Consider the following 57671-nt stretch of genomic DNA (forward strand, 5'->3'; position numbering starts at 1 on the left):
GGGCGGGGCGGGTGTGGCCGGAGTGACCTCCCCCGGCACCCGAGCTACCAGGCCTCAGCTACCAGGCCTCACCCCACCGCACCAGCGCCACCTCGTCGAGCGGCTTGCGGGTGCGCGGCTTGGCCTCCCGCTCGCGCTCGGCCTCCGGGGCGGCGGCGGGGTCGCCGCGGTGGCCGACGGCGATCCCGGTGAGCAGGCGGACGTGGTCGGGCAGGTCCAGGGCGGCGGCGACCGCGTCCTTGTCGAACCCCGAGAACTGGTGGGCGTCCAGGCCCATCGTCCGCGCCTGCAGCGTCAGGTGGGCAGCGGCCTGGCCGAGGTCGTGGTGGGCGTACGCGGGGTCCTTCGCGGGCTTGCCGCTCGGCGGGGCCGCGGGGTCCGGGCCCACCTGGGTGCAGCCGAGCAGGACCACGGCGGGGCGACGCACCCAGGCGTTGCCGCGCGAGAGGTGCTCCTCGAGCGCGGCGCGCGTCCCCGAGCCGCGCTCGGCGACCAGGAAGACCCACGGCTGGGAGTTGCCGGCACTCGGCGCCCAGCGGGCCGCCTGCAGCAGCGTCGTGACCTGCGCCCGGTCGAGGGTCTCGGTGTCGTCGAAGAACGTGGGGCTCCACCGGGAGCGGAGCGGCTCGGCCAGGGCCTCGTCGTTCACCGTCGCGCCCGTCACCGGAGCACCGTCGCGGGCCACGCCTCGGTGCCGGTCAGCTCGGCGACCTGGCCCAGGAAGTCGGCCACCTGCTCGCGGTCGTCCTTCTTCTGGACGGGGTACGTCGTGGGCCGCGTGCGGCGGTCGTGCCAGAAGTGGTGGGTCCCCGGGGCCGACGGCCGGGTGGCGACCAGCCAGACCGCGGTGTCCGCGCCGTCCTCCGCCGTGCGCAGCAGCGGGCCGACGACCTTGCCGAAGCCGGGCAGGGAGTCGGTGATGCCCGGCGTGCCGGCCCAGCCGGGGTGCATCGACGCGGCGGTCACGCCGCTCTCGCGGAGCCGCTCTGCCCACGCGTCGGCGAGCACGACCTGCATCCGCTTGGTGCGCGCGTAGGCGCGCACCCCGTCGTACTCGCCCTGGACGTACTGCAGGTCGTCGGCACGGAGACCGGAGGTGTACATCCCGCCCGAGCTCATCCACACCACGGTGGCGCCGCCGTCGCGGCCCCCGGCGCGGAGCGGCTCGAGCAGCAGCTCGGTCATCAGGTGCGGCCCGAGCACGTGCGCGGCCAGCGTCATCTCGTGGCCCTGTGCGCTCTCCTGGCGCTCGGGCGGCAGCACGCCGGCGTTGTGGACCAGCCCGTGCAGCGCACCGACCCGGCCGACGAGGTCGGCGCACCACGCGCGGACGGCGTCGAGGTCGCTCACGTCGCAGAGCTCGCCGACCACCTGCGCCGCCGGCACCTGCGTGCGGACGTCGGCCAGGACCGTGTCGATCTTCTTCTGCGTGCGACCGAGGACGTGGACGGTGGCACCGAGGCGGGCGAAGGACAGCGCCATCGCCTCGCCGATGCCCGAGGTCGCCCCGGTGACGACGACGTGCTTGCCGAGCAGCGCCCCGGCCGGCGGGTCGGCGGCCCAGAAGCGGCGGCGCAGGCCGGACCCGATCCGGGTGTAGCCGAGCACCACCGAGCGGTCGAGCGCGGTGTCGAGCGCGCGGGCGAGCCCGGCGGGGATCGAGGTCATGGCCCCACCGTAGGAGGGTGGCCCCGCACCCGGCCGGGTGACGGCGGGCCGGCCCGCCGTGGGCCACCCGGGCATGCTGGACCCGTGCTCGCCTCCCTCTCCCCCGCGCGCCGCCGGCTGTGGCTCGCCGTCGCCGCGCTGGTGGTCCTCGCCACGGTCGCCGGCTCGGTCGCGCTGGTCCTGGGCCGTGACGAGCCGGCCCCGCCGGTCGCACAGGGCGAGGTCGGCCCGGTCCTGCTGCTGCCGGGGTACGGCGGCAGCGACGCGGGCCTGGAGGACCTGGCCGGCGCGCTGGAGGCGGAGGGGCGCACGGTCGAGGTGGTGCCGCCGCCCGGCGACGGCCGCGGTGACCTGCGCGACCACGCCGCCCTGGTGGCCGAGGCCGCCCAGGCCGCGGTGGCGGCCGGCGCGCCGTCGGTCGACGTCGTCGGCTACTCCGCCGGCGGGGTGGCCGCGCGCCTGTACGTCGCCGAGCTCGGCGGGGACGAGATCACCCGCCGGGTGCTGACCCTGGCCTCCCCGCACCACGGCACCGAGCTGGCCGAGGCGGCCGGCCTGGCCGGCGCCGGGTGCCCCGAGGGCTGCCAGCAGCTGCAGCCCGACAGCGAGCTGCTGGCCGGCCTCAACGCCGGCGACGAGACCCCCAGCGGCCCGGAGTGGGCGGCGCTGTGGACCGAGGACGACCAGACCGTCGTCCCGCCCACCTCCGGTCGCCTCGACGGCGCCGTCTCCTTCGGCCTCCAGGACGTCTGCCCGGACCTGGTGGTGAGCCACGGCGAGGTCCCGAGCACCCCGGCCGTCCTGCGGATCGTGGTCGCCGAGCTCGACACCACCCCGCCGGCCGTCCCCGGCCCCGAGGTCTGCTGACCCCCGGCCCGGGATAGTCCCTGACGAGATCGTCGTGGATCCGCGGTTCCCGGGACGATTTCGTCAGGGACTATCCCCGCGGCCCCGCGGCCCCGCGGCCCCGCGGCCCCGCGGCCCGCGTCCCGCGCCGCCGCGCACCCGTCAGTCGGTGACGTCCTTGGTGGCGAAGTTGGCCCAGGCCGCGCCGAAGAAGACCACGACGTAGGCCAGCTGCAGCAGCACCCCGCGCACGACGTCGCGCCACAGGACCGGGTCCCGGAACAGGTCGACGAAGGCCAGCCAGTAGCGGGTCGGCAGCACGTCGCGGACGACGTCGGCGGCGTCGAGGGTGAACAGCAGCGTCGAGGCGATCAGCACCGCCATCGTCCCGAGCGCCGCCCCGAGCGGGGAATCGGCGACGGTGGAGAGGAACAGCGCGATCGCGGCCACGCCGGCCATGCAGAGGATCGCGTACGCCAGGGCCAGCGCGGTGCGCCCGACCAGCTCGGGCGTCGAGAGCGTCGTCCCCGAGACCGACGTGCCGCCGGGCACGACCGCGGAGCCGGCGGTGACCTCGCCGTTGCCGAGCAGCAGCACGCCGAGGACGTACGCCGTGACCGCCACGACCACGATCGTGATCACGACGAACGCCATCACGGCCACCATCTTGGCGACCAGGAAGCTGAGCCGCCCGACCGGGCGCACCAGCAGGTAGCGCAGGGTCCCCTGCTGCGCCTCGCCGGCCACGGCCTCGCCCGCGGTGAGCGCCACCGCGATCGGCAGCAGCAGCGGCAGCACGATGGCCAGCGCGGCCAGCGGGAAGAGGGTGCCGTCGGTGAGCACGGCCGACAGGAAGGCGGGGCCGGTGCCGGGCCGGGGGCCGATCGCGGTCAGCGAGAGCAGCACCGCGACCAGGCTGGGCAGGGCGTCGATCAGCAGGATCGTCACCCAGGTGCGCCGGCTGCGCACCATCTTGGACAGCTCGACGCGGATCACGCGGCGCCCTCCCGGCCGTGGTCGGAGGTGGAGAAGTCGTCGGAGCCGGCACCGGTAGCGTCGAGCACGACGCCCTCCAGAGTGCGGCGCTCCGGGGTCACCTCGACCACGGGCACGCCCGCCCCCACCAGCGCCGCCACCATGGCGGCAGGGTCCTCGCCGCGCACGATCAGCCGCTCGCCGTCGCGCTCCTCGACCGCACGGCCGAGGACCCCGGCCGCCCGCTCGCCGTGCGTCGCGCCGACGGTGCGCAGCAGCTGGCGCCCGGTCGGCCCGCGCAGGGCGTCGAGGTCGTCCTGGACCACGAGCCGCCCGCGCGAGATCACGCCCACCCGGCCACAGGTCTGCTCGATCTCGGCCAGCAGGTGGCTCGAGACCAGCACCGTCGTGCCAGCGGCGTTCAGGTCGAGCAGCAGCGCCCGGATGTCGCGGATGCCCTGCGGGTCCAGGCCGTTGGTCGGCTCGTCGAGGACCAGCAGCCGCGGGGAGGTCAGCAGCGCCTGGGCCAGGCCGAGCCGTTGGCGCATCCCGAGGGAGTAGGCGTGCACGGGTCGCCTGTCGACGCCCGAGAGCCCGACCCGGGCCAGCGCGTCGTCGACGCGGCCGGCCCGCCCGGAGCGCGACCCTCGGCCCGCGGCGTCGTACAGCGACAGGTTGCGGCGCCCGGACAGCTGGCCGTACGCCGCCGGCCCCTCGACCATCGCCCCGACCTGGGGCAGCACCTCGGCGGCCGAGGCGGGCATCGGACGGCCCAGCACCTCGGCGGTGCCGGACGTGGGCAGGACCAGGCCGAGCAGCATCCGGACGGTGGTGGTCTTGCCGGAGCCGTTGGGGCCCAGGAAGCCGTAGACGTCGCCCTCGCGCACGTCGAGGTCGAGGTCGCTGACCGCCGCCACCCGGCCGAAGCGCTTGGTCAGGCCGTGGGTGCGGATCACTGGTCCTCCTCGGGGAGATAGACGGCGCCGGCCCGCAGGTCGGCCTCGGCGGTGCGCAGCGCGTCGAGGTCGAGGGTGCCGGCGACCAGCCAGCCGCCGTCACCGGCCCGGCCACCGACCAGGACGCCGAGCGGGCCGGCCAGCGCCCCGATCGTGTCGTCGGTGGCGACCGCGTCGGGCGTGACGGCGACCTGCTCGCGCAGCGGGTCGGCCTCGTTGTCGCGCAGCGGGATGGCGACGAGCTGGGTGAGTCCCCGACCGTAGACCCCCACCGCGCCGCGCGAGCTCGGCTGGAGGTCGAGGCCGGCGACCTCGGCCGGCGGGCGGAGCGGGGCGTACTGGCTGGCGGCGTCGGCGATGTCGAGCACGTCGACCCGCTCGGCGTCGGTGTCGGCGGTGGGCTCGAGGGCCACCACCGAGGCCGGCGGCGTGCCCGGGTCGTAGTCGCGGACCTCGCTGGTGAGGGCGGGCGCGGACGACCCCTCGGCGTAGGCCTCGAGGAGCAGCGGCACCCCGGTGGCGGGGTCGAGCCAGACGTCGACCCGCCCGATCGTGGTCCGCTCGTCGGCCAGCGAGCCGTCGACCCGCAGCCCCGCGGCGGAGACCCCGGCCACCCGCCGCGCGGGGATCGCGCTGACGGCCGCCGGGTCGGCTCCGACCACGAAGCGCCGCGCCAGCTCGGAGGGCAGCAGGTCGCTGGTGCGGGGAAGCCGGATGTCGGGGTCGCGGCTGACCTCGGCCTCCTGCGCCTCGTAGGAGTAGGCCACGGTGACGTCGTCGGTGTGCCGCAGGTCGCTCTCACCCGCGGTGAGCAGCCGGTCCACCCGCCACGAGTCCGCGTCGCGCCACCACACGCGCAGCCGCGTGGTCTCGCCGAGCAGCGAGCCGAGGTCGTCGAGGTCCCCGGTGGCCGGCAGCTGCAGGGTGCCGGTCGTCTCGACGTACCCGCTCCAGCCCGCGTCGGGTGCCTCGGCCAGCAGCGCGAGCAGCGCGGCGGGTTCCTGGTCGGTCTCGTCGGCCGGCAGCAGCCGGGGGGCGAGCGGGAGCAGCACGACGGCCGCGACCAGCGCGGCCACCACCAGCCAGCGCCGCGGGGAGGTCATGGCCCGACGCTACGGGGCGCGGGCCAATCACCCCCGCGGTCACCCCCGGGGGAGCCGGATGCCGTACTGCCCGATCTTGCGGTAGACCGTCGCCCTGCTCATGCCCAGCTCGAGCGCTCCCTCACGCATCGTCACCCCCGGCCGGGTCAGCACCCGCACGATCTCGTCGCGCTCGAAGGTCTCGATCCGGCTGAGCCGGTGGGTGCCCTGGCTGAGCACCTCGGCGGGCAGGTGGCGGACCTCGACGACGTCGGTACGCGTGGCCGCGTCGCGCACCACGTCGCGCAGCTCCGCGACGTTGCCCGGCCAGCCGTGGTCGCGCAGCGCCTGCTCGGCCGCCGGGGTGAGGTCCACCTCGCGCCCGCGCACCTGGTGGGCGAGGTGGCGCGCGAGCGGGACCACGTCGTCGGGACGCTCGCGCAGCGGCGGGACCTGGACGACCGCGCCGACCAGCGGGACCAGCGCGGCCGGCAGGTCCTCCAGGCGTCCGGCGGTCGCGCCCCAGCCGGCCGGGCCGGCACCGGGCAGCAGGTCGCGGAGCCGGTCGGCCGCCCACGCCGGCAGCAGGTCGGCGTCGCCGAGCAGCACCGTGGTGTGCTCCTTGCCGACCTCCGGCGACCACAGGTCGAGCCAGGTGGCGACGTCGTCCGGGGCCGGGACCCGGGCCGCCAGCACCCGCCCGCGGGGGCGCTCGGCACGCGCGGCCTGGGCCAGCAGGGTCGTCCGCCCGGCGCCGCGCTCGCCCACCACGGCCACCACCCGCCCGCTCGCCACGGCGGCGCGGACCTGCGTGAGCGCGTCGGTCCAGGACGCGGACAGACCCGTCAGCGTGCCGGAGCCGGGCTCCAGGCGCGGTGCCTCCACCCGGTAGACCGCCCCGCGCGAGGGCGTCGGGGCGGCACCGCCGCCGGATCGGGCCAGCATCAGCGCGGTCGTGGTGCCGGCGGCCGAGCGGGCCAGCGCCAGCAGCAGGTCGCTGTGCGAGGCCGACCAGGTGGTGAGGTTCAACGCGCCCTCGAGCCGTCCCGTGCGGGGGTCGAGCACCGGCACGGCGGCGCAGGTGTAGCCGCGCAGGCTCAGCGCGTAGTGCTGCTCGGACCGCACCACCGTCGGCGTGCGGTCGGCGAGCGCCAGGCCGAGCCCGTTGGTCCCGGCCTCGCGCTCGGCGTAGGAGAAGCCCGGTGCGAGGTGCACCGCGTCCAGGGCGCGCAGCAGCGCGTGGTCACCGCTGCGGCGGTCCAGCACCAGGCCGTCGGCGTCGGTGAGCATGAGGCTGACCGGCTCGGCGGCCAGCGACCGGTGGAGGTCGCCGAGCACCTCGCGGCCGCAGGTCGCGAACAGCGACTCCGTGGGCGGCGCGCCGCTGAAGCGCGGCTGCACCTCACCGTGGGACACGCCGTAGCCCTCGCTGCGGCGCCACGACGCCACGACCCGGTCGGGCGCGTGCTGCTCGAGCTCCCCCACCAGCCACCTCCACGGCCGCCCCCGGCACACCCACGCGTGCCCGGCGGTGGCGCCAGCGTACGACGCGGACTGTGACCCGCGTCTCAAAGTGAGACGCGCACCCCCTCGGCAGCGGGGTCGCGACGACCTAGCGTCGGCGACGAGCTCCGTGACGGTCGTCACGGGCGGAGACGGAGGAACCATGTACACCAAGGACGGCGAAGACTTCTACATCGTCGATGCGCACATCGCCCTGTGGGACGCCCGCGAGGAGAACCAGCGCAACATCCACGGCAAGCAGTTCATCGACTGCTTCTACGACTACCACCGCAACCTCTCGCCCGAGTCCGAGGTCTGGCCCTACGAGGAGTACCTCTACCAGGGCGGGGAGCGGCTGATGAGGGACGTCTTCACCGACGGCTACGCCGACCACGCCATCTTCCAGCCGGCCTACCTCCACGAGTTCTACAAGACCGGTTTCGGCCAGTCCGAGGAGGCCTCCGCCCTGGCCTCGGCGCACCCGGACAAGCTCACCTACAACCACAACTTCGACCCCCGCAACGGCGAGCGCGGCCTCGAGCAGCTCCACGCGGACGCGGAGAAGTACGGCCTGAAGGGCGTCAAGCTCTACACCGCCGAGTGGCACGGGGACTCGCGTGGCTGGAAGCTCGACGACCCGTGGGCCTACCGCTACTTCGAGGCCTGCCGCGAGCTGGGCATCAAGAACATCCACGTCCACAAGGGCCCCACCATCCGCCCCCTCGACCGCGATGCCTTCGACGTGGCCGACGTCGACCACGTGGCCACCGACTTCACCGACCTGAACTTCATCGTGGAGCACGTCGGCCTGCCGCGCCTGGAGGACTTCTGCTGGATCGCCACCCAGGAGCCGAACGTCTACGGCGGCCTGGCCGTGGCGATGCCCTTCATCCACACCCGTCCCCGCTACTTCGCCCAGATCATGGGGGAGCTCCTCTACTGGATCGGCGAGGACCGGATCCTGTTCTCCTCCGACTACGCGATCTGGACCCCGAAGTGGCTGGTCGAGGCCTTCGTGGACTTCCAGATCCCCTCCGACATGAGTGAGTACGCGCCGATCACCCTGGAGCAGAAGAAGAAGATCCTCGGCCTCAACGCCGCCGCGCTGTACGACCTCGACGTGCCGCAGGCCCTGCGCCTGCCCGAGGCCGACGAGACCGCCACCGGTCCCCGCGACCCCTCGGCCGCCGACCCGGACCTGGTGGGCGCCCGATGACGCTCCTGTCGGAGGTCGAGGAGCGCGCGCCGGCGAGCGTCCCCGGACCACCGCTGACCGAGGCCCACGTGCGCGGGGTGCTCGACGTCGTGCTCGACCCCGAGCTCGACGAGCCGATCACCGACCTCGGCTTCGTCACCTCGGTGACGGTCACCGAGGCGGCGGTCGAGGTGCACCTGCGCCTGCCGACGTCGTTCTGCTCGCCGAGCTTCGCCTACCTGATGGCCTCCGACAGCCGCGACGAGGTCAGCGCCCTGCTCGCCCGGCGCGACGACCCGCGGGCGCTGGTGGTCGAGCTCGACGACCACCACGACTCGCCGAGGATCAACGCCGGCCTGGCCGCCGACGCCGGCTACCGCGGCACCTTCGGCGACGAGGCCGAGGACAGCCTCGACGAGCTGCGGATGGTCTTCCGTCGCAAGGCGCACACGGCCGCCGCCGAGCGCTGCCTGACCGGGCTCCTGCGCCTGGACCCGGAGCGCGCGGTCGGCACGCTCGGGGAGGTCCGCCTGGGCGACCTGCCCGAGGGTCACGACCGGGAGGCGCTCGTACGCCGCCGCGCCGCCCTCGGCCTGCCCGTCGACGGTGACGCCGTGGTCCTGGTCGACGCCGAGGGCCGTCGTCCCGACGACGTCCCGATGGCGCTGCGCCGGGCCCGCTCGACGCGGATCTCGATCGACGGCAACGCCCACTTCTGCCGCGGCCTGCTCGCCACCCGCTACCCCGGTTCGGAGGGCGACCAGGCCCCCCGCGCCGAGGAGGCGTTCGTGCCGCTGGCCTCGCTCACCACCCGTCCCCACCCCGCGAAGGAGCAGCACCGATGAGCACCATGCGCGCCGTCCAGGTCGTCGGCTACCACCAGGGCCTGCAGATGGCCGAGGTCGACGTCCCCGAGGCCACCGGCCCCCTCGACGTCGTCGTCAGGATCGGCGGCGCCGGCGTCTGCCGCACCGACCTCCACATCCTGGAGGGGCAGTGGGCCGAGAAGTCCCAGGTCACGCTGCCGTACACGATCGGGCACGAGAACGCCGGCTGGGTGCACGCGGTCGGCTCGGCGGTGACCCACCTGCGCGAGGGGGACAAGGTGATCCTGCACCCGCTGGTCACCTGCGGCCTGTGCCGCGCCTGCCGCTCCGGCGACGACGTGCACTGCGAGGTCAGCGACTTCCCCGGCATCGACACGAACGGCGGGTACGCCGACTACCTGCGCACCACCGCACGCAGCGTGGTGAAGATCGACGACTCCCTCGAGCCGTCGGACGTCGCGGCGCTGGCCGACGCCGGCCTCACGGCGTACCACGCCGCCGCCAAGGCCGCGAAGCGGCTGACCCCGCGCGACCGGTGCGTGGTGATCGGCGCCGGCGGTCTGGGCCACATCGGGATCCAGGTCCTCAAGGCGCTGACCCCGGCCGAGATCGTCGTGGTCGACCGCAACCCGGACGCGGTGAAGCTGGCGCTGTCGATCGGCGCGGACCACGGTGTCGTCGCCGACGGCACCCACGTCGAGCAGGTCCTCGAGCTGACCGGTGGCCACGGCGCCGAGGTGCTCGTGGACTTCGTGGGCGAGGGCGGGGCGACGGCCGAGGGCGTGGCGATGCTGCGCCGGGCCGGCGACTACCACGTGGTCGGGTACGGCGAGAACATCGACGTCCCGACCATCGACATCGTCAGCGCCGAGATCAACATCGTCGGCAACCTGGTCGGCTCCTACAACGACCTGTGCGACCTGATGGTCCTCGCGGCCCGCGGCCAGGTCACGCTGCACACCCAGAAGTACGCCCTGGACGACTTCGCGACCGCCGTCGACGACCTCGACCACGGCCGCGTCCGCGGGCGCGCCATCCTGGTCCCCTGACCCCCACCACCCAGCAGGAGGAAACCCTTGATCTTCATCACCGCCGTCTTCTCGGTGAAGGCCGAGCACGCCGACGACTGGCCCGAGATCTCCCGCGAGTTCACCGAGGCCTGCAACGCCGAGGACGGCTGCCTGTGGTTCTTCTGGTCCCGCAGCGTCACCGACCCGAACGAGTACGTGCTCGTGGAGGCGTTCCGCGACGGTGACGCCGGCGGCGCCCACGTGCAGTCCGACCACTTCAAGAAGGCGACCAGCGAGCTGCCGGCGTACCTCGCCGCGACCCCGCGGATCGTCAACGCCGAGGTGCCCGGGACGGAGTGGTCCGAGCTCGGCGAGATGCAGGTCGGCTGACCCGACCACCCGGCGACGGGCCACCGCCAGCATGTGGCGGTGGCCCGTCGCCGTCCCCGCGGTGTGGTCACCTGGGCCGGTGAGCCCGTCGTCCTCCACCCCCGTCCTCCAGCGCGCCAGCGCCTTCACCGGTCGCTGGTTCGCCGTGCTCGTGCTCGCCGCGGGCGGGCTCGGGCTGCTCCTGCCCGACACCCTCGCCCAGGCCGCGCCCGCGGTGCCCTGGCTGCTCGCGGTGATGATGCTCGGGATGCCGCTGACCGGCTTCGCCCTCGCCCGGCTGCTCGACCTCTCCCCGGCCCTGGCCGCCGGGATGGTGCTGGTCGGCGCGTCGCCGGGCGGGACGGCGAGCAACGTCATGGTCTTCCTCGCCAAGGGCGACACCGCGCTGTCGGTGGCGATGACGACCTTCTCCACCCTGCTCGCCCCGGTGCTGACGCCGCTGCTGGTGCTGTGGCTGGCCGGGGAGTTCCTCCCGGTCGACGCGGGGGCGCTCTTCGTCTCGATCGTCCAGGTGGTGCTCGCCCCGGTGCTGCTCGGGCTGCTGCTCCGCACGGTCGTCCCGGCCCTGGTCGAGCGGGTCCTCGACGCGCTCCCCCTGGTCTCGGTGGCCGGCATCGCCGCCGTGGTCGCGGTCGTGGTCGCGGGCAGCGCCGACACCGTGCTCAGCGTGGGGCCGTTGCTGGTGCTCGCGGTCGTGCTGCACAACGGGGTCGGCCTCGGCGTGGGCTACGGGCTGGGCCGCCTCGCCGGGCTGGACGTCCCCGCCCGCCGGGCGGTGAGCATCGAGGTGGGCATGCAGAACTCCGGCCTCGCGGCCACGCTGGCCACGGTGCACTTCTCCCCGGCGGCCGCCCTGCCGGCCGCGATCTTCTCGGTCTGGCACAACGTGTCGGGCTCGCTGCTGGCCGGCTGGTGGTCGCGGCGGCCGGTCGAGCCGGCGGCGGTCGAGCGCGACCGGGTGGGCTGAGCCCGCGCCGCAAGCGTCACCTCGACGCGCCGCGAGCGTCATCTCGGCTGTCCGCGAGCGTCATCTCGGCGGGTCAGCTGGCGGCGCGGACCGCCTCGACCGACAGGCCGCACTCCTCGAGGAGCAGCTCGATGAAGTACTCGGCGTCGCGCAGGCAGCTCTCGTCGCGACGCACCCCGCCGACGGCGACGGCGCCCTCGACGAGGTAGAGGATCCGGGTGGCGACCGAGGCGGCGTCCCGGACGCCGGCGGTGGCGAGGATCCGTGCCATGCCGTCCTCCATGTGCTTCATCGACTCCTGGATCACCCCCAGCGCCTCGCCCCAGGCGTCGGAGAGCTCGGCGGCGGCGTTGATGAAGGCACTGCCGCGGAAGACCTCGTCCTCGACGGGGTGGGCGTAGCCGCGGACGTAGGCCACGATCTGCAGCGCCGGGTCGTCGCCGACCTCCTCCCAGATCCCGTGCAGCTTCTCCTGCCACTGCTGCTCGCGCTGGCGCAGGTACGCCGCGACCACCGCGTCCTTGCTGGGGAAGTGGTTGTAGAGCGTGCGCTTGGAGATGCCCGCCTCGGCGGCCAGCGCGTCGACCCCGGTGGAGTAGATCCCGTCGCGGTAGAAGCAGCGGGCCGCAGCCGCGATGATCCGCTCCGGCGTGGTCGGGTCCGCCTCCGGGACGCCCTCGTCGGGGGTCTCCGCGACGACGTGGTCGAGATCACCCGGCGTGTCGTGGTCCGTCATCTTGCTGACGCTACACCGACCTGTGTATCGTTCTAGATACACCGACCAGTGAACCTAAGGATCTGAGAACCATGTTCGACACCACTCCCGCCGTCTCGCGCCACTCCGCCGGCACGCAGTCGCGGGCCCGCAGCACCCGCTTCTCGCGCGTCGCCAACCTGGCGCGCTCCCCCCGTCGCACGTCGCTCACCGAGACGCTCTCGGTCGGCCTGGGCCTGACCCAGCGCTGATCCAGCGCTCACCCCGACGCCGTCCGCGGCGCCGGGTCGAGCACCGGACCTCCTCTCCCGACGCCACGGCGCCGGAGGCGGAGGTCTTCCTCATTCCGGGGGCGCCTCCTCCTCGCGTCGGAGGATGTCGGCGACCGGCTCCGCGCTGGCCTGCTCGTGCAGGTAGCGCGCGACCACGACACCCACGGCCGCCGTCGGCACGGCCAGGAACGCACCGATCACGCCGAACAGCGTCGAGCCCAGGACGATCGCGAGCAGCACCACGCCGGCGTGCAGGTCAAGGCTCCGGCCCTGCAGCCACGGCAGCAGGACGTTGCCCTCGAGCTGCTGCACGGCGAGCACCAGGCCCAGCACGATCAGGGCGGTGACCCAGCCGTTCGCCGCCAGCGCGACCAGCACCGCCAGCGCGCCGACGGTCACCGCTCCCACGATCGGGGCGAACGCGGCCAGGAACGTGATGACGGCCAACGGCAGCGCCAGCGGGACCTGGAGCAGCAGCAGGCCGGTGCCGATGAAGACCGCGTCGATCAGGCCGACCAGCGCCTGGGTCCGCACGAAGCTGCCCAGGGTGATCCAGGACCGGGTCGACACCTCGATCAGGTGGTGGCCGGCGGTGGGGCTGGTCCAGCGGCGCAGGAACGGCAGGAAGCGGCCACCGTCCTTGAGGAAGAAGAAGGTCAGCACCAGGGTGACCACCGCGTTGACCGCGAGGTTCGCGACGGCGCCGAGCCCCACCAGGACTCCCGACGCGATCGTCGCCGCGCTGGCCTGGAGACGGTCCTGGGCCGCGGCGACGACGGACTCGATCTGCGCGTCGGTCACGCCCACACCGAGGTCGGCCACGAACGACTCCAGGTCGTTCAGGCCCTTCGACGCGCTCAGGGCCAGCTCGACGACCTCGTCGCTGGCGGTCGGGGCCAGCAGCGCGATCAGGCCACCGAACACCGCGACGAACAGCAGCACCACCGACGCCGACGACAACGCCCGGGGCACGTGGAGCCGGCGCTCGAGGAGCCGGGCCGGTGGCTCGAGGACCGTGGTCAGCACCAGGGCCAGCACCAGCGGCAGCAGGATGCTCCACAGCTTGCCGACCAGCATCCCGAGCACGATCGCGCCGACCACGAGGACGAGCAGGCGCAGCGTCCACGTCGAGAGGCGGCGTACGCCGGAGGCCATCGCGCCGGGGTCGAGCGCCCGGGCCGAGGCCGTGACGCTGTCGGCGTCACCGACCGCTTCGGTGTCGTCCTGACGCTCCTGCGGCGTGCCGCGCGGCCGCAGGGGGTCAGGGGTTCCGTCGGCGTCCGGGGACGCGTCGCGGGGGTGGTCGGCAGAGGTCATGGTGCTCATCGTGCCCCTAACCGGCCCCACCCCCCGGCACCCCGCCGGTGGCGGGTCCCGGACGGGCCGGCCACCAGAACCGGTCGCCGAGCCGGACGGCCAGGGCCGGCACCAGGACCGTGCGGACGACCAGGGTGTCGAGCAGGACGCCGAGGCCGATGATCGTGCCGAGCTGGGCGAGCAGCACGAGGGGCAGCACGCCGAGCACCGCGAACACCGCGGCCAGCAGGATCCCGGCGCTGGTGATGACGCCGCCGGTGGCCGCCAGGGCGCGCAGCATGCCCTGGCGCGAGCCGTGGGTCGCGGCCTCCTCGCGGGCCCGGGTGACCAGGAAGATGTTGTAGTCGACGCCGAGCGCGACCAGGAACAGGAACGCGAACAGCGGCACCCCGGTGTCGATCGCGCTGAACCCGAGCAGCCCGGTGAACACCCACCACGACGTGCCGAGCGCGGCGGCGTAGGTGGCCACGACCGTCAGCACGAGCAGCACCGGCGCGACCACCGAGCGCAGCAGGAGCAGCAGCGCGCCCAGCACCAGGACCAGGATCAGCGGGAAGATCAGCCACCGGTCCCGGGCGGCGCCGTCCTTCGCGTCGACCGCCTCGGCCTCGGTACCGGTGACGTGGGTGTCCTCGAGACCGGACACGGCCTCGCGCAGCCCGGCCACGGTCGCGGCCGCCTCGTCGCTGCCGGGCTCGCCCTCGAGGACCACGTCGAGCTGCGTGACGCCGGCGCCCTCCTGCGCCACCTCGGCCGCGCCCACCCCCGGCACGTCCTCGACCGCGGCCAGCACCTGCGCCGCCGGCGCCCTGGTCAGCACCTGCGCGGGGTCCGACACCCCGGCGGGGAACGACTCCGCCAGGCGGGTGGCGGCACTGATCGCCTCCGGCTCCTGCAGGAACTGCTCGTCGGTGCCGAGACCGGTGTCGACCCGGAGCACCCCGGCAGCCAGGACGGCCAGCACGACCAGCGTGCCGGCGACGAAGGCCCCCGGTCGCCGGGCGACCCGGTCGCCCACGCGATGCCAGACCGTGTCGGTGTCGGCCAGCGCGGCCTGCCCCACCCGCGGCACGCGCGGCCAGAAGACCCACCGGCCGAAGCACACCAGGGCGGCCGGCAGCACGACGAGCGCGAAGGTCGCGGCCACCACGATGCCGATGGCGCACGCCAGGCCCAGTCCACGGGTCGTCGGCACCAGGGAGAGCAGCAGGGTCAGCAGGCCGAGCAGCACCGTCACCGAGCTGGCGACCACCGCCTCGGCCGTGCGCCGCACCGCGGTCGCCATCGCGCGGTGGCGTGACTCCTCGACCTTCAGCTCGTCGCGGTAGCGCGAGATCAGCAGCAGCGCGTAGTCGGTGCCGGCGCCGAAGACCAGCACCGACAGGATGCCGACCGTCGACTCGTCCCAGGCCACGCCGAGGACCTGCATGGCCTGCGTCGAGAGCACCGCGGCGAGCCGGTCGGCCACACCGACCACCGTGAGCGGGACCAGCCACAGCACCGGGCTGCGGTAGGTGAGGATCAGCAGGATCGCCACCACCAGCGCGGTCGCGCCGAGCAGCCGGAAGTCGGCGCCGTCGAAGACCGCGGCCAGGTCGGCCTGCACCGCCGCCGGCCCGGTGACCTGGCCGGTGACCCCGTCCGGGACGGCCCCGTCGACGCGGTCGCGCAGCTCGCCCACGGCCGTGGCGGTGTCGCTGGCCGAGCCGCCGTCGAGCGGGACCACGGCGAGGGCCGCCGTCCCGTCCTCGGCCACCTGGAGCGGCCCGGCCGGACCGGCCGGCACCGCGCCGAGGTCGTCGGCGAGGCTCGTCAGCGCACGGACCGCGGCCCGGTCGAAGGTGCCCTCGTCGGCGGTCAGGACGACCACCGCCGCACTGGTGTCGCCGGCGGGGAGCTCGTCGCGCAGCTCGGTGCCGAGGGTCGAGTCGAGCCCGGCCGGGACGTTGTCGGTCGAGCTCGGGGTCCGCTCCCCCTCGCCGAGGAACAGGATCGCCAGCACGGCGAGCACGAGCCCGGTGAGGGCGACCACGGCCGACGTACGCCGTCCGGTGATCGCGCCGACGACCGGGCCGGTCGCACGTCGGGCGGTGGTGGCGGTGCGTGGGGACACGGGAGGCTCCTGGGTGCAGCGGTACGATGTTGTTCAGTAGCCTAGTAGTTAAGTTGGTGAAAGAAAATCACCCGTCCCGAGCACGAGCCCCCGATGACCGCCCAGCTGGTCCGCGACCTCGTCGACGCCTCCGCGCGCTACCGCCACGAGCTGGCCCGCCGGCTCGGGGTCAACGACCACGAGATGCAGGCCCTCGAGCACCTGGCGCGCGAGGCGGCCGGGCCGGCCGAGCTGGCCCGGCTGCTCGAGGTGAGCACGGCGGCCTCGACCGGCGTCGTCGACCGGCTGAGCGCCAAGGGCCACGTGGCGCGCCACCCGCACCCCGCCGACCGGCGGCGCACGGTCGTGGAGCTCACCGACGACGGCCGGGCCGACGTCCTGACCCACCTCGGACCGATGCTCGGCCGCCTGGCCTCGCTCGATGCCGACCTCGACGACCACGACCGCGCGGTGGTCCACCGCTTCCTGCGCGGCGCGGTCGAGGCCTTCGACGAGGCGGGCCGGCCCACCTGACCTCCCCGGCCCTGCCGCCGGTGCCACCGGTGCCTCCGCGAGCCGGCTTGCCGCCGGCGTCGGTGTGCCTCACCGTGGCGGGGTGACCCCACCCCGCCGCACCGCCGCGGCCGCGCTGCTCACGGGCGTCCTCGCCCTCTCCCTGCTGCTGCCGGCCGGCCCGGTGGGCGCCGCCGGTGCCGCTGCTGGCGCTGCCGGCGTCTCCACGGCGCGGCCGTCCGTGGCCCTTGCGGCAGCCGCGGACGACCTCGCGCCCGCCCCACCCCGGTTCCGGCGCTGCGGTGGCGCGCGCTGCGCGCGCGTGCCCGTCCCGCTCGACCACGACGAGCCGGCGGGGCCGGAGGTCCGCCTGGCGGTGCTCGAGGTGCCGGCCCGCAGGCCGGCCCGGCGGCTCGGCACCCTGTTCGTCAACCCCGGCGGACCGGGCGCGAGCGCGACCTCGTTCGCCCGGACCGCGGGCCGGCTGCTCGGCCCGGCGGTGCGCAACCGCTTCGACGTCGTCGGGGTCGACCCCCGCGGGGTCGGGGGCAGCGAGGCGGCGCTGTGCCTGGGCCGGGCCGAGGTCCGGGTCCCCCGGACGTCGTTCCCCCGCACCCCGGCCCAGGTGCGGCGGTGGCTGGACCACGACGCGGTCGAGCGGCGGCTCTGCCGGGACGAGCGGATCGTCGACCACATGAGCACCGCGGACACCGCCCGCGACCTGGACTGGGTGCGGCAGGCGCTGGGCGAGGACACCGTCACCTTCTTCGGCGCCTCCTACGGCAGCGTCCTCGGCGCCACCTACGCCGCGATGTTCCCCGACCGGGTGCGCGCGATGGTCGTCGACGGCGTGCTCGACCCGGTGGCCTGGACCACCGGGCGGGCCGGGGAGGGCACCACCGTGCCGGTCACCACCCGGCTCGGCTCCGACGCGGGCACCCGTGAGGCGCTCGAGCAGGGGTTGGCGCGGTGCGACCAGGTCGCGCTCCGGGCCTGCGCGCTGGCGGGGCCCGGTGACGCCCTGGCCCGCTGGGACGCGGTCGCCGACCGGCTGCGGGCGGACCCCGGTGCGGCCGGCCGGATCCGGGTCCCGCACGACGTGCTCGTCTCCACGACCGTGTCGGCGCTCTACGCCGGCGACCTCGCCGGCGTGGCCGAGCTGGTGCGCCAGGTCGAACGGGCGCTGGCGAACCTCGACGCCGGCCGCACGGGTCGGGTCGCGGCCCGCGCGCTCCGCGAGGCCGGGTCGCCGACCGGGCCGTTCCCCGGGCCGTACGGCCGCGCGCCGAGCGCCTACGTCGACGGCTCCTTCCACGGGGTGCTGTGCGCCGACTCCGTGAACCCCTCGTCGCCGCAGGCCTGGAAGGACGCCGCCGCCCTCTCCTTCGCCGACCACGGCGACCTGGGGCCGTACTGGAGCTGGTCCTCGTCGGCGTGCGACGGGTGGCCGGGCTCCTCCGAGGACGCCTACCGCGGCCCGTTCGGCGTGCCCGACCCCGCGCGCGTGCTGGTGGTCAACAACGCCCACGACCCGGCCACGCCGCTGCCCGGGGCGCTGGCGCTGCGGGACGAGCTCGGCGGGTCGCCGCTGGTGGTCGTCGACGGCGGCTTCGGCCACGTCGCCACCGGGTCGGACCCCTGCGCGACGCAGCAGGTGCGGCGGTTCCTGCTGACCGGGGCGGCGAGCGCGCCCGAGGTGAGGTGCACCGCTGAGCCGCTGTTCGGGCCATGATGGTGCCGTGACCTCCCCCGTCCCCACCCCCGCCTCCTGCCGGACGCCGCGATGAGCGCCGGCCTCTTCGGCCTGCTCGACGACGTGGCCGCGCTCGCCCGCCTCGCGGCGGCGTCGGTCGACGACGTGGGGGCCGCCGCGGCCCGTGCCTCCGCCAAGGCGGCCGGCGTCGTGGTCGACGACGCCGCGGTCACCCCGCAGTACGTCCGCGGGCTGGCTGCCGCACGCGAGGTCCCGATCATCAAGCGGATCGCGATCGGGTCGATCCGCAACAAGCTCCTGTTCATCCTCCCCGCCGCGCTGCTGCTCAGCCAGTTCCTGCCGTGGGCGCTGACCCCGATCCTCATGCTCGGCGGCGCCTACCTCTGCTACGAGGGCGCCGAGAAGGTCTGGCACGCGCTGGGCCACGGGGCGCACGCCGAGGAGGAGACCGGGGAGAAGTCCGAGGACGAGGTGGTCTCCGGGGCGGTGCGCACCGACCTGATCCTCTCGGCCGAGATCATGGTCATCGCGCTCAACGAGATCGCCTCGGAGGGCTTCCTGTCCCGCCTGGTGATCCTGGTCGTGGTCGCGGTCCTCATCACGGTGGTGGTCTACGGCGCGGTCGCGGCGATCGTGAAGATGGACGACCTCGGCCTGGCCCTGGTCGAGCGCCGCGGCGCCGACAGCGCCGCCGGCCGGTTCGGCTCCGGGCTGGTCCGCGCGATGCCGAAGGTGCTCTCGGTGATCTCCGTGGTCGGGACGGCGGCGATGCTGTGGGTGGGTGGCCACATCGAGCTGGTCGGGCTCGACGAGCTCGGCCTGAGCGGCCCGTACGACCTGGTCCACCACCTCGAGGTCGCGGTCCACGACGCCGTCCCGGTGCTCGGCGGCGTGCTCGGCTGGCTGGTCAACACCACCGCCTCCGCCCTCGTCGGCGCGCTGCTGGGTGCGGTGATCGTCGCGGTGAAGACGCTCGTCACCTCGCGCCGGGGCGCCTCCGCGCCCCACTGACCCCACCTGCCCCAGGAATCCCCGCCCGAGCGGGGATTCCCCGACTTCGCGTGCCCTGCACGGCGCGCGAACCCCGGGAACCGCCCACCCAGTCCCTCCGCCCGGTCGGGTACCCAGGGATGGAGCCGGCACGGCCGTGACCGACCACAGTGGACGCGTGCCCCCGTCCCCGACCGACACCGCGACCGCGCCCATCCCCGTCCGGCTCGCCCCGGCCACCGCGACCGACCCGACCGACCCGACCGCGGCCGACCTCGCCGACCTCGCCGCCGGCGCGGAGGCCCTGGTCGGGGCGCCCGTCGCCGACGCGGTCACCTGGTCCGTCGGGGTGGGCCACCACGCGCCCCTCCCCGGCAGCGGCCGGACCCTGGCGCGCTGGGAGCAGCTGGCAACCGTCGCCGCGGTCGACCTCGCGCTGGCCCGGGTCCTCGAGCCGCACCTCGACGCGCTCGCCGTGCTCGACGAGGCCCCCGACCGGCCGGCCGCCGCGGCCGAGGAGGACGCGTCGTACGGCGTCTGGGCCGCCGAGGCCTCGCACGCCCGGCTCGAGGCGGTACGGGACGCCGACGCCCCCGGCGGGTGGCGCCTCTCCGGCCGCAAGCCGTGGTGCTCGCTGGCCGGCGACGTGAGCCACGGCCTGGTCACGGCGTGGGTAGGCGAGCACGACCGGGCGATGTTCTCGGTGGCGACGCGGCAGCCCGGCGTCGTCGTCGAGGACGGCGCCTGGTCGGCCTACGCCCTGGCCGAGGTGACCACCTCGACCCTGGCCCTCGACGCCGTGCCGGCCACCCCGGTCGGGCCGGTCGGCTGGTACCTCGACCGGCCGGGCTTCGCCTGGGGCGGAGCCGGCGTGGCCGCGGTCTGGTACGGCGGCGCGGTCGCCCTCGCCCGCCGGCTGCACCGCCAGTGCCGGACCCGGCAGCCCGACCAGGTCGCGCTGGTGCACCTCGGAGCGGTCGACGCCGCCCTGACCGGGGCGCGGTCGGTGCTGGTCACCGCGGCCGCGGAGGTCGACGCCGGACGCGCGACCGGTGCCGACGGCGCGCTGCTGGCCGCGCGGGTGCGCCAGGTGGTCGCCGACGCCGCGGAGGAGGTCTCCTCCCGCCTGGCCCACGCGCTCGGGCCCGGCCCGCTGGCCCACGAGGCCCGGCACGCCCGCCGGGTCGCGGACCTCGCGCTCTACCTCCGCCAGCACCACGCCGAGCGCGACCAGGCCGCCCTCGGCGCCGCCCTCCTCGACGCCACCGACGCCGCCGACGCCAGCGACGCCGCGACCCCGCCGTGGTGACGTTCACCCACGACCAGGCCGGCACCCCGGCCACCGCCTGGCGCGCCGACCCGCGCTGGGCGGCGCTGCTCGACGGCACCGGCCGTCCCGCCGACGACCCCCTCGCCGAGGTCGACCGGGTGGTCGTCCTGGCCGCGCACCCCGACGACGAGACCCTCGGCGCCGGCGGCCTCCTGGCCACCGCTCACGCCCGCGGCCTCACCGTCTCCGTCGTGGTGGCCACGCTCGGCGAGGCCAGCCACCCCCGCTCGCCGACCCACACCCCCGCGCAGCTCGCCGAGCGCCGCGCGCGGGAGTCGCACGCCGCCGTGGCCACGCTGGCACCCGGCTGCGTCCCCCTCCTGCTCGGGCTGCCCGACGGTGGCGTCGCGGACCACGAGGACACCGTGACCACCGCGGTGGTGGACGTCGTCGGGGACGGACGGCGGACCCTCGTCGTCGCGCCCTGGCGGCGCGACGGCCACCCCGACCACGAGGCCGTCGGGCGCGCCGGCGCCGCCGCGGCCGTCCGCTGCGGGGCCGACCTGCGGGAGTACGCCGTCTGGTTCTGGCACTGGGCGAGCCCCGTCGACGCCCCCTGGCACCGGTTCACCGCGCTCCCCCTCGGCCCCGCCGCGGTCGCGGCGAAGGCGGCCGCCGTGCGCGCGCACCGCACCCAGGTCGAATCCCTCTCGGACCGGCCCGGCGACGAGGTGCTGCTCGGCCCGGACCTGCTGGCGCACGCCGCAGGGAACGTCGAGGTGCTCGTCCGCGAGCCGGCCACCGACCCCGCCCTCGACCGGGTGCACGCAGAGACGGATGACCCGTGGGGGGTCGACCGACGGTGGTACGAGCAGCGCAAGCGGGACCTGCTGCTCGCCCTGCTGCCGCACCGGCGGTACGGCGCTGCGCTCGAGGTCGGCTGCTCGACCGGGGCGACGACCCTCGCCCTGGCCGCGCGCTGCGACCTCCTCACCGCGCTCGACCCCAGTCCCCACGCGCTGGCGCTGGCCCGCACGCGCCTCGACGCCGACCCCGCGGGGGCCCGCGTACGCCTGCTGCCCGGGGCGGTGCCCGACGACCAGCCGCCCGGCCCCTGGGACCTCGTCGTGGTCTCCGAGGTGGGTTACTTCCTCTCCCCTGCCGCTCTCGACGGCCTCGTCGCCCGGGTCGTCGCCGACCTGGCGCCGGGCGGTGTCGTCGCCCTGGCGCACTGGCGGCACCCGGTCGAGGGCTGGCCGCTGGACGGCGCCGACGTCCACGCCGCCTTCACCGGCGTCCTCCCGGTGGCCGCGAGCTACCGCGACCGCGACGTCGAGGTGCTGGTCCTCGGCCACGACGTCCTGCCCGACCCGCATGACTGAACGGGAGCAGGTGCGGCCGGCCCGGGTGCGGGCGGTCGCGGTGGTCGTCCCGGCGCACGACGAGGAGGAGCTGCTCGGTCGCTGCCTGCACTCCGTCGAGGTCGCCGTCGCGGCCCTGCGGGAGGCGTACCCGCTCCTCACCACCACCACGCTGGTCGTGCTGGACTCCTGCACCGACAGCACGGCCGAGGTCGTCGCCCGGCACGGGGTCGCGGCGCGGTCCGTGGCCGCCCGCAGCGTCGGGACCGCGCGACGCCAGGGCGTCCGTGCCGCCGCGACGGCGTGCGGCCCGGTGCCGCCCACCGCGGTGTGGATCGCCTCCACCGACGCGGACACCGTCGTCCCGCCGGGCTGGTTGGTCCAGCAGGTGGCCGCCGCCGACGCCGGCGCCGGGCTCGTCGTCGGCGCGGCGGTGCCGGACCAGCGCGACCTCGACGTCACGACGTACGCCGCCTGGCTCCTCCGGCACGGACCCACCACGCCGCCCGCGGTGCACGGGGCCAACCTCGGGGTGCGGCTCGCCGACTACGACGCCGCCGGAGGGTTCCCGCCGGTCCGGGAGCACGAGGACGTCCTGCTCGTGGGCGCGCTCCGTGCCCGCGGCGTGCGCGAGATGCCCGGCCTGCCGGCACTCACCTCGGGTCGCCGGTACGGCCGGGTCGGGCGCGGGTTCGCGGGCTACCTGCGCGACCTCGAGTCCACGCTCGGCGACTGACGCCGCCGGTGCGGTGCCCGGTCCTCAGTCGACCGGCTCGAGCTCCAGCGGCACCGAGGGGTCGATGTCGAGGCCGACGTCGCCGAGGACGGCGTCGAGCAGCGACCAGATCCACCCCGCGAGCAGGTCGACCATCTCCTCCAGCGAGACCCCCCGCGGGTCCTCGACCCACCGACCGGCCGCGGCGTCGACGAAGCCGACCAGGCCGAAGGAGAGCGGCTGGGTGACCTTGACGTCGAGCCCGAGCAGGTCGACGAAGTGGTCGAGCAGCCGGATCAGCAGGTCCGAGATGAGCCGCTTGACGTCGGTGACCACGTTCTCCCCGGCCGCGGTGGTCACCGAGTGGCGCACCAGGTAGCGGTAGAGCCCGTGGTGCTCGGTGAGCCACTGCAGGTGCGTGGTCACCGCAGTGCGGATGATCGTCATCGGGCTGGTCGAGGCGTCCCAGGACGGGGCGAGGCCCTCGAGGATCATCGCCTCGGCCCGGGCCGCGATGGCCTGGTTGAGCTCGTTCGCGCCCGCGAAGTGGCGGTAGAGGCGGGTCCGCGCGACGCCGGCCTGCGCGGCGATCTGCTCGGTGGACACGTCGGCGCCGTGCTCGGCGATGGCCACCAGCGCGGCCTCGACGAACTCCTCTCGACGCCGTTGCTGCTGGCCGCTCCAGCGCACGGCCCGGCCGTCGGCCAGCGCGGGCGCCGCGGGCGCAGCAGGCTCGGCGGGCGGTGTCGACACCTGCGCGAGGTTACCTGGCTCACCCGCGGGAACCCTTGCCCGGACAGGGGGTACGCGGTGTACCGTCTAGGTACTCGATACGCGCCGTACCCCCTACCGGACACGGCGTCGCACCAACTGCTCCGACCGGCACCCGACCAGCTCACGGAGGTCCCCGATGACCACGACCGCTCCCCTGCCCGGCACCCGCGACTCCTCGCAGCGACTCCTCGACTCCGCCGCGGCGCTGTCCTACGACCCCTCCACCGAGGTCGACTGGGACGCCCCGCTGGACCCCGACCACTTCGGGCTGAACCCGGAGTGGAGCACGCTCTACGGCACGGAGCTGTGGGAGGAGATGACCCACGCCCAGCGGGTCACGCTGACCCGGCACGAGGTCGCCTCGATCATGAGCACGGGGATCTGGTTCGAGATGATCCTCCAGCAGATGGTGCTGCGCGACCAGTACTGCAGCGACTACGCCGAGCCGGACTTCCAGTTCGCGCTGACCGAGATCGCCGACGAGTGCCGGCACTCGATCATGTTCGCCCGGGCCTGCTCGACGATGGGCATCGGCGCCTACTTCCCGCGCCGGGCCAGCATCGCCCTGGGCCGCGGCTTCAAGAGCGTCGCCGCCGCCGAGGTCGCCTACGGCGGGATCCTCGTGGCCGAGGAGGTGCTCGACGTGATGCAGCGCGACTGGATGCGCGGCGAGCAGGTGCTGCCGATCGTGCGGACCACCAGCAAGATCCACGTGGTCGAGGAGTCGCGCCACATGAAGTTCGCCCGGCAGGAGATGCGCGAGCGGATCGAGGGGGCGAGCCCGCGCCGCAGGCGGCTGTCGGCCCTGGTGATCGCGGTCGCCGCCCAGCAGATCGTGTCCAACATGGTCAACGAGGGCGTCTACGCCGCCGCCGGGCTCGACCCCGCCCGCGCCGTGGCCGCGGCGAAGGCGAACGAGCACCACCACACGCTGATGCGCTCGAGCTGCGCGCACCTGATGGAGTTCCTCGACGAGCTCGGCCTGCTGACCCGACCCGCGCTAAGGATCTACCAGCGCGTGAGCATGGTCTGAGCCGTGGCCTTCGCCGTCACGCAGTCCTGCTGCAACGACGCGTCCTGCGTGTCGGTCTGCCCGGTCAACTGCATCCACCCCGCCCCGGGCGAGCCCGGGTTCGGGACCACCGAGATGGTCTTCATCGACCCCCGCAGCTGCATCGACTGCGGCGCCTGCGCCGACGCGTGCCCGGTCGACGCGATCAAGCCGGTCGACGCCCTGGTCGGGGACGAGCAGGCGTACGCCGCGATCAACGCCGCCCACTTCGAGGACGCCCCGGCGCCCGCCTGGGGGGCGCCGGACTTCCCGGCGTCGCTGGACGCGCACGCCGCCGGCCTGCGGGTGGCCGTGGTCGGCACCGGGCCCGCCGCGAGCTACGCCGCCTCGGCCCTGCTCACCACGAGCGCGCGGGTCACCATGGTCGACCGGCTCGAGCAGCCCGGCGGGCTGGTCCGCTTCGGCGTCGCACCCGACCACCTCGACACCCGCAAGATCGGCGCACGCTTCGAGACCGTCCGCCGCCACCCGCGCGTCGAGATGGTGCTGGGCACCGAGGTCGGCCGCGACGTGACCCACGAGCAGCTGCTCACCCACCACGACGCCGTGGTCTACGCCGTCGGCGCCTCGGCCGACCGGAGGCTCGACGTGCCTGGCGAGGACCTGGCCGGCAGCCTGCCCGCGCGCACGTTCGTCGGCTGGTACAACGGCCACCCCGAGGTCCCCGCCGACGTGGTCGACCTGACCGCCGGCGGCGAGGGGCGTACGGGCCGGGTCGTCGTGGTCGGCAACGGCAACGTGGCCCTCGACATGGCCCGCCTGCTGCTCACCGACACCGCGGGGCTGGCCGGCACGCCGCTCGCCGCGCACGCGCTGGCGGCGCTGGGGGCGAGCGCGGTCACCGAGGTGGTGCTGGTGGGGCGCCGCGGCCCGGACGAGGCGGCGTACTCGCTCTCCGAGCTGCGGCCCCTGCTGGCCCGCGAGGACCTCGACGTGGTCGTCGACGGCGGCCCGGAGGTCGCCGCGGCGGTCGCGGCCGCCGCCCCCGGCAGCAAGGCGGCGGCCCTGCAGGGCTGCGAGGTCGCGCCGCTGGACCACGCCGGGCCGGCACCCGGACGCCGCCGGCTGGTGCTGCGCTTCCACACCGTCGTCGAGCGGCTGGTCGGCGACGCCCGCGTCGAGGCGGTCTGCCTGGCGCCCGCCCCGGGTGCCGTGCGCGACACCGAGGAGGTCCGCACCGGCCTCGTGCTGCGCTCGGTGGGCTACCGCAGCGAGCCGGTCCCGGGCCTGCCCTTCGACCACGCCACCAGCACCGTGCCGCACCGCGAGGGCCGCGTCGTCGACCCCGCCACCGGCCGTCCCGTCCCCGCGACCTACGTCGTGGGCTGGATCAAGCGCGGTCCCCGCGGCGGCATCGGCTCCAACCGCGCCGACGCCGCCGAGACCGTCGGGGCGGTCGTGGACGACGCGAACGCCCGGGTGATCTCCAGCGGCCGCGGCTCGACCCGGTCCTTCCGCCGCGCCCTGCCGAGATGACGCTCGCGGACAGCCGAGATGACGCTCGCGGCGCGTCGAGGTGACGGTTCCGGACACCTCCGGCGGTCCGACCGGGGCGCTACCGGGCCAGTCCGTCGGTCGGGCCGAGCTCCCTGGCGGTCGGCACCAACGCCGTACGCCTGCGTGAGACGCGGCCGACCGCGGCGCCGACCGCCGCTGCCCCGTGGGCGACGACGGCCGGCACCCGAGGGCGGTCCAGCGCGCTGGCAGAGCCGTCCCGTCGTCGCGCCCGCCGGTCGCGGCGACGTCCGGCTGCTCGCGGCCCACGGACGACCGGCCTCACCGCAGGCCGCTCCGCACGGTGCTCACCGGTCCGGTCGGCCAGGAAGACCTGGGTGAGCACGCCCGCCAGGAGGATGCAGAGCAACGCGAACGAGAGCAGGCCGAGGCCGAGCAGCCACCAGCTGCCCTCGTGCACCACCCGCGTGGCGCCGTCGTTGGTCGCACCCTCCACGCGGTCCTCCCTCGCTCGGCTGATGCCGACGACGCTAGGTGCGGGCGCGCCGCCGTCCCAGGGACCACGGGCCCGGATCCGCGGGTCCGGAGGCAGGGCGGGACGTCCCGGTCGGCGTACTGGGTGGGCGTGTCCCGGGGTTCGCGTGCCTTGCAAGGCGCGCGAAGCCGGGGAATCCCCGCCCGAGCGGGGATTCCTGGGGCAGGCGGGGCGCGTGGGGAGCGGAGCCCACCACGCGCAGCACCCCACGAACGAGAAAGGTCCCGGACCCACCGAGGTGGATCCGGGACCTGCTCACACGTGCGCGAGGGGGGAGTTGAACCCCCACGTCCTTTCGGACACACGGACCTGAACCGTGCGCGTCTGCCTATTCCGCCACTCGCGCGTGAAGCGGGCGCAACGTTACCCCGACCGCGTGGTGGTGCCCAATCCGCCCCTGCCGGACCCCGTTCCCACCCCCGCCGAACCGCCCAGGGTTCCCCTCCCGCAGGGTCGACCCCGATACGATCGGGCGACCCCGGCCGACTGCCGGGTCGGTACGCCGCGCCGCCAGTGACCCGTACGCTCCCCCGGCGCGGGCGGACACACGAGACGCAGGCGAGGAGGAGGTCGGAGTCATGGGCAGGCTGCAGCGCTTCGAGAGCAAGCTCGAGCAGGCGGTGTCGAGCGCGTTCGCCAAGACCTTCCGCTCCGCCGTCCAGCCCGTCGAGATCTCCGCCGCGCTCCAGCGCGAGGTCGACAACAACGCCCAGATCGTCTCCCGCACGCGCCGGGTCGTGCCGAACGTCTTCCACGTCGAGCTCTCGGGGACCGACCACGAGCGGCTGGCGCCGTACGACCTCGAGGTCACCTTCGCCGAGGAGCTCGACGTCCACGCCCACCAGCAGGGGTACGCCTTCCCCGGGCCGATCAGCATCGACTTCGCGGTCGCCGAGGAGCTGACCACCGGTCGCTTCCGCGTGCGCAGCGAGGCCCAGGGCCGCGTCATCCACCACGCCACCCACACCCAGGTCGGCCGCGCCCGCGCGCTGCTGGTCGTCAACGGCACCCGGCACCCGCTCCAGGCCCCCGGTCTGGTCGTCGGGCGGGGCAGCGACGCCGACCTGCGGGTCAACGACCCCGGGATGAGCCGCCGGCACGCCGAGTTCGTCGTGACCGACGGTGCCCGCGGGCCCGCGATCGAGGTCCACGACCTCGGCTCCACCAACGGCATCACCGTCGACGGCCACCGCGTCAGCCGCGCCACCCTGCACGACGGCTCGCGGGTGCAGGCCGGCACCACCACCATGACCGTCGCGCTCGTCGAGGAGCAGACCGATGTCTGAGCTGACCCTGTTCCTGGTGCGCGCGGCCTACCTCGCCATCCTCTGGATCTTCGTGCTGTCCGCGATCTCGGTGATCCGCTCCGACATGTTCGGTGCCCGGGTCCCCGAGGCCGCCCGGACCGGCGGCCCCGCCGCGCCGAAGCAGAAGAAGTCCAAGAGCAAGAAGCCCGCCAAGCCACGCCGGGGCCAGCCCACCCACGTCGCGGTCACCTCCGGCGCCAACGAGGGCATCACCGTCCCGCTCGAGCAGGCCCCGATCCTGATCGGCCGCGGCACCGACGCCGCCATCCGGCTCGACGACGACTACGCCTCCACCCGCCACGCGCGCATCGCCGCCTCCGGCGACCAGTGGTACGTCGAGGACCTCGGCTCCACCAACGGCACCTACATCGGCTCGGTGCGCATCACGCAGCCCACCACGCTGGTCCTCGGCACCCAGGTCAGGATCGGCAAGACCGTCCTGGAGCTGCGCAAGTGACGTCCCTCGTCCTGCACTACTCCGCCATCTCGGACGTGGGCCGGGTCCGCAAGGACAACCAGGACTCCGGGTACGCCGGGCCGTGGCTGCTCACCGTCTGCGACGGCGTCGGCGGCGCCGCCCGCGGCGACATCGCCTCCTCCACCGCGGTGAAGGCCCTGCGCGAGCTCGACGACGCCCCCGAGGGCCGCGGCGACCTGCTCGACCGCGTGGCCGCCGGCCTGGACGCCGCCCACCTCGCCATCGGCCGCCTCGTCGACGAGGAGCCCGCGCTCAACGGCACCAGCACCACCTCGACGGTCGCGCTCTTCGACGGCTGCCGCGTCGGCATCGGCCACGTCGGCGACAGCCGGGCCTACCTCTGGCGCTCCGGGGAGCTCTCGCAGCTCACCACCGACCACACCTTCGTGCAGACGCTGGTCGACGAGGGGCGGATCAGCCCCGAGGAGGCCGAGACGCACCCCCACCGCCACGTCATCCTGCGTGCGCTCGACGGCAACCACGACCTCGAGCCCGACCTCTTCGTCCTGGAGGTCGTCCCCGGGGACCGGCTGCTGCTGTGCAGCGACGGCGCCAGCGGGTCGCTGCGCGCGGACCGCCTCGCCGACATCCTGGCGACCGGCACGCCCGACTACGCCGCCGTCGAGCTGGTCCGGGCCAGCCTCGAGGCCGGCAGCACCGACAACGTGACCTGCGTGGTCGCCGACGTCGTCGACGAGGCGACCCTGGCCGACGACCCCTCCTTCGCCGAGCTCGAGCCGCTCCTGGTCGGTGCGGCCTCCGAGCTGCGACGCCGCGGCCGGGGCGTCGCCGGCGGGATGGGCCTCTTCCGCGGCCACCGCTCCGGCGACACCGGCGAGCTCGAGCCGGTCGACGCCGAGATCCCCGAGGGCGTGCCCTTCGCGATCGCCACCGACCCCGAGACCCAGCGGTACGCCCCCCGTCCGCCGCGCCGCTTCGCCTGGCTGAGCCGGCTGCTGGTCCTTGCCGTCGTCGTCGGCCTGCTCTGGGTGGCCACCGCCGCGGCGTGGGCGTGGAGCCAGCGCCAGTACTACGTCGGCGAGGCCGACGGCCAGGTCACGATCTTCCGCGGCCTCGACGCCGAGCTGCCCGGGGTCGCCCTGTCCGAGCCGTACGAGACCAGCGACGTCGACGTCGACCTGCTCTCGGACTTCGACGCCAACGAGGTGGTCGAGGGCATCGACGCCGGCGACCTCGAGTCCGCCCGCGAGACCGTCCAGCGCCTCGCCGAGCAGCAGCGGACCGAGCCCACCACCGGCAGCTCGACCGGCAGCACCACCGGGGAGGGCTGAGCATGTCCTCCTCCCAGCCCGGGGCCCTGATGGGCTTCGTCCACCGCCGCCGCCGCGGGGCCGAGCTGTTCCTGCTCGTGCTCGCGCTCACCGTCGGCATCGGTGCCTACGCCGCGGTCGGGCTCGGCGTCGAGGGCGTCGTCCCCGCCGACATCCTCGGCTACGGCGGGGGCCTGGCCGCGCTGATCATCGGCGCCCACGTCGTCGTCCGCTTCGTCGCGCCGTACGCCGACCCCGTCCTGCTGCCCGTCGTGGCGGCCCTCAACGGCCTGGGCCTGGCCGTCATCCGTCGCCTCGACCTGGCCGACGGCACCACCTTCGCCCAGCAGCAGCTGACCTGGATGACCGTCGGCGTCGTGCTGTTCGCGGTCACCCTGCTGGTCCTGCGCGACCACCGGGTGCTCTCGCGGTTCACCTACACCGCCGGCCTCGGCGCGATCCTGCTGCTGCTCGGCCCCCTGGTGCCCGGCCTGGGCTACGAGGTCAACGGCGCCCAGATCTGGGTCCGTCTCGGCCCGTTCGGGCTCCAGCCCGGCGAGGTCGCCAAGGTGCTGCTCGTCGTCGCCTTCTCCGGCTACCTCGTCGTCCACCGCGACGCCCTCGCCCTGGCCGGGCGGCGGCTGCTGTTCGTCGACCTGCCCCGGGGACGTGACCTCGGGCCGATCCTCGCGATGTGGGCGGTCAGCCTCGGCATCCTGGTCTTCCAGCGCGACCTCGGCTCCAGCCTGCTGTTCTTCGGGCTCTTCCTGGTGATGCTCTACGTCGCCACCGAGCGGCCGGGCTGGCTGGTGGTCGGCAGCGCGCTGTTCTTCGGCGGCGCGGCCGTGGCCTACAAGCTCTTCGGGCACGTCCAGAACCGGGTCAACATCTGGCTCGACCCGCTGGCCTACTTCGACGAGTCCCCCGGCTCCGGGCAGCTGGTCGAGGGTCTGTTCGGCATGGCGTGGGGCGGCCTGATCGGTCGTGGCCTGGGCCAGGGCAGCCCCGAGCGGGTGCCGTACGCCGAGTCCGACTTCATCATCGGCGCCATCGGCGAGGAGCTCGGCCTGACCGGCGTGCTCGCCGTGATCCTGCTCTACGGCCTGATCGTCGAGCGCGCCCTGCGCTCGGCGGTGGTCTCCCGCGACGCCTTCGGCAAGCTGATGGCCACCGGGCTCGCGGGCGTCCTGGCCCTCCAGGTGTTCGTGGTCATCGGCGGCGTCACCCGGCTGATCCCCCTGACCGGTCTGACCACGCCCTTCCTGTCCTACGGTGGGTCGTCCCTGGTGGCGAACTGGGTGATCATCGCCCTGCTCCTGCGCATCTCCGACCAGGCCCGCCGCCCCGTGCCCGACCTGTCCGCGACCGACGAGAGCCCCGACGAGGAGGCGACCCAGGTGGTGAAGATCCCGCGATGAACAAGCCGATCCGCACCATCTCCGTGTTCTGCCTGATCCTCTTCGTGGCGCTGATGGCCAACGCGACGTACCTGCAGTTCTTCAACGCCTCGAACCTCGACGAGGACCCCCGCAACCGCCGCGTGATCGAGGCGGCCTACTCCGTCGAGCGCGGCGCGATCCTGGTCGGCCGCGACGCCGTGGCCGAGAGCGAGCCCGTCGACGACAAGTACGAGTACCTGCGCACCTACCCGATGCCGCTGATGTACTCCCACCTCACCGGCTACTTCAGCTTCTTCTCCCAGACCGGCGTCGAGCAGTCGATGAACCCGGTGCTCTCCGGCGAGGACGACCGGCTCTTCGTGCGCCAGCTCGTCGACCTGCTCTCCAACAAGTCCGACGCCGGCGGCAACGTGCAGCTGACCATCGACGCCGGCGCGCAGCAGGCCGCGTACGACGGGTTGTCGGCGCTGGGCGGGAACGTGCGCGGCTCGGTGGTCGCCGTCGAGCCGGCCACCGGCAAGATCCTGGCCGCGGTGTCGCTGCCGACCTACGACCCGAACAACCTCGCCTCGCACGACCTGACCTCGGTCAGCCGGACCTACGACGACCTCGCCGCCCGCGACGACGAGCCCCTGCTGAACCGCTCGATCCAGCAGACGCTGCCGCCCGGGTCGACCTTCAAGCTGGTCACCGCGGCCGCCGCGATCGAGAGCGGCGCCTACACCGCCGACGACCAGGTCCCCGGCGGGGCGAGCTACCAGCTGCCCGAGACCGTCGGCGACACCGGCCTGATCGACAACGAGGGCCGCGACTGCGGCACCACCACGATCCCGTTCGAGCAGGCCATGGAGCAGTCCTGCAACACCACCTTCGCCGCCCTCGCGGTGGAGGTCGGTGCCGAGGCGATGCTGGAGCAGGCCGAGGCGTTCGGGTTCAACCAGCGCTACCTCGAGGACTGGGGGCCGCAGGCCGTCTCGGTCTTCCCGGAGGACGCCAACGCTCCCGAGACCGGCCAGACCGGCATCGGCCAGTTCGAGGTGCGGGCCACCCCGCTCCAGATGGCGATGGTCGCGGCCGGGATCGCCAACGACGGCGTCGTGAAGCGTCCCTACGTGGTCGACGAGATCCAGTCGGCCGAGTACGACGTGCTCGAGCAGACCGAGGACGACGACTTCTCCCGCGCGGTGTCCTCCGAGACCGCCGAGGACCTCACCCAGCTGATGGTGGCCACGGTCGACAACGGCACGGCCAGCCCCGCCGCGATCCCCGGGATCGCGGTGGCCGGCAAGACCGGCACGGCGCAGAGCGGCCAGGACGACGTCCCGCCGTACGCCTGGTTCACCTCTTTCGCCCCCGCGGAGAACCCCGAGGTGGCGGTGGCCGTCATGATCGAGAGTGCCGACATCCCGCGCGGCGAGATCGCCGGCGGACAGCTCGGCGGACCCATCGCGAAGGCAGTCATGGAGGCGGTGATCAACCAGTGAACGACCAGCAGCCGCCCACGCGGCCCACCCAGCCGGTCGGCGGCGCCGGCGGACCCGACCGGTTCGTCGACGACCGCGACCGCTACCGGCTCGACTCCCGGATCGCCACCGGCGGGATGGGCGAGGTCTGGCGCGCGACCGACACCATGCTCGGCCGCACCGTCGCGGTGAAGGTGCTCAAGCACGAGTACGCCGACAACCCCGACTTCCGCGCCCGCTTCGCCACCGAGGCCCAGCACGCCGCCGCCCTCGACCACCCCGGCGTGGCCAAGGTCTACGACGTGGGCGAGGGGCCCTCGCGCGACGGCTCGGGCCACCCGCAGCCCTTCCTGGTCATGGAGCTCGTCGACGGCGAGCCGCTCTCCGACATCCTGCGCCAGGGCCAGCAGGCCGGGCGCACCGTGGACCGCGAGGTCCTGCGCGACCTGCTCGCCCAGGCCGCGACCGCGATCGGCGCCGCGCACGTCGCCGGGATCATTCACCGCGACGTGAAGCCGGCCAACCTGCTGGTCACCCGCGACCGCCGGATCAAGATCACCGACTTCGGCATCGCCCGCGCCGCGGACGCCGCCGGGATCACCCAGACCGGCCAGGTGATGGGCACGCCCCAGTACCTCTCCCCCGAGCAGGCGCGCGGCGAGCAGGCGACCCCGGCCTCCGACGTGTACGCCCTGGGCGTCGTCGCCTTCGAGTGCCTCGCGGGGCGCCGGCCGTTCGAGGCCGACTCCCCCGTGGCCACGGCGCTGGCCCACCTGCAGCAGCCGGTGCCGGACCTCCCCGACGACGTGCCCGCCGACCTCGCCGCGGTGGTGCGCACCGCGCTGGCCAAGGATCCCGCCGACCGCTTCCCCGACGGCAACGCCTTCGCCGCCGCCCTGCGCGAGCCCGCGACGGCGGTGCTGCCGGGTGGTCTCGCCGCCGCGGCGGCCGCCGGCCTCGGTGGCGCGGGACTGGCCGGTGCGGGAGTGGCCGGTGCGTCGGCCGCGGACGCCGACGGCACGCGGGTGATGCGTACGGGCGCCGTGCCCGCCGCCCCGGACACCCCGGCCGAGCCCCTCGAGCCGGTCCGGGTCGGTCGCGCCGAGGAGAGCGACGGACGCGGCAAGGTGCTCCTGCCCGTGGTCGTCGGGCTGCTCCTGGTGCTCCTGCTGCTGGTCGCCTACTTCGCCTTCCTCGGCGGGGACGACGAGACCGGCACCACCGAGCCGGGACCCCGACCCCGACCCCGACGCCCACCGAGGTGCCGACCGACGCCCCCGGGAACTCCGAGGACGCGCCTGGCCAGGCACCGCGCGAGGACGCCGTGCCGGCCGAGCCGTCCCCCACCACGACGCCCACCGAGGGCGCAGCCGGCACCACCGGGACCGAGGACACCGCGGGATGAGCGACGCCGGGCCCCTGATCGGCGGGCGCTACCAGCTCGGCGAGCTGCTGGGGCGGGGCGGGATGGCCGAGGTCCGCAAGGGCACCGACTCCCGGCTGGGCCGCACGGTCGCGGTCAAGCGGTTGCGCACCGACCTGGCCAGCGACGACACCTTCCAGGCCCGGTTCCGCCGGGAGGCCCAGTCGTCGGCCTCGCTGAACCACCCCTCGATCGTCGCGGTCTACGACACCGGCGAGGAGATCGCCGCCGACGGGGTGGCGCAGCCGTACATCGTGATGGAGCTCGTCTCCGGGCGGACCCTGCGCGACATCCTGCGCGAGGGCCGCAAGATCCTGCCCGAGCGGGCCCTCGAGATCGCCAGCGGCGTCCTCGCCGCGCTCGACTACAGCCACCGCGCGGGGATCATCCACCGCGACATCAAGCCGGGCAACGTGATGCTGACGCCCTCGGGCGACGTCAAGGTGATGGACTTCGGCATCGCCCGCGCGATCAGCGACGCCCAGTCGACGATGACGCAGACCGCCGCCGTGGTCGGCACCGCCCAGTACCTCTCCCCCGAGCAGGCCCGCGGCGAGACCGTCGACAGCCGGTCGGACGTCTACTCCGCCGGCTGCCTGCTCTACGAGCTGCTCACCTCGAGGCCGCCGTTCGTCGGGGACAGCCCGGTCGCGGTGGCCTACCAGCACGTCCGCGAGCCGGCCCAGCCCCCCTCGGACCACGACACCGAGCTACCGCCGGAGGTCGACGCGATCGTGATGCGGTCGCTGGCCAAGCGGGTCGAGGACCGCTACCAGTCGGCGGCCGAGATGCGTGCCGACATCGAGCGCTACCTCGCCGGGGAGCAGGTGCACGCCCGGGTGCCGGCGGGGCCGGTCGCCGGCGCTGCGGCGCTCGGCGCCGCGGGTGCGGCAGCCGCCGGCGGTGCCGCGTACGGCGCCGGTGGTGGCACGGGTGCGACCACCGCGGTCCCGGCGACGCCGCCGGACCCCGAGGCCGGCCGTCGTCGCGGTCGCGGACTGATGTGGCTGCTGGTCCTGCTGGCGGTCCTGCTGCTGGCCGGCGCCGCCTTCCTGCTGCCGCGGCTGATGGAGTCCCCGCCCGAGCGGGACCCCGTGCCGGACCTGGTCCGGCTGAGCGAGGAGGACGCCCGCGCGGCGATCGGCGAGGCGGGGCTGAGCGTCGGCGAGGTCGAGTTCCGACCCGACGCCCGGATCGCCGCGGGTCGGGTGGTCGAGCAGACCCCGGACCCCGAGACGCTCGTCGTCGCGGCCACCGAGGTCGACCTGGTCGTCTCGGAGGGACCCGAGCAGGTCGAGGTCCCCACCGTCGTCGGGCAGCAGCGCCCGGCCGCCGTCGCCGTGCTCCGCGACCAGGGCCTCGAGGTCGACCCCGTCTCCGCCGAGTCCGACGAGCCCGCCGGCGAGGTCCTCTCGACCGACCCCGGTGCCGGCACCAGCGTCGACGTCGGCACCCGGGTCACCGTGACCTACTCCGACGGGCCCGAGGAGGTGCCCGCGGTCGAGGACCTGCTGCAGGGCGAGGCCGTGCGCCAGCTCCTCGCGGCCGGCTTCAACCCCGTGGTGCGCGAGGACCCGTCCGAGGTGGAGCCGGCCGGCACCGTCGTGGACCAGATCCCCGACGCCGGCACGCCCCTGGCCGAGGGCGGCGACGTCAACATCTTCGTCTCCCAGGGCGAGCCCGAGCCGAGCGAGGACCCCTCGGAGGACCCCAGCGAGAGCCCGTCCGACGACCCGAGCCAGGAACCCTCGGACGGACCCACCGACGACGAGTCGTCGGACGACCCCTCGGACGACCAGACCGGCCAGGGCGGCCAGGGCGGGAACGGCCCGCGCGGTCAGGCCTCCGGGCCGGGTGCGGCCACCCTGCCCGGGACGCTCAGTCCTGCGGCTCGGCGTAGCTGAGGTCGAGCAGGCCGTCGTAGGCCGGGGCGACGACCTCGGCCTCCAGGGCCAGGCCCCACCCGACGCCCCCGGTCGGGTCGGCGGCGTCGGCGCGGTAGCCGGCGACGTACGGGTCGGTGTCGAGCGCGTCGACGAGGTCGGCGGGGTCGCCCACCGCGGCGATCTCGTACGGCTGGGGGTAGGGGATGCCCTGGAGCTGCACCGCGTTGCCCTCGCACTTGATGCCCGTGGTCGACACGATCCGCTGGCCCTCGACCGTCACCGCGCTCGCCCCGCCGGCCCACAGGGCGTTGACCACGGCCTGGATGTCCTGCTGGTGGACCACGAGCTCGTTGATGTCCTGCACCCCCGCGGAGACGGCCTCGTCGATCGTCTCGGACGAGGCGTCGGCCAGGACCACGCTGACACCGGGGCCGGCCTCGGGGTCGAGCCCCGCGGGGGCCCGCAGCACGGCCGCCTCGTCGCGGACGTCGTCGACCTCGGCGGAGCCGACCGAGGCCGAGAGGTCGTCCACCTCGGTGGTGAGCTCGGAGGCCCGGGAGGCGAGCGCGTCGTAGGCGCGCGACTCCCCCTCGACGACGCTGGCCAGGTCGCGGTAGCGGCCGGGACGCAGGTCGGTGCCGTCGCTGTTGGTGGCGCTGACCGCGAACAGCAGGCCGCTGACCACGACGACGGCAGGGGTGGCCAGGCGCCAGCCGGGGCGCAGCACCCGACGCGGCGCCTCGGCGGGGTCCTCCGGGGCGGTCTGGCTCACGACGACTAAGGTAACCGCCGGACCATCATCCGCCCCCCTGCCGCCGCCCGGTGGCGCCTGCGCGTCCGACGAGGAGGCCCTTCGTGGCCAAGACCAAGCCCCAGACCTACACCGACCCCGACCGGGGACGCCTGGTGACGGCCCGGTTCGTCGTGGCCGTGCTGATGATGGTGGTCGGCATCGCCTGGATCGCCTACTACTACGTCGCCGTGCGCGCCGGGACCCCGGTGGTCGGCGAGCCCGCCCCCGAGGCCGGCAGCCCGGCCTTCATGGCCGACCTGGGCGACTGGAACTACCTCATCGGCTTCGGCCTGCTGTTCCTGGGCCTGATCGTCGCCGCCCACCCCTCGACCCCGCTCGGCCGCGGCCGCGGCGTCGTGGTGGGGATGCTCGGCTCGTTCCTGTTCGGCCTGGTCTGGATCTGCGTCTTCTACATCATCAGCGACGACGTCTCCGTGCTGCCGGTCTTCGACGACCTCGGCCAGCGCAACCTCTTCGTCGGCGTGGCGGCCATGGCGGTCGGCTTCGTCTTCGCCACCAAGTGGGAGTGAGCACGCCACCACGCTGACGTGGCTGCGGCCGCGCCGCGCCGCTCGACCACACCGGACAGTCCCCGACGCGATCGTCGGGGACTGTCTGCGTCCGGGGCCCGGACAGAGTTACTCACACCTGTGGAACTCCCTGTGAATAACATTCGTGTAGTTATCCACCGGATGCTCCACAGGTGTGGAAACCGGGTCCCCACGGCCGGGCGCGGCTGTAACGCTGTGTCACTTCGTCTCCTCCACCGTCGTGACGATGGACCAGATGGAGTAACACAGCGTGACAGCTGCGGGGGCGCGGTGGGGCAGGCCGCGGGGCCGGGTCAGGCCAGGACGGCGACCCGGGCGGCGATGACCACCAGGACCAGCACCGCGACCGCGGTCACGCCGGCCCACTGCCACCGCGCCCGCTGCTGCTTCGGCGCGTAGACGAGCACCAGCGCCAGGAGGATGCCGCCGACGAAACCACCGAGGTGGCCCTGCCAGGAGATGAAGCCGCGCCCGACGACGGTGATCAGCAGGTTAACCCCGAGGATCACCAGGATCGGCTGGAGCGGGGCCTTCACCTTGAGCGCGACGACCAGGTAGGCCGCGAACAGCCCGAAGACGGCGCCCGAGGCGCCGAGGGTGGCCTGGAACTGCGGGGCGGCCCACATCACCAGCGCCGAGGCCGACAGCGCGGAGACCAGGTAGAGCGCGAGGAAGCGCGCCCGTCCCAGGAGCCCCTCGAGCTGCGGCCCGAGGACGTAGACGGCCACCATGTTCAGCAGCAGGTGGAGCAGGTCGACGTGCAGGAAGGCGTTGGTCATCAGCTGCCACAGCGCGCCGTCAGCGACGCCCGGCAGCCAGAGCCCGCCCGAGGAGGTGCAGGATCCGGCGTCCGGCGCGCCGAGCCCGACGCAGCCGCCGTCCGGGCGCAGCACGAGGGTGCGCACCAGGCCCGAGGAGCTGCCGCCGGCCAGCACGGTCGCGAGCCACACCCCGACGTTGACCGCGATCAGCGCCAGCGAGGTCGTCTGCGGGTTGCCCGAGCGGCGACCGCCGTACGGCGTGCGCCCCTGACGGGTCTGCTTGCGTCCCTCCGCCAGGCACTCGGGGCACTGGAACCCGACCGCGGCGTCGTTCATGCAGTCGGGACAGATCGGGCGGCTGCACCGCTGGCAGCGGATGTGGCTCTCCCGGTCGGGGTGCCGGTAGCAGACCGGCACCCCTCCGGCGCCCGGGGCGGGCTGCTGCGTCAGTTGTCCACGACCTCGAGCCGCTCGATGACGACGTCCTCGAGGGGACGGTCACCGGGGCCGGTGGGGGCCTTGCCGATGGCGTCGACGATCTCGCGTCCGGCCTGGTCGGCGACCTCGCCGAAGATGGTGTGCTTGAAGTTCAGCCACGGGGTCTTGCCGACCGTGATGAAGAACTGCGAGCCGTTGGTGCCGGGCCCGGCGTTCGCCATGGCCAGCAGGTAGGGCTTGTCGAAGGTGAGCTCGGGGTGCGGCTCGTCCTTGAACGTGTAGCCGGGGCCACCGGTGCCGGTGCCGGTCGGGCAGCCGCCCTGGATCATGAAGCCGTCGATGATGCGGTGGAAGACCAGGCCGTCGTAGAACGGGCCGCTGCGGCCGCGGCCGTCGTCGTAGGACTTCTCGCCGGTCGCCAGACCGGTGAAGTTCGCGACCGTCTCCGGCGCGTGGTCGGGGAAGAGGTCCACGGTGATGGCACCGCGGTTGGTGTGGAGGATGGCCTGCTTCGGCATGGGTGGGGGCTGCCTTTCGGGTCGGTCAGTCGTCGGCCTCGTCGCAGGTCCCGCGGGGTCTCCGCCCCGCGCCCGCGGCCGGGTTCCGCCACCCGTGCGGGTGGAGGTCGTCGCCGTCGATCCTGCCATGATCTTCAAGCGGAGCGTGTGCCGCCCGCCCCCGCCGCGTGGTAGGTCCGTTCCGCTCATGATTGGGTGAGACCCCCAGACCACCACTGCAGAGGGACGTTCGCATGGCACTGCGCAAGAAGAAGAAGACCCTGCTCGCCCAGGCGGGCGGCGTCGGCCTGGCTGCCAAGGCGAAGCCTCACGTCGAGTCCGCCCTCTCCACGGCCGGCGACTTCGTGACCGGCACGGCGCTCCCTGCCCTGCACGACGCGCGCGAGAAGGCCGGCCCCGCGCTGGCCGACGCCCGCGACAAGGCCGCGCCCTACGTCGCCGACGCCCGCGACAAGGCGACCCCGTACGTGGTCGACGCCCGCGACAAGGCCCGCGAGGTCGGCACCCCGTACGTCGCCCAGGCGCGCGACATCTCCGCGCCCTACGTCGCCGAGGTCCGCAGCAAGGCCGCGCCGCACCTCGCGACCGTGCGTGACCGCACCGCCCCCCTGGTCCACGAGGCGAAGGTGAAGGCCGCTCCGGTGGTCGCCGCCGGTGCCGCCGCCGCCGGCTCGAAGGCCGCCGCGGTCAAGGAGCTCGCCGACGCCAAGGTCGCCGAGCTGACCGGTCAGCCGCAGAAGAAGAAGCGGAGCAAGGTCAAGACGCTGCTGGTCGTGGCCGGCATCGCCGGTGCCGCCGCGCTGGTCGCCAAGAAGCTGCAGGGTTCGCAGGAGGACCCGTGGCAGTCCTCCTACACCCCGACGCCCCCGCCGGCGCCGGCCGCGACCTCCGTCCCCGCGTCCCCGGTGGCTGCGGACCCGACCGGTCTCGACGACTCGGCCGGCGCCTCGCCCGACGAGGCCCTCGCCGACGCCGCGGGCACCCCGCACTCGGCCACCACGCCGGACGACCCGGCCGAGGTCGTCGACGTGGACGGCCAGCACAAGGCCTGAGCACCACCTCGTAGCAGCCGACGGCCTGACCCAGCCCGGGTCAGGCCGTCGTCGTGTCCGGGGGTGCGTCCCCCCGGCGTACGGCGCCCGGGGCCAGCGGTTCCGGTCGGTGCTCGTCGACCCAGGCGTCGATGTGCGCCCACCAGTCGTAGAGCCAGACGATCCGCGCGTCCCGGTCGGCCGGGACCTCCTCCCGCGGCACCCGCCACCACCGCATGATCAGCTGCTTGTCCATCGGGACCTCGCGCCACAGGTCGGCCGCGGTGAGCAGGTGGTCGAGCCCGGTGTGGGCGACCAGCACCACGTCGGCCTCCGGGGCGGCGTCGAGCGCGGCCAGCAGGCCGCCCGGCCGGGGTGCGAGGACGTTCACGAGGCCCTCGGCCCGCTGGGCCATCGGCTCCAGGCCGCGCTCGCGCAGCCGGTCGATCCCGCGCTGGCGGCGGCCGGGGGTGAAGTTCCCGCCCTCGGGGAAGATCACGAACGCGTCGTCGTCGTCGAGACCGGTGGCCAGCGCCGCCACCTGGTTCTCCAGCGTGTCGCCCGCGTCGCCGCCCGGGGACACGAACCGCGACGGCAGCCGACCGAGCAGCACCCCGGCGAGCGGGTCCCACGCGATGGTGTCCTTCAGGACGATCCGCGGCTCGCGGCGGTACCAGTGCAGCAGGGCGTGCACCAGCACCAGCGAGTCGCCGGGCCCGGCGTGGCGGCTGGCCACCAGCAGCGGGTGACCGGGGTGGGCGTCGGGGTCGGGGCCCTGGGTGACCACCTGCAGGTTCAGCACCCGCTCGGCCCGCCCGAACAGCACCCACGTCATGCCCTGGGCCAGGTCGTAGTGCACGCCCTCCCAGTACGGCGTGCGGAGCCGTCGCCCGAACCCGCTGGCCACCCACCAGCCGAGCAGCACCGCGAGGCAGACGGTCTCGATGCTGAGCCACACCACGAGCAGCCAGAACAGTCGCAGCGCCCGCCACCGCCCGGTCAGCACCGGGGAGACCAGCGCGCTCACGACGATCCCGACCGGCAGCAGGACCCAGACCAGCACGGTCAGCGCGACCACGGCGGGGGCCAGCACGAACCGGCGCACCACCCAGGTGCGTCGCGCGGTCGCGCTGGTCCAGCTCACGACGTGCCCGTGGCGGCCACGTCGTGCTCGGCGAGGTAGTCCCGGGTGGCGTCGTAGGTCGCCTCGATCCGCCGCGCCACCCCGGAGGTGTCGCGGAAGGCGGTCAGGGAGTCGTCGCGCGCCGAGGTGCCGCGGGCCGGCAGCACGTGGCACTCGACCTCGGGACGGACACCGGCGACCAGCTCGAGCTCCCGGGCGAAGCGGTGGCGGCGGGCGATCTCGAAGGCGACCCGCGCGACCTGCCAGGGGCGCTGCGGGACCGCGAGCGGCCGGTCCACGCGTCCCACCTGGAGCACGAACACCCGGGTCGCCCCGAGATCGACGGCACGCCCGAGCGGGATCGAGTTCACGATGCCGCCGTCGAGGTAGTGCTGCCCGTCCACCTCCGCCGGCGGCAGCAGGCCCGGGACGGCGGCGCTGGCCATCACCGCCGGGGCGACCGGTCCCCGGGTGAACCAGTGCTCGGCAGCCCGCTCGATGCTGGCCGCGCACACCTCAAGCCGCACCGGGAGGTCCTCGAAGCGGGCGCCGCCGAGCTCGGCCTCCACCCGCCGCCGCAGGGGGGCGGCGGAGTAGAGGTGGGTGCCCGTGGTCAGCGCCCGGCGCAGGGTGCGCAGCCGACGGTCGCCGTACAGCTCCTCGCCGGACTCGGCGACCGAGCGCCACAACGAGGTGAGGCGGTCGACCACGGCCGGGGTCGGGTCGCTGGCGACCAGCGCGCCGTTCAGGGCACCCACGCTGGTGCCGAGCACCAGGTCGGGGGTGACGCCCCGCTCGAGCAGGGCCCGCAGCATGCCGACCTCGACCGCGCCCAGGACCCCGCCGCCGCCGAGGACGAAGGCGGTCGTCACGTGCTCAACGCACGGCGGCGGCCGGCGCTGCCAGCTCGGCGCCGTGCTCGGCCTGCACCCGCCGCGTGGCGCGCCGCTCGGCCCAGAACGACAGCAGCGGGACGGTGCCGCAGAGCAGGGTGACCACGGTGAAGCCGAGGTCCCAGCCGGCCTTGCGGCTGAGCCAGAAGGCGGTGACCAGGAAGATCATGTAGAGCCAGCCGTGGGCCACGCCGAGGTACTCGGTGATCGCGACGCCGACCTCGTGGGCCGTCGAGCCGGCCGGGAAGACCTCGGGCGTGGACGGGATGACGTACCACATGCCGGTGCCGTCGAAGTTGGCCAGCGGCGTCCCGACCAGGATCAGCACCACGAGCAGGACGCCGACGATCGTGGCCATCACCCGGTACCTCGTCAGCGCGCCCCTCACGGCTCCGAACCTACCGGGTCGGGCTGTGCGGACGGCTCCGGGTCGGCGTCGTCGTCGGCCTCCGCGCGACGTGAGTCACGCACGAACTGCCACCAGATGAAGCCGGCGAACCCGCCGAAGACGACCCACTCGATGCCGTAGAGCAGGTTGCGGAGCGCGGTGGTCTGCCCGACCGGCGGCAGCTGTTCGACGGTGGCCGGCTCGAGGCCGTCGGTGCCGTCGTTGACCGCGGTCCGACCGTGCGGCCAGTCACCGGGGGCGATGGCGTCGGCCGCGGGCGGCGGGACCACGGCGTACGCGCCGTAGAGGTCGACGTCGACGCGCTGCTGGAGGTCGGCGGTGCGCAGCTGCGGCACCACGTCGTCGGTCGGGTCGGCGTCGGTGATGACACGTCCCTCGGGGGGCTGGAGGTAGGCGACCATCTCGGCCTGCCCCGTGGGGGCGGGCGGCACGTCGGTCTCGTCGGCGGTCCAGCCGCGCACCACCGGGAGCGCCGAGCCGGTCGCGTCCTCCTGCAGGGGCGTGACGACCCAGAAGCCGTCGCTGCCGTCCTCCTCGCGCCCGGAGACCAGCACGGTGGCCCCGGTGAGCCACCGGCCTTCGAGCACGACCGGCTGACCGACGAGGTCGCCCAGGAAGGGGTCGTCGGGGCCGAGCGCGTCGGTGATCGCGACCGGCTCGATCCGGCTCAGGTCGCGGGCCTCCGCGTCGCGCCGCGCGTCCCAGGCCGCGAACTGCCAGGCGGCGAGCAGCAGCGCCACCGTGACCAGGACCAGCGCGAGCAGGTGCGCCCCCAGCATCCGGGGGGTCAGGAACGTGCGCACCTCCCCAGGGTACGGACCCCGCTCGGACCCGGCTCAGTCGTAGTGCCGCAGCCGCGGCCAGACCTCCGCCCAGCCTCCGCGCGGCAGGTCGCACACCGACACCGGCCGGCCCTGCTCCTGGCTGTCGACGCCCAGCCCGTGGTCGAGGCGGCCTCCGACCCGGCAGTCGGCGAAGACCCGCCGCAGCGGACCGACGCGGGTGCCGACCACGACCGCGACCGTCGCCGCCTCCGGCGGGCGGGCCTGCAGGTAGAGCTCGTTCTGCGCGCTGTAGACCTCGTCGATGCCGTACGCCGCGCCGTAGCGGTCGATCGCACCGGCCTCGCCGTAGTTGTCGGTCACCACGACCGCGCGCCCCCGGTCCTCGACCGGCAGCGCGTCGCGCACGCGGGCGACGTCGGCGACGTACTCCTCCCAGCCGACCTGGTCCTGGGCGATCTGGTTGAACAGGGGGACCGGGGTCGAGCCGAGGTGCTCGACCGGGACGAGCGGGAGCGCGATCACCCCCGAGGTGACGGCGTTGACCGCGACGCCGGCCGCGACCCACCGGGCCCGGCTGCGCGGGCCCGCGCGCCACCACCGGACGACCACGACGCAGCCGGCCGCCAGCACGGCCGTGAGCAGGCCCAGCGAGTAGTAGAACTGCGAGCCGCCCGTCACGACCAGGACCAGGAGCACCGGCAGCGCGGCGGCCAGGAACCGGACGTCGCCCCAGCCGTCGCGGCCCCGCCAGAGGGCGACCAGGCCCGCGACCCAGACAGGCACGAGCGGCAGGCCGAGCATCACCAGCAGGATCGGCAGCGCCAGCAGGCGTACCTCGGTGGCGTTGTGCCGGGCCAGGGCCCGGCCCATGTCGAGCTGGGGCCACCCGTTCGTGGCCTGGTAGGCCAGGTTGGGCGCGGCCAGCGCCAGGGCCAGCAGGCCGGCCCCCCACACCCAGGGCGAGCGGAACAGCCTGCGGGGGCCGAGGACCGCGATGCCGGCGGCCAGGGAGAGCACCAGCAGCGAGACCAGCCACTTGTTGTAGGTGCTCAGTCCCACCACCAGACCGACGGCCAGCCACCACCGGGGCTCGTCGCGGCGCACCGCGCGCAGGACCAGGAGCACGACGAGCGGCCACACCACGAGGTCGACGGTCGCGGTCAGCAGCACCCGGGCGAACTCCAGCGGCAGCAGCGAGGTGGCGTACGCCCAGGCGCACAGCGTCTGCGCGGTGCGGTCCCCGCCGAGCTCGCGGGTGATCAGGGCGACCACGGCGACCGAGACCGCCATCAGCAGGGTCGCCGGCACGTGCAGCGCCCAGGTCTCGTCGGCGAGCAGCGTCGTGGCGCGCGCGATCAGCGGGGTCAGCGGCGGCTGGTCGACGTAGCCCCACTGCGGCGGCAGCATCCGGAAGTACAGCTCGTCGCGGTGGTACCCGTACGCCGGGCTGGCCAAGGTGAGCGCGAGCGCCACCGCGGCCATCGCGCCCAGCACCGGGCCGCGGGCGAACGGGGGGAGGGCGAACGGGGGGGGGCGAACGGGGGGAGGGCCTGCACCCGCGGAGCCTAGACGCCGAGATGACGCTCGCGGACAGCCGAGATGACGCTCGCGGCGGCTCGAGGTGACGGTTCCGGCGCCCTCACCAGAGCACCTCGTGCCGCGGACCCACCCGGTCCGGACCCTCCTCGCCGATGGTCTCGAGCAGGTCGATCTCGATCGTGCGGGTGATCGCGGTCATCGGCACGTCGTGGATCTTGTCCCGGAACGGGTCGGCGAGGTCCCGTCCGACCTGCACCGCCAGCAGGAACATCATCCCGACCAGTCCGGACCCCACCGGGGTCAGCCAGCCCAGGTCCTGCACCATCGCGAACGGCAGGATCACGCAGAACGTGCGCGCGAAGAACGACGGCAGGAACCGGTACTGCACCGGCAGCGGGGTGTTCTTGATGCGCTCCAGCCCGCCCTGGGCGTCGGCGAGCGTCGCGAGGGTCGTCTCGGCCTGCACGCGGGTGTAGCTGTCGACCATCCCGCGCCGCCGGGCCTCGCTGAGCAGTCCGCCGATCTCGTTCAGCACCGCGTTGGGCTTGTTGGTCGCCAGCGCCACCCGGGCCGCCACCTCGTCGGTCGTGTAGCGCGCCAGCTCGGCGGGTGCGTCCTGGCCGCGCAGCGAGGTGCGCAGGACGTGGACGTACGCCGCCTGGGCCCGGACGACCTCCTCCACCAGTCCCGGACGGGCGTCCACGACGGAGGTGTCGAGCAGCGTGACGGCCTCGCGGGCCAGGTTGCGCGAGTGGTTGGTGATGGTGCCCCACAGGGTCCGGGCCTCCCACCAGCGGGCGTAGGCGGCGTTGACCATGAACCCCAGGAACAGCGCGACGGCCGTGCCGTAGAGCGTGTACTGGATGTCGACGTCGCCGAAGCCCAGCCAGCCCCGGAGGTAGGCCAGGGTCACCGCCACGTCCCACACGAGCAGCAGCGCGAGGGGCGGCAGCAGGCCGCGCCAGGCGGACAGGGGCGCGGGCACGGCGGAGACGATCACGCCCACGAGTCTCGTCGACCAGACAGGTGCAGCACGACCGGAGCGGACGTGCGTCGCGTCACGCCCGCCGCGGCGCCCGTACGGCGCGGGCCCGGCGCGGGCCCGACGCGGGCCCGGCGCGCCGGAATCGTCATCTCGAGGCGCCGCAAGCGTCATCTCGGCTGTCCGCGAGCGTCATCTCGGCGGTGGAGCCTAGGGGACTCGAACCCCTAACCCCCTGCTTGCAAAGCAGGTGCGCTACCAATTGCGCCAAGGCCCCGGGTCGGCCGCGGGAGCGGCCGGTGGTGCGGGTCGTACGGGTGGTGCCGGCTCAGGTCCGCTCGACCGGGTCGGTGGCCTCGGCCCAGAGCGCCTGCTCGGCCTGGCCCTCGTCGTACTTGCGCTTCGCGACGACGGCGCCGGCGGCAGCCAGCACGACGAGGACGACCTTCTTCATGGTCTCTCCAACGGTGGTGGTCTGGTGCCGGGCTGCGGGAGTGGTGCTGGTGGGCCTAACAGGACTTGAACCTGTGACCTCTTCCTTATCAGGGAAGCGCTCTAACCGTCTGAGCTATAGGCCCGCTCCGGCCGCGGCCGACATGGCCGACCTGCGGCCGAGGGGTGACACTACCCCACCCCCGCGGAGCCCGACAAAACGGGCTCCGCCGACCCGACGTCGCAGGTCGGAAGGGGTGCGGCAGCGATCAGTTCTGGTCCTCCGACAGGGTGACCTCGACGCCGCCGAGCAGCGCCGCGGACATGTTGTAGAGGAACGCCGTGAGCGTGGCGATCGCCGTGATCAGCACGACGTCGACCGCCGCGACGACCACGGTGAAGCCGAGCACGCGGGAGGTGCCGATGTAGTTCTCCACGTCGAGGTCGGCGGTGTCGGGACCGCCGACGCTCTCCTGGATCGTGGTGTTGATCGAGTCCCAGACGCCGGCGGCGTCGAGCACCGACCAGATCATCGCCACCGCCACCACGGTCACCACGCCGAAGGCGATGGCGAGCAGGAACGAGGTCTTCATGACCGTCCAGGGGTCGATCCGGGTCAGCCGCAGGCGCGCCCGCCGGGGCGTACGGTTCCCGCCGCCGGCCTTGACCTGGCTGCTCGTCGAGGCCGTGTGCTCGGACTTCGCCGCCGCGTTGGCGCGGTGCTCCTCGGTGGCCGAGGCGAGCTTGGCCTGGATCCGCTCGATCAGCGGGGGTCGCGAGGCCGTGTCGTCGCTCGACGCACCGGCCCCCCCGGCGGCGCGCGGCGTGCCCGTAGTGGTCCCCTTGGCCGGCGTCGCCGCCGGGGTGATGGGGACCTTCCGGGTGGCGTCGTCGCCGGCCCCGTCGGTGCGTGTGCCGCCGCTGCGGCCCGATCCGTCACTCATCGCTGATGTCCTCCCCGGCGTCGTCGCCGCCCTGGTCGCCGGCGACCTCTACGGCATCGTCACCCGCCCCGGTCCCGTCGATCATGTCAGCCGGGGGCGAATCGGACGACTCGCCGGCCACCTCGTCCTCGACGGTGGCCTCCACCTTGGCCTCCACCGAGCGGGCCACGACGGCGACGCTGTCACCGGACTTGGTGGTCACGAAACGCACCCCCATCGTGGAACGGCCGGTGGCGCGGAAGTCGTCGTTGACGGGGCTCCGCACGACCTGGCCGGTGGCGGTGATCGACAGCACCTCGTCGCCGTCCTCGACGATGAACGCGCCGACGAGCCCGCCGCGGTCCTCGTTGGCCAGCGCCATCGCCTTGATCCCCAGGCCGCCGCGGGACTGGGTGCGGTACTCGCTGATCCGGGTCCGCTTGGCGAACCCGCCGTCGGTGATGGTGAAGACGTACTGCGGCTTGACCTCGGCGACCTCCTCGGGCGACGCCTCGACGTCGGGCGAGTCCTCCGTGCCCTCCGCCAGTCCGGCGGCCTCCTCGGCCGCGACCTGGGACGCGCGGATGACCGACATCGACAGCAGCGAGTCCTCCTCGCGGAACTTCATCCCGGAGACGCCGGAGGTGGCGCGGCCCATCGGGCGCAGCTGGGTGTCGTCGGCGCGGAACCGGATCGCCTGGCCGCGGCGCGAGACCAGCAGGATCTCGTCGTCGGCGCTGACCAGCTCGGCGCCGATCAGCTCGTCCTGGCCGAGCGTCGGGTGCTCCTCGCGGAAGTTGATCGCGATGATGCCGGCCTGGCGGGGGCTGTTGTAGTCGGCCAGCCGCGTCTTCTTGACCAACCCGTGCCGGGTCGCGAGGACGAGGTACGGCAGCTGGTCGTAGTCGCGGATCGCCAGGACCTGCGCGATGGACTCGTCGGGCTGGAACGACAGCAGGCCGGCGACGTGGCCGCCCTTGGCGTCGCGCGAGGCCTCGGGCAGCGTGTAGGCCTTGGTGCGGTAGACCCGCCCGGCCGTGGTGAAGAACAGCAGCCAGTGGTGGTTGGTGGTGGCCATCAGGTGCTCGACGACGTCGTCGCCGCGCAGCGCGGCACCCCGGACACCCTTCCCCCCGCGCTTCTGGGTGCGGTAAAGGCCGCGGGCGGTGCGCTTGGCGTACCCGCCGCGGGTGATCGAGACGACGAGCTCGTCGTCGGGGATCAGGTCCTCCATGGACAGGTCGCCCTCGGCGGCCACGATCTGGGTACGCCGGTCGTCGCCGTACTTCTCGACGACCTCGGCCAGCTCGTCGGCCACGATCTGGCGCTGGCGGGTGACGTTGGCCAGGATGTCCTCGAGGTCGGCGATGGTCCGCTCGATCTCGGCCAGCTCGTCGATGATCTTCTGGCGCTCCAGCGCCGCGAGCCGGCGCAGCTGCAGCTCCAGGATCGCGCGGGCCTGGATCTCGTCGATCTCGAGCAGCGCGATCAGCCCGTCCCGGGCGTCCTCGACCTCGGGCGAGCGCCGGATCAGCGCGATCACCTCGTCGAGCATGTCGAGGGCCTTGGCCAGCCCGCGCAGGATGTGGGCCCGGTTCTCGGCCTCGCGCAGGAGGTACTCGGTGCGACGCCGGATGACCTCGACCTGGTGCTCGACCCAGTTGCTGATGAAGGCGTCGATCGACAGCGTGCGGGGCACCCCGTCGACCAGGGCCAGCATGTTGGCGCTGAAGTTGCTCTGCAGCTCGGTGTGCTTGAGCAGGTTGTTCAGCACCACGCGGGCCACCGCGTCGCGGCGCAGGACGATGACGAGGCGCTGGCCGGTCCGGTCGGAGGTGTCGTCGCGCACGTCCGCGATGCCCTGGACCCGCCCGGAGTCGGCGAGCTCGGCGATCTTCAGCGCGAGGTTGTCGGGGTTGACCATGTAGGGCAGCTCGGTGATCACGAGCATGGTGCGGCCCTTGGCGTCCTCGTCGACGTCGATGATCGCGCGCTGGGTGATCGAGCCGCGCCCGGTGCGGTAGGCCTGCTCGATGCCCTGGCGACCCACGATCGTGGCGCCGTTGGGGAAGTCGGGGCCCTTGATCAGCTCGATCAGGGCGTCCTGGAGCTCCTGCTTGGTGGCGTCGGGGTGGTCCAGCGCCCAGCGGGCGCCCTCGGCGACCTCGCGCAGGTTGTGCGGCGGGATGGAGGTGGCCATCCCGACCGCGATGCCGGCGGAGCCGTTGGTGAGCAGGTTGGGGAACCGTGCCGGCAGGACCACGGGCTCCTGCGAGCGACCGTCGTAGTTCGGCTGGAAGTCGACGGTCTCCTTCTCGATGTCGCGCACCATCTCCATGGCCAGCGGCGCCATCCGGCACTCGGTGTACCGCATGGCCGCGGCGGAGTCGTTGCCCGGCGAGCCGAAGTTGCCCTGGCCGTTGATCAGCGGGGCACGCATCACCCAGGGCTGCGCGAGGCGGACCAGGGTGTCGTAGATCGCGGTGTCGCCGTGCGGGTGGTACTGCCCCATCACGTCGCCGACGACGCGGCTGCACTTGGAGAAGCCGCGGTCGGGGCGGTAGCCGCCGTCGTACATGGCGTAGAGCACCCGGCGGTGCACGGGCTTCAAGCCGTCGCGGACGTCGGGCAGCGCCCGGCCGACGATGACGGCCATGGCGTAGTCGATGTAGGCGCGCTGCATGGAGGTCTGCAGCTCGACCGGCTCGATCCGGGCGCCGGTCGGGGTTCCGCCGGTGGGGGTCTCGGTCACGATCGCTCTCTCTGGTTGCTTCTACGACTTTCTAGGTCTGGTGCTAGATGCCTAGATATCGAGGAATCGGACGTCCTTGGCGTTGCGCTGGATGAAGGAGCGGCGCTGCTCGACGTCCTCGCCCATCAGGATCGAGAAGATCTCGTCGGCGTGGGCGGCGTCGTCCAGCGTCACCTGGAGCAGGAGCCGGTTGTCCGGGTCCATCGTGGTCTCCCACAGCTCCTTGGCGTTCATCTCGCCGAGTCCCTTGTAGCGCTGGACCGGGTTCTCCTTCGGCAGCTTCTTGCCGGCCGCGGCGCCGTCGCGCAGCAGCGCGTCGCGCTCGGCGTCGGAGTAGACGAACTCGTGCTCGGCCGGCTTGTTCCAGCGCAGCCGGTAGAGCGGCGGCTGGGCCATGTAGACGAACCCGCCGTCGATCAGGGGGCGCATGAAGCGGAACAGCAGCGTCAGCAGCAGCGTGTTGATGTGGTGGCCGTCCACGTCGGCGTCGGCCATCAGCACGACCTTGTGGTAGCGCAGCTTCTCGGCGTTGTACTCCTCCTGGATGCCGGTGCCCAGGGCGGAGATGATCGACTGCACCTCGGTGTTGCCGAGCACCTTGTCGATGCGGGCCTTCTCGACGTTCAGGATCTTGCCGCGGATCGGCAGGATCGCCTGGATCCGCGGGTCGCGGCCCTGCCGCGCCGAGCCGCCGGCCGAGTCGCCCTCGACGATGAAGACCTCGCACTCGGCGGGGTTCGTCGACTGGCAGTCCGAGAGCTTGCCGGGCAGGCCCGAGCGACCGAGCAGGCCCTTGCGGTCGCGGGCGAGGTCGCGGGCCTTGCGGGCCGCGATCCGGGCGGTGGCCGCGGCCTGCGACTTGCGCACGATGTCGCGGCCCTCGGCCGGGTTCTGCTCCAGCCAGGCGCCGAGCTGCTCGTTGACGGTGCGCTGGGTGAAGCTCTTCGCCCCGGTGTTGCCGAGCTTGGTCTTGGTCTGGCCCTCGAACTGCGGGTTGCCGAGCTTGATCGAGATGATCGCGGTGAGGCCCTCGCGGATGTCGTCGCCGGAGACCCGGTCCTCGCGCTTCTTGATCAGGCCCCACTCCTCGCCCCAGTGGTTGACCTGGGAGGTCAGCGCCGCCCGGAAGCCCTCCTCGTGCGTGCCGCCCTCGTGGGTGTTGATGGTGTTGGCGAAGGTGTGGACCGACTCGGTGTAGGAGGTGTTCCACTGCATCGCCACCTCGAGGCTGGCGTGGTCCTCGACCGAGGGAGGCGTCTCGGCCTCGAAGGAGATGATCGTGGGGTTCGCGGTCTCCTTGCGCCGGTTCAGGTGCTCGACGTAGTCGACCAGGCCGCGGTCGTACTTGAAGACCTGCTCCAGGCCGCCGCCAGCGGCACGCTGGACGGCGTCGGGACGCTCGGCGTCGGCGTCGGCGGACACCGGCTCCTCGACCACCGCGTCCGCGACGTCCTCGGCCGCGGGACGCTCGTCGCGCACGACGATCTCGAGGCCCTTGTTGAGGAACGCGTACTCGCGCACCCGGGCGGTGATCGTCTCCAGGTTGTACTCGGTGGTCTCGAAGATGTCCGGCGAGGCGTAGTAGGTGATCGTCGTGCCGGTCCGCTCGCCGTCCTCCATCGGGCGCACCTCGACCAGGTCGCCGTCGGGCACCCCGATGCTGAAGGTCTGGCGCCACAGGTGACCGCGGTTCTTGACCTCGGCCACGACCGTGGTCGACAGCGCGTTGACCACCGAGACGCCCACCCCGTGCAGGCCGCCGGAGACCTTGTAGCCGCCACCGCCGAACTTGCCGCCGGCGTGGAGCAGCGTCAGCGCCATCGTCAGCGCCGGCATCTCCTGGCCCGGCGCGGTGTCGGTGGGGATCCCGCGACCGTTGTCCTCGACCCGGACCCCGCCGTCACCGAGCAGCGTCAGCACGATCCGGTCGCAGTGGCCGGCCAGCGACTCGTCGACCGCGTTGTCCACGATCTCCCAGATCAGGTGGTGCAGACCACGCACGCCGGTCGAGCCGATGTACATCCCGGGGCGCTTGCGCACGGCCTCGAGGCCCTCGAGGACCTGGATCGCGGAGGCGTCGTAGTCGGCGCTCACGTGGTCGCGCGAGGCGATCGAGCCCTGGTCGGCCTGCGGGTCGGCGGGCGTCACGCCCGGGTCGTCCGGCTTCGGTGTGGCGGCGGTGATCTCGTCGGGCGTCGGGGTCTCGTCGGTCACGCACAACCTTCTTCGAGCTGGATTCAGACAGGCAGGGTCCGGCGGAGGCCGGGATGCGCCCAGTCTACCGCGTGAGCGCCGCCTGGCCACGCATCGTCCCCAGCCGGGAGGGCCCGGCGAGCCGTAGGAGGGCCCCAGGCGCCCCGGGAAGCCTGCCTGCGCGGCCGAGCAGGGGGGTCGCCGGGGGCGGATACGCCGGTGAGGGCCACGAACGGCTCACAGGGGGCTCCTGGCACTCAGCCGTACGTGTCGCGAGGCCCGCGGGAGTCGCGGGTCGAGAGGCGCCCCCGGGTCCAGCCCGGCGCGTGCGGCCCGAGCACCTCGATCACCGTCACCACGCCGTCCCCGACCTCCTCGGCCAGCCGCCGCAGCAGGGTCGGTGCCAGCAGGCGCAGCTGGGTGGCCCAGGCCGTGGAGTGCGCGCGCACCACCAGCCGGCCCTCGGCGAACGACTCGGGCGTGCTGTGCTCGGCGACCTCGGCACCGACCAGCTCCTCCCAGCGCGCGAACAGGCTGCGGATGCGCAGGTCGAGCTCCCAGCCGTGGTCGGCGACCAACCGGCTCAGGCTGCTGCCGAGCAGCTGCGGGTCGCGGTCGTCGGGGTGCGCGCCGCTGGTGCGGCGCCGCCCGCTCCGCGCCTGGGCCGCGGCCGCGGCGTCGCGGGTGGTCGCGTCCTTGCCCCGGCGCCGGCGGGCGGGACCGGTCGTGCCGACGGTGGCGCGGGCGACCGTGCGGGCCAGGTCGAGCCCGTCGTCGCGGTGCGGCTCGTCGGGGGCGGCGGCCGGGACCTCGGCCGCGCCGTCGGCCGGCAGGACCTCGTCGTCAGCCATCGTCGTCGACCCTCGTGACGGTGCCGTCCGCGACGGCGAAGCGCGCCCCGGCCAGCGCCGCCGGCACGTCCTCGGGCACCGCGGCGGTGACCAGGACCTGCTCGGCGCCGGCGACGAGCTCGGCGAGCTGGGAGCGGCGCTGGGAGTCCAGCTCGGCGAACACGTCGTCGAGGACCAGGATCGGGTCGTCGCCGTCCGCGCGCAGCAGGTCGTACGACGCCAGCCGCATCGCCAGCGCGAAGGACCAGCTCTCGCCGTGCGAGGCGTATCCCTTGACCGGCAGCGGGTCGGCGGGGCCCGCCGGGCCGGCGAGGGTGAGCACCAGCTCGTCGCGGTGCGGTCCCACCAGCGTGACGCCGCGGTCCAGCTCGTCGCCACGGCGGCGCTCGAGCTCGCCGCGCAGGGCGTCGACGAGCGCGGCGGGGTCCGGCGCGGACGGGTCGAGGCCGTCGGGGGCCGGGCAGGCGGACCGGTAGGTCATCGCGACGTCGTCGCGGACGGCCCCGCGGGCGACCGCGGCGTAGGCGGCCCCGGCGTACGGCGTCAGCGCGGTGACCAGGGCGACCCGTTCGGCCCACAGCTCGGCGCCGGTGCGGGTGAGGTGGTCGTCCCAGACCTCCAGCGTGGCCAGCGCGCCCTCGGCCGACGAGCCGCGGCGGGCCTGGCGCAGCGACTTCAGCAGCGTGTTGCGCTGCCGCAGGACGCGGTCGTAGTCCGCCCGGACCCCGGCCAGCCGCGGCGCCCGCAGCACCAGCAGGTCGTCGAGGAACCGCCGGCGCTCGCCGGGGTCGCCCTTGACGAGGGCGAGGTCGTCGGGCGCGAAGACGACGGTGCGCACCAGCCCGACCAGGTCGCGGGTGCGCGGCAGCGGCGACCGGTTGACCCGTGCCCGGTTGGCCTTGCCCGGGACGAGCTCAACCTCGAGCAGCGCCGTACGCCCCTCGCGCACGACCGAGGCGCGCACCACCGCCCGGTCGCAGCCCGCGCGGACCAGCGGCGCGTCCGTCGCGACCCGGTGGGAGCTCAGCCGCGACAGGTAGTCGACGGCCTCGACGAGGTTCGTCTTGCCCTGGCCGTTGCGGCCGGTGAAGGCCGTGACGCCCGGGTCCAGCGGGATCTCGGCGGTCGGCCAGGAGCGGAAGTCGTGCAGGGACAGGTGGGAGACGTACACCTGGTGCGTCCTCCTCCCGGCGCCGCGCCCGGACGGGACGACCGGGTCAGTCTAGGAGCGGGCCGGCCCACCCGGAGCCGCGAACCCGCTCAGTGCGCGGCGCCGCCCGAGGGCGGCTCGGTGTGGGTGGCGTGGCCGCCGAACTGGTTGCGCATCGCGGCGACGGCCTTCATCGCGGGGCTGTCCTCCTGGCGGGAGGAGAACCGGGCGAACAGGGACGCGGCGATGGCAGGGACCGGCACGGCGTGGTCGATCGCGGCCTCCACGGTCCACCGGCCCTCGCCGGAGTCGTCGGCCCAGCCGGCGATGGCGTCGAGGTGCGTGTCGTCGCGCAGCGCGGTCACGAGCAGGTCGAGCAGCCAGGACCGGATCACGGTCCCACCACGCCAGGAGTCGAGGACGTCGACCACGTTGTCGACCATGTCGGCGGCCTCGAGCAGCTCGAAGCCCTCGGCGTAGGCCTGCATCACGGCGTACTCGATGCCGTTGTGGACCATCTTGGAGAAGTGGCCCGCCCCCGGCCGTGGGCCGGCGTGGACGAAGCCGGAGTCGCCCTCGGGACGCAGGGCGTCGAACGCGGGCTGGACCAGCGCCACGTCCTCGGCGGAGCCGCCGCACATCAGGGCGTACCCGTTCTCCAGGCCCCAGACGCCCCCGGACACGCCGCAGTCGACGAACCCGACGCCGCGCTCGCGCAGGATCGCTGCGTGCTGCTCGTCGTCGGTCCACCGCGAGTTGCCGCCGTCGACCACCAGGTCGCCCTCGCCGAGCAGGTCGGCCAGCGCGGTCACCGTCGCGCGGGTGGGCTCGCCCGAGGGCACCATCACCCACACCACCCGGGGCGAGGGCAGCTGTGCGACCAGCTCCTCGAGGCTGCCGACGTCGGCCACCTCGGCGTTGCGGTCGTAGCCCACGACGGTCAGGCCGGCGTTGCGCATGCGGGAACGCATGTTGCCGCCCATCTTGCCGAGGCCGACGAGTCCGATGGTCATCGTGTCGCTCACTGGGGTCCCCCTGCGGTCGGGTACGGGCGTGGGTCGGCGGGTCAGGACAGCAGCCGGCGCGGCATCAGCAGGTAGCGGAAGCCGGGGTCCGGCGCGCCGTCCTCGACCGAGCCCGAGATCACCACGGGCTTGGCCGCCTGGGTGAAGGCGAGCTCGACGGTGGGCTGGTCGATGGCGCCGAGGCCGTCGAGGAGGAACTGCGGGTTGAAGCCGGTGGTGAGGTCGTCGCCCTGGATGGCGGCCTCGATCGACTCCGAGGCCTGGGCCTCGTCGCCCGTGCCGGCGTCGAGGGTCAGGGTGCCGTCGGAGAAGGCCATCTGCACCGCGGTGTTGCGCTCGGCGACGAGCGCGACGCGCTTGACCGACTCGATCAGCGAGGCCTTGTCGACCGAGGCGACGGTCAGCTTCTCGCTCGGGAACAGGCTGCGGACCTTGGGGAACTCCCCGTCGAGCAGGCGTGTCGTCGTGCGCCGCACCCCACCGGGGGCGTTGCCCTCGAAACCGATCAGGCCCTCGCCCGACCCGCCGGAGGACAGCGCGATCGTCACCTCGCTGCCGGCGGTGAGCGACTTGGCGGTGTCGGCGAGCACCTTGGCCGGCACCAGGGCGGCCATGGTCTCGTCGGGGGTGCGCGGCGACCAGTCGAGCTCACGCTGCGAGAGCCGGAACCGGTCCGTGGCCAGCAGCGACATCGTGCTGCCGTCGATCTCGAGGCGCACGCCGGTCAGCACCGGCAGCATGTCGTCCCGACCGGCCGCGGTGACGGCCTGGGCGACGGCGTGGGCGAAGACGTCGCTGCCGACGGTGCCCGTGGCGGTCGGCATGTCCGGGATGGCCGGGTAGTCCTCGACCGGCATCGTCTGCAGGCTGAACCGCGCGGAACCGCAGGTCAGCGAGACACGGGAGCCGTCCAGGGCGACCTCGACCGGCTTGGCCGGGAGGCTGCGGCAGATGTCGGCGAGCAGCCGACCGCTGACCAGGACGGTGCCGTCCTCGCTGACGTCGGCGTTGAGGTTGGCCCGTGCCGAGGTCTCGTAGTCGAAGCTCGACAGCACCAGCCCCTCGTCGCCGGCGGTGATCAGCAGACCGGCGAGGACCGGGACGCTCGGCCGCACCGGGAGGCTCCGCGCCGCCCAGGCGACGGCGTCGGCGAAGACGTCGCGTTCGACACGGAACTTCACAGTGGCGGTCCTTCAGGTCGAGGAGTCGTGGGGCACGCGGGCCGGGAGCACCGGGACGTGGGAGACGCGATCCTGCCACGTCGCCGCGAGGACGACGAGGTGCGTGCCCGACAGCGTCGCCGGGCGTCCTGCGTGCCGGATGCGTCGTCCTCCACAGGAAGGAGGGCGTTCCCGAGTTCACCGTTCATCCGATCCCCTCTAGGTGAGTGGTCGTAGTAGGAGCGGTGGAGTCTGTGGATGGATCACGTCCGTGCAGGTCGCGCGGTGCAATCGTCGTCCACAGGGCCTGTGCACGGCGACCCGGGCGGACCGTGCCGGCCTGTGTGCCCAGGCAGGTCGTCGCGGCGCGACCGCGGGATGTCCACAGCCTCTCCCGGGGCCCTCCCCGGTCCGGGGAGGGCGGCTGCACATCTTGCAGCCGTGTAGTTCGACGCCTCAGGACCCTTGCTGGCGGGCCTGCAGCTTGACCCGGTTGGTCAGCTCGCTGACCTGGTTGAAGACCTGGCGCCGCTCCGCGAGCAGCTGGTTGATCTTGCGGTCGGCGTACATCACCGTCGTGTGGTCGCGGTTGCCGAACTGGGCGCCGATCTTCGGCAGGGAGAGGTCGGTGAGCTCCCGGCACAGGTACATCGCGATCTGACGGGCCATCACCAGGTGCCGGCCGCGGCTGGGCCCGGTGAGCTCCTCGATGCTCAGCGAGAAGTAGGCCGAGGTCTGGGCGATGATCAGCGGCGCGGTGATCTCGGGCTCGCCACCCTCGGGGATCAGGTCCTTGAGCACGATCTCGGCCAGCGTCATGTCGACGTCCTGGCGGTTCAGGTTGGCGAAGGCGGTGACCCGGATCAGCGCGCCCTCGAGCTCGCGGATGTTGGTCTGGATCTTGGAGGCGATGAACTCCAGCACGTCCGGCGGCGCGGTGAGCCGGTCCATGGCCGCCTTCTTGCGCAGGATCGCGATCCGCGTCTCGAGGTCGGGCGGCTGGACGTCGGTGATCAGGCCCCACTCGAACCGGTTGCGCAGGCGGTCCTCCAGGGCCTCGAGCCGCTTCGGGGCGCGGTCGGAGGTGAGCACGATCTGCTTGTTGGCGTTGTGGAGGGTGTTGAAGGTGTGGAAGAACTCCTCCTGGGTCTGGGTCTTGCCCTCCAGGAACTGGATGTCGTCGATCAGCAGCACGTCGACGTCGCGGTAGCGCCGCTTGAACCGGTCCTGCCGGTCGTCGCGGATCGCGTTGATGAACTCGTTGGTGAACTCCTCGCTGGAGACGTAGCGCACCTTGGAGCCGGTGTAGAGGCTGCGGACGTAGTTGCCGATGGCGTGGAGCAGGTGTGTCTTGCCCAGACCGGAGTCGCCGTAGACCAGGAGCGGGTTGTAGGCCTTGCCGGGCGCCTCGGCCACGGCCACGGCCGCGGCGTGGGGGAAGCGGTTGGACGAGCCGATGACGAAGGTCTCGAAGAGGTACTTGGGGTTGAGCCGGGTCTCCGCCGAGCGGGCGGCCCCGTCGGAGGACCCGAGCGAGGCACCCCCGGGGGCCGGGCGCTGGGGTGCTGCCTCGTCGAGGCCGTCGACGGGGTGGCCACCGAGGCCGTCGTGGGCCTCCAGCCCTCGGGCCCCGGCGGATCGATATGTCGACATGTCGATGGGTCGACTCATCGACTCGTCGTCGTCGCGCCCCCGGTCACGGTCACGGTCCCGGTCGAGCGGGTCGCGGTGGCTCCGGCGGAGGTCGCGCTCGAGACCCCTCGCGCCCAGCGAGACCGGACCGGACTCGTTGGCCGCCTCGTCCGCGTCGGTGCGCTCGAGGGCGGGGTTGACGGTCACCGCGATCCGCATCTCCCGGCCGAGGAGCTCGGTGAGCGCATCCTCGAGCTGGCCGCGCTGGCGACCCTCGAGCCGGGTGCG

The 57671-nt window shown here is 74.1% G+C and carries 53 protein-coding genes, 3 tRNA genes and 1 pseudogene (1 of these 57 running past the window's edge); 25 read left to right on the top strand and 32 right to left on the bottom strand.

The window, feature by feature from the left end; genetic code table 11:
• Positions 1-58: 58 nt before the first annotated feature.
• Entirely contained in the window at positions 59-664 is a 606-nt protein-coding gene (locus GV155_RS18805) for a nitroreductase family protein (RefSeq protein ID WP_160010458.1), read from the bottom strand.
• Positions 661-1668: an SDR family NAD(P)-dependent oxidoreductase gene (locus GV155_RS18810; RefSeq protein ID WP_160010460.1), complete on the bottom strand. Its 1008-nt coding sequence runs from the start codon at positions 1666-1668 to the stop codon at positions 661-663. The genes GV155_RS18805 and GV155_RS18810 overlap by 4 nt, the downstream gene beginning before the upstream one ends.
• An 84-nt stretch (positions 1669-1752) precedes the next feature.
• On the opposite strand from GV155_RS18810, the gene GV155_RS18815 reads away from it, so the two are divergent.
• Complete coding sequence (locus tag GV155_RS18815; RefSeq protein ID WP_160010462.1) at positions 1753-2535, top strand: lipase family alpha/beta hydrolase; 783 nt, start codon at positions 1753-1755, stop codon at positions 2533-2535.
• A 141-nt stretch (positions 2536-2676) separates the two neighbouring features.
• On the opposite strand, the gene GV155_RS18820 is transcribed toward GV155_RS18815, so the two are convergent.
• From GV155_RS18820 to GV155_RS18835, 4 genes are read right to left on the bottom strand one after another with little or no spacing between them, the layout of a single operon-like run.
• Complete coding sequence (locus GV155_RS18820) at positions 2677-3510, bottom strand: ABC transporter permease (RefSeq protein WP_160010464.1); 834 nt, start codon at positions 3508-3510, stop codon at positions 2677-2679.
• Positions 3507-4445: an ABC transporter ATP-binding protein gene (locus GV155_RS18825; protein WP_160010466.1), complete on the bottom strand. Its 939-nt coding sequence runs from the start codon at positions 4443-4445 to the stop codon at positions 3507-3509. The genes GV155_RS18820 and GV155_RS18825 overlap by 4 nt, the downstream gene beginning before the upstream one ends.
• A complete protein-coding gene (locus GV155_RS18830; RefSeq protein ID WP_160010468.1) occupies positions 4442-5548 on the bottom strand; it encodes a hypothetical protein in 1107 nt (368 codons plus the stop codon). The genes GV155_RS18825 and GV155_RS18830 overlap by 4 nt, the downstream gene beginning before the upstream one ends.
• A gap of 39 nt (positions 5549-5587) precedes the next feature.
• A complete protein-coding gene (locus GV155_RS18835; protein WP_201300247.1) occupies positions 5588-7012 on the bottom strand; it encodes a GAF domain-containing protein in 1425 nt (474 codons plus the stop codon).
• Between the two features lie 181 nt (positions 7013-7193).
• On the opposite strand from GV155_RS18835, the gene GV155_RS18840 reads away from it, so the two are divergent.
• The 5 genes from GV155_RS18840 (at position 7194) to GV155_RS18860 (ending at position 11419) form a co-directional block, all read left to right on the top strand.
• Complete coding sequence (locus GV155_RS18840) at positions 7194-8246, top strand: amidohydrolase family protein (RefSeq protein WP_160010472.1); 1053 nt, start codon at positions 7194-7196, stop codon at positions 8244-8246.
• On the top strand, positions 8243-9070 hold the full coding sequence (locus tag GV155_RS18845; RefSeq protein ID WP_160010474.1) for an iron-sulfur cluster assembly protein: 828 nt from the start codon (positions 8243-8245) through the stop codon (positions 9068-9070). Before GV155_RS18840 ends, GV155_RS18845 begins: the two co-directional genes overlap by 4 nt.
• Complete coding sequence (locus GV155_RS18850; RefSeq protein WP_236554426.1) at positions 9067-10101, top strand: NAD(P)-dependent alcohol dehydrogenase; 1035 nt, start codon at positions 9067-9069, stop codon at positions 10099-10101. The genes GV155_RS18845 and GV155_RS18850 overlap by 4 nt, the downstream gene beginning before the upstream one ends.
• A 27-nt stretch (positions 10102-10128) precedes the next feature.
• A complete protein-coding gene (locus tag GV155_RS18855) occupies positions 10129-10452 on the top strand; it encodes a putative quinol monooxygenase (protein ID WP_160010476.1) in 324 nt (107 codons plus the stop codon).
• 79 nt (positions 10453-10531) lie between these two features.
• A complete protein-coding gene (locus GV155_RS18860; protein WP_201300248.1) occupies positions 10532-11419 on the top strand; it encodes a bile acid:sodium symporter family protein in 888 nt (295 codons plus the stop codon).
• A 73-nt stretch (positions 11420-11492) separates the two neighbouring features.
• Here the strand turns inward: GV155_RS18860 and GV155_RS18865 are convergent, their stop codons facing one another.
• Positions 11493-12155, bottom strand: a complete 663-nt coding sequence (locus GV155_RS18865) for a TetR/AcrR family transcriptional regulator (RefSeq protein ID WP_160010480.1) — start codon at positions 12153-12155, stop codon at positions 11493-11495.
• Between the two features lie 71 nt (positions 12156-12226).
• Between GV155_RS18865 and GV155_RS18870 the strand changes: the two genes are divergently transcribed.
• A complete protein-coding gene (locus tag GV155_RS18870; protein ID WP_160010482.1) occupies positions 12227-12385 on the top strand; it encodes a hypothetical protein in 159 nt (52 codons plus the stop codon).
• Between the two features lie 90 nt (positions 12386-12475).
• Here GV155_RS18870 and GV155_RS18875 read toward each other — a convergent pair whose 3' ends face one another.
• Positions 12476-13723 (bottom strand): AI-2E family transporter, encoded by a 1248-nt coding sequence (locus GV155_RS18875; RefSeq protein WP_160010484.1) that lies wholly within the window; start codon positions 13721-13723, stop codon positions 12476-12478.
• Positions 13724-13739: 16 nt separating this feature from the next.
• Positions 13740-15836, bottom strand: coding sequence for an MMPL family transporter (locus GV155_RS18880; RefSeq protein ID WP_236554427.1), 2097 nt, complete (start codon positions 15834-15836; stop codon positions 13740-13742).
• 93 nt (positions 15837-15929) lie between these two features.
• On the opposite strand from GV155_RS18880, the gene GV155_RS18885 reads away from it, so the two are divergent.
• From GV155_RS18885 to GV155_RS18910, 6 genes are all read left to right on the top strand, one after another.
• Positions 15930-16349 carry a MarR family winged helix-turn-helix transcriptional regulator gene (locus tag GV155_RS18885; protein ID WP_160010486.1) on the top strand — a complete coding sequence of 140 codons (420 nt, stop codon included), beginning with the start codon at positions 15930-15932 and terminating at the stop codon, positions 16347-16349.
• 82 nt (positions 16350-16431) lie between these two features.
• A complete protein-coding gene (locus GV155_RS18890) occupies positions 16432-18060 on the top strand; it encodes an alpha/beta hydrolase (protein WP_160010488.1) in 1629 nt (542 codons plus the stop codon).
• Positions 18061-18111: 51 nt separating this feature from the next.
• Positions 18112-19053 carry a DUF808 domain-containing protein gene (locus GV155_RS18895; RefSeq protein WP_160010490.1) on the top strand — a complete coding sequence of 314 codons (942 nt, stop codon included), beginning with the start codon at positions 18112-18114 and terminating at the stop codon, positions 19051-19053.
• 157 nt (positions 19054-19210) lie between these two features.
• On the top strand, positions 19211-20341 hold the full coding sequence (locus GV155_RS18900; protein ID WP_160010492.1) for an acyl-CoA dehydrogenase: 1131 nt from the start codon (positions 19211-19213) through the stop codon (positions 20339-20341).
• On the top strand, positions 20338-21684 hold the full coding sequence (locus GV155_RS21015) for a bifunctional PIG-L family deacetylase/class I SAM-dependent methyltransferase (RefSeq protein ID WP_160010494.1): 1347 nt from the start codon (positions 20338-20340) through the stop codon (positions 21682-21684). Before GV155_RS18900 ends, GV155_RS21015 begins: the two co-directional genes overlap by 4 nt.
• Positions 21677-22399 (top strand): glycosyltransferase, encoded by a 723-nt coding sequence (locus tag GV155_RS18910; protein ID WP_160010496.1) that lies wholly within the window; start codon positions 21677-21679, stop codon positions 22397-22399. The genes GV155_RS21015 and GV155_RS18910 overlap by 8 nt, the downstream gene beginning before the upstream one ends.
• 24 nt (positions 22400-22423) lie before the next feature.
• Here GV155_RS18910 and GV155_RS18915 read toward each other — a convergent pair whose 3' ends face one another.
• Positions 22424-23131, bottom strand: a complete 708-nt coding sequence (locus tag GV155_RS18915; RefSeq protein ID WP_201300249.1) for a TetR/AcrR family transcriptional regulator — start codon at positions 23129-23131, stop codon at positions 22424-22426.
• A gap of 157 nt (positions 23132-23288) precedes the next feature.
• Here GV155_RS18915 and GV155_RS18920 point away from each other — a divergent pair, with 157 nt between their 5' ends.
• The gene (locus GV155_RS18920; RefSeq protein ID WP_160010498.1) at positions 23289-24185 is read left to right on the top strand and encodes an AurF N-oxygenase family protein; all 897 of its coding nucleotides are present in this window, start codon (positions 23289-23291) and stop codon (positions 24183-24185) included.
• A gap of 3 nt (positions 24186-24188) precedes the next feature.
• Positions 24189-25700, top strand: coding sequence for an FAD-dependent oxidoreductase (locus GV155_RS18925; protein ID WP_160010500.1), 1512 nt, complete (start codon positions 24189-24191; stop codon positions 25698-25700).
• 79 nt (positions 25701-25779) lie between these two features.
• Here the strand turns inward: GV155_RS18925 and GV155_RS18930 are convergent, their stop codons facing one another.
• Both GV155_RS18930 and GV155_RS18935 read right to left on the bottom strand, forming a co-directional pair.
• The gene (locus tag GV155_RS18930) at positions 25780-26175 is read right to left on the bottom strand and encodes a hypothetical protein (protein ID WP_160010502.1); all 396 of its coding nucleotides are present in this window, start codon (positions 26173-26175) and stop codon (positions 25780-25782) included.
• Positions 26176-26476: 301 nt separating this feature from the next.
• Positions 26477-26560 (bottom strand) — tRNA-Leu (locus GV155_RS18935).
• Positions 26561-26792: 232 nt separating this feature from the next.
• Here GV155_RS18935 and GV155_RS18940 point away from each other — a divergent pair.
• From GV155_RS18940 to pknB, 8 genes and pseudogenes are all read left to right on the top strand, one after another.
• The gene (locus GV155_RS18940) at positions 26793-27500 is read left to right on the top strand and encodes an FhaA domain-containing protein (RefSeq protein WP_160010504.1); all 708 of its coding nucleotides are present in this window, start codon (positions 26793-26795) and stop codon (positions 27498-27500) included.
• Entirely contained in the window at positions 27493-27978 is a 486-nt protein-coding gene (locus GV155_RS18945; protein ID WP_160010506.1) for an FHA domain-containing protein FhaB/FipA, read from the top strand. The genes GV155_RS18940 and GV155_RS18945 overlap by 8 nt, the downstream gene beginning before the upstream one ends.
• Entirely contained in the window at positions 27975-29291 is a 1317-nt protein-coding gene (locus GV155_RS18950; RefSeq protein ID WP_160010508.1) for a PP2C family protein-serine/threonine phosphatase, read from the top strand. The genes GV155_RS18945 and GV155_RS18950 overlap by 4 nt, the downstream gene beginning before the upstream one ends.
• A gap of 2 nt (positions 29292-29293) precedes the next feature.
• Positions 29294-30688 (top strand): FtsW/RodA/SpoVE family cell cycle protein, encoded by a 1395-nt coding sequence (locus tag GV155_RS18955; protein WP_160010510.1) that lies wholly within the window; start codon positions 29294-29296, stop codon positions 30686-30688.
• On the top strand, positions 30685-32154 hold the full coding sequence (locus GV155_RS18960) for a peptidoglycan D,D-transpeptidase FtsI family protein (RefSeq protein ID WP_160010512.1): 1470 nt from the start codon (positions 30685-30687) through the stop codon (positions 32152-32154). The genes GV155_RS18955 and GV155_RS18960 overlap by 4 nt, the downstream gene beginning before the upstream one ends.
• Positions 32151-32990, top strand: a pseudogene (locus GV155_RS18965) (protein kinase domain-containing protein); the annotation flags it as partial. The gene GV155_RS18960 and the pseudogene GV155_RS18965, both read left to right, overlap by 4 nt.
• A gap of 404 nt (positions 32991-33394) precedes the next feature.
• Complete coding sequence (locus tag GV155_RS18970; RefSeq protein ID WP_160010514.1) at positions 33395-33538, top strand: hypothetical protein; 144 nt, start codon at positions 33395-33397, stop codon at positions 33536-33538.
• A complete protein-coding gene (gene pknB / locus GV155_RS18975; protein WP_160010516.1) occupies positions 33535-35460 on the top strand; it encodes a Stk1 family PASTA domain-containing Ser/Thr kinase in 1926 nt (641 codons plus the stop codon). The genes GV155_RS18970 and pknB overlap by 4 nt, the downstream gene beginning before the upstream one ends.
• Here pknB and GV155_RS18980 read toward each other — a convergent pair.
• Positions 35435-36214, bottom strand: coding sequence for a DUF881 domain-containing protein (locus GV155_RS18980; RefSeq protein WP_160010518.1), 780 nt, complete (start codon positions 36212-36214; stop codon positions 35435-35437). The genes pknB and GV155_RS18980 overlap by 26 nt on opposite strands.
• An 83-nt stretch (positions 36215-36297) precedes the next feature.
• Here GV155_RS18980 and GV155_RS18985 point away from each other — a divergent pair, with 83 nt between their 5' ends.
• Entirely contained in the window at positions 36298-36765 is a 468-nt protein-coding gene (locus tag GV155_RS18985; RefSeq protein ID WP_236554428.1) for a cell division protein CrgA, read from the top strand.
• A 314-nt stretch (positions 36766-37079) separates the two neighbouring features.
• On the opposite strand, the gene GV155_RS18990 is transcribed toward GV155_RS18985, so the two are convergent.
• Positions 37080-37883, bottom strand: coding sequence for a rhomboid family intramembrane serine protease (locus GV155_RS18990; protein WP_160010538.1), 804 nt, complete (start codon positions 37881-37883; stop codon positions 37080-37082).
• 110 nt (positions 37884-37993) lie between these two features.
• Positions 37994-38503 (bottom strand): peptidylprolyl isomerase, encoded by a 510-nt coding sequence (locus GV155_RS18995; protein ID WP_160010540.1) that lies wholly within the window; start codon positions 38501-38503, stop codon positions 37994-37996.
• Positions 38504-38736: 233 nt separating this feature from the next.
• Between GV155_RS18995 and GV155_RS19000 the strand changes: the two genes are divergently transcribed.
• Positions 38737-39555, top strand: a complete 819-nt coding sequence (locus tag GV155_RS19000; RefSeq protein WP_160010542.1) for a hypothetical protein — start codon at positions 38737-38739, stop codon at positions 39553-39555.
• A 40-nt stretch (positions 39556-39595) separates the two neighbouring features.
• On the opposite strand, the gene GV155_RS19005 is transcribed toward GV155_RS19000, so the two are convergent.
• The 17 genes from GV155_RS19005 to dnaA all read right to left on the bottom strand — a co-directional run.
• On the bottom strand, positions 39596-40678 hold the full coding sequence (locus tag GV155_RS19005) for a 1-acyl-sn-glycerol-3-phosphate acyltransferase (protein ID WP_160010544.1): 1083 nt from the start codon (positions 40676-40678) through the stop codon (positions 39596-39598).
• Positions 40675-41529, bottom strand: coding sequence for a patatin-like phospholipase family protein (locus tag GV155_RS19010; RefSeq protein WP_160010546.1), 855 nt, complete (start codon positions 41527-41529; stop codon positions 40675-40677). Before GV155_RS19010 ends, GV155_RS19005 begins: the two co-directional genes overlap by 4 nt.
• 4 nt (positions 41530-41533) lie before the next feature.
• Positions 41534-41938 carry a DUF3817 domain-containing protein gene (locus GV155_RS19015; RefSeq protein ID WP_160010548.1) on the bottom strand — a complete coding sequence of 135 codons (405 nt, stop codon included), beginning with the start codon at positions 41936-41938 and terminating at the stop codon, positions 41534-41536.
• Positions 41935-42762 carry an SURF1 family protein gene (locus GV155_RS19020; protein ID WP_160010550.1) on the bottom strand — a complete coding sequence of 276 codons (828 nt, stop codon included), beginning with the start codon at positions 42760-42762 and terminating at the stop codon, positions 41935-41937. Before GV155_RS19020 ends, GV155_RS19015 begins: the two co-directional genes overlap by 4 nt.
• A 33-nt stretch (positions 42763-42795) precedes the next feature.
• Complete coding sequence (locus tag GV155_RS19025) at positions 42796-44238, bottom strand: glycosyltransferase family 39 protein (protein WP_160010552.1); 1443 nt, start codon at positions 44236-44238, stop codon at positions 42796-42798.
• A gap of 145 nt (positions 44239-44383) precedes the next feature.
• Positions 44384-45283: a bestrophin family protein gene (locus tag GV155_RS19030; protein WP_201300250.1), complete on the bottom strand. Its 900-nt coding sequence runs from the start codon at positions 45281-45283 to the stop codon at positions 44384-44386.
• Positions 45284-45469: 186 nt separating this feature from the next.
• Positions 45470-45542 (bottom strand) — tRNA-Ala (locus GV155_RS19035).
• Positions 45543-45593: 51 nt separating this feature from the next.
• A complete protein-coding gene (locus tag GV155_RS20910) occupies positions 45594-45719 on the bottom strand; it encodes a DLW-39 family protein (protein ID WP_236554429.1) in 126 nt (41 codons plus the stop codon).
• A 47-nt stretch (positions 45720-45766) separates the two neighbouring features.
• Positions 45767-45843: transfer RNA gene (locus GV155_RS19040), tRNA-Ile, on the bottom strand.
• A 123-nt stretch (positions 45844-45966) separates the two neighbouring features.
• Complete coding sequence (locus tag GV155_RS19045; protein ID WP_160010556.1) at positions 45967-46641, bottom strand: DUF3566 domain-containing protein; 675 nt, start codon at positions 46639-46641, stop codon at positions 45967-45969.
• The gene (gene gyrA, locus GV155_RS19050) at positions 46634-49372 is read right to left on the bottom strand and encodes a DNA gyrase subunit A (protein ID WP_268892610.1); all 2739 of its coding nucleotides are present in this window, start codon (positions 49370-49372) and stop codon (positions 46634-46636) included. Before gyrA ends, GV155_RS19045 begins: the two co-directional genes overlap by 8 nt.
• 51 nt (positions 49373-49423) lie before the next feature.
• On the bottom strand, positions 49424-51586 hold the full coding sequence (locus GV155_RS19055) for a DNA topoisomerase subunit B (RefSeq protein WP_442938853.1): 2163 nt from the start codon (positions 51584-51586) through the stop codon (positions 49424-49426).
• Between the two features lie 236 nt (positions 51587-51822).
• Complete coding sequence (locus GV155_RS19060; protein ID WP_160010558.1) at positions 51823-52416, bottom strand: DUF721 domain-containing protein; 594 nt, start codon at positions 52414-52416, stop codon at positions 51823-51825.
• Positions 52409-53587 (bottom strand): DNA replication/repair protein RecF, encoded by a 1179-nt coding sequence (gene recF, locus GV155_RS19065; protein ID WP_160010560.1) that lies wholly within the window; start codon positions 53585-53587, stop codon positions 52409-52411. The genes GV155_RS19060 and recF overlap by 8 nt, the downstream gene beginning before the upstream one ends.
• Positions 53588-53676: 89 nt before the next feature.
• Positions 53677-54579, bottom strand: coding sequence for a phosphogluconate dehydrogenase (NAD(+)-dependent, decarboxylating) (gene gnd / locus GV155_RS19070; RefSeq protein WP_160011661.1), 903 nt, complete (start codon positions 54577-54579; stop codon positions 53677-53679).
• 53 nt (positions 54580-54632) lie between these two features.
• Entirely contained in the window at positions 54633-55772 is a 1140-nt protein-coding gene (dnaN, locus tag GV155_RS19075; RefSeq protein WP_160010562.1) for a DNA polymerase III subunit beta, read from the bottom strand.
• Positions 55773-56207: 435 nt separating this feature from the next.
• On the bottom strand, positions 56208-57671 hold the 3' portion of the coding sequence (gene dnaA / locus GV155_RS19080) for a chromosomal replication initiator protein DnaA (protein ID WP_442938873.1). Its footprint extends 69 nt past the window's final position; only the last 1464 of its 1533 coding nucleotides appear in the window; its start codon lies off the right edge, out of view — the gene reads right to left on this strand; the stop codon is at positions 56208-56210.

Origin of the sequence: Nocardioides sp. AX2bis (assembly GCF_902506435.1) — a bacterium.
In the GTDB taxonomy this organism is placed as follows: Bacteria; Actinomycetota; Actinomycetes; order Propionibacteriales; family Nocardioidaceae; genus Nocardioides.

What these genes read in the sequence shown, in the direction of transcription:
- GV155_RS18810 (WP_160010460.1), bottom strand. Translation starts at nt 1,668, where the DNA reads ATGACCTCGATCCCCGCCGGGCTCGCCCGCGCGCTCGACACCGCGCTC.
- GV155_RS18830 (WP_160010468.1), bottom strand. Translation starts at nt 5,548, where the DNA reads ATGACCTCCCCGCGGCGCTGGCTGGTGGTGGCCGCGCTGGTCGCGGCC.
- GV155_RS18840 (WP_160010472.1), top strand. Translation starts at nt 7,194, where the DNA reads ATGTACACCAAGGACGGCGAAGACTTCTACATCGTCGATGCGCACATC.
- GV155_RS18845 (WP_160010474.1), top strand. Translation starts at nt 8,243, where the DNA reads ATGACGCTCCTGTCGGAGGTCGAGGAGCGCGCGCCGGCGAGCGTCCCC.
- GV155_RS18850 (WP_236554426.1), top strand. Translation starts at nt 9,067, where the DNA reads ATGAGCACCATGCGCGCCGTCCAGGTCGTCGGCTACCACCAGGGCCTG.
- GV155_RS18865 (WP_160010480.1), bottom strand. Translation starts at nt 12,155, where the DNA reads ATGACGGACCACGACACGCCGGGTGATCTCGACCACGTCGTCGCGGAG.
- GV155_RS18870 (WP_160010482.1), top strand. Translation starts at nt 12,227, where the DNA reads ATGTTCGACACCACTCCCGCCGTCTCGCGCCACTCCGCCGGCACGCAG.
- GV155_RS18875 (WP_160010484.1), bottom strand. Translation starts at nt 13,723, where the DNA reads ATGACCTCTGCCGACCACCCCCGCGACGCGTCCCCGGACGCCGACGGA.
- GV155_RS18885 (WP_160010486.1), top strand. Translation starts at nt 15,930, where the DNA reads ATGACCGCCCAGCTGGTCCGCGACCTCGTCGACGCCTCCGCGCGCTAC.
- GV155_RS18895 (WP_160010490.1), top strand. Translation starts at nt 18,112, where the DNA reads ATGAGCGCCGGCCTCTTCGGCCTGCTCGACGACGTGGCCGCGCTCGCC.
- GV155_RS18910 (WP_160010496.1), top strand. Translation starts at nt 21,677, where the DNA reads ATGACTGAACGGGAGCAGGTGCGGCCGGCCCGGGTGCGGGCGGTCGCG.
- GV155_RS18920 (WP_160010498.1), top strand. Translation starts at nt 23,289, where the DNA reads ATGACCACGACCGCTCCCCTGCCCGGCACCCGCGACTCCTCGCAGCGA.
- GV155_RS18940 (WP_160010504.1), top strand. Translation starts at nt 26,793, where the DNA reads ATGGGCAGGCTGCAGCGCTTCGAGAGCAAGCTCGAGCAGGCGGTGTCG.
- GV155_RS18945 (WP_160010506.1), top strand. Translation starts at nt 27,493, where the DNA reads ATGTCTGAGCTGACCCTGTTCCTGGTGCGCGCGGCCTACCTCGCCATC.
- GV155_RS18955 (WP_160010510.1), top strand. Translation starts at nt 29,294, where the DNA reads ATGTCCTCCTCCCAGCCCGGGGCCCTGATGGGCTTCGTCCACCGCCGC.
- GV155_RS18960 (WP_160010512.1), top strand. Translation starts at nt 30,685, where the DNA reads ATGAACAAGCCGATCCGCACCATCTCCGTGTTCTGCCTGATCCTCTTC.
- pknB (WP_160010516.1), top strand. Translation starts at nt 33,535, where the DNA reads ATGAGCGACGCCGGGCCCCTGATCGGCGGGCGCTACCAGCTCGGCGAG.
- GV155_RS18990 (WP_160010538.1), bottom strand. Translation starts at nt 37,883, where the DNA reads ATGAACGACGCCGCGGTCGGGTTCCAGTGCCCCGAGTGCCTGGCGGAG.
- GV155_RS18995 (WP_160010540.1), bottom strand. Translation starts at nt 38,503, where the DNA reads ATGCCGAAGCAGGCCATCCTCCACACCAACCGCGGTGCCATCACCGTG.
- GV155_RS19000 (WP_160010542.1), top strand. Translation starts at nt 38,737, where the DNA reads ATGGCACTGCGCAAGAAGAAGAAGACCCTGCTCGCCCAGGCGGGCGGC.
- GV155_RS20910 (WP_236554429.1), bottom strand. Translation starts at nt 45,719, where the DNA reads ATGAAGAAGGTCGTCCTCGTCGTGCTGGCTGCCGCCGGCGCCGTCGTC.
- GV155_RS19045 (WP_160010556.1), bottom strand. Translation starts at nt 46,641, where the DNA reads ATGAGTGACGGATCGGGCCGCAGCGGCGGCACACGCACCGACGGGGCC.
- GV155_RS19060 (WP_160010558.1), bottom strand. Translation starts at nt 52,416, where the DNA reads ATGGCTGACGACGAGGTCCTGCCGGCCGACGGCGCGGCCGAGGTCCCG.
- gnd (WP_160011661.1), bottom strand. Translation starts at nt 54,579, where the DNA reads ATGACCATCGGACTCGTCGGCCTCGGCAAGATGGGCGGCAACATGCGT.